The 57671-nt window shown below is 66.3% G+C and carries 46 protein-coding genes (2 of these 46 running past the window's edge); 19 read left to right on the top strand and 27 right to left on the bottom strand.

Annotated elements, in window-relative coordinates:
* Positions 1 to 331: the 5' portion of a CatB-related O-acetyltransferase gene (locus tag AC6RIC_RS23000; RefSeq protein ID WP_499734059.1), read on the bottom strand. Its footprint begins 272 nt before the window's first position; the window shows 331 of its 603 coding nt (coding positions 1-331); its start codon is at positions 329 to 331; the stop codon falls past the left edge of the window.
* Between the two features lie 500 nt (positions 332 to 831).
* Here AC6RIC_RS23000 and AC6RIC_RS22995 point away from each other — a divergent pair, with 500 nt between their 5' ends.
* The 3 genes from AC6RIC_RS22995 to AC6RIC_RS22985 all read left to right on the top strand — a co-directional run bounded on the left by AC6RIC_RS22995 (position 832) and on the right by AC6RIC_RS22985 (position 4771).
* Positions 832 to 1317, top strand: coding sequence for a hypothetical protein (locus AC6RIC_RS22995; RefSeq protein WP_499734058.1), 486 nt, complete (start codon positions 832 to 834; stop codon positions 1315 to 1317).
* A gap of 298 nt (positions 1318 to 1615) precedes the next feature.
* A complete protein-coding gene (locus AC6RIC_RS22990; RefSeq protein ID WP_499734057.1) occupies positions 1616 to 3391 on the top strand; it encodes a type I secretion system permease/ATPase in 1776 nt (591 codons plus the stop codon).
* Positions 3392 to 3436: 45 nt separating this feature from the next.
* Entirely contained in the window at positions 3437 to 4771 is a 1335-nt protein-coding gene (locus AC6RIC_RS22985) for an HlyD family type I secretion periplasmic adaptor subunit (protein ID WP_499734056.1), read from the top strand.
* Between the two features lie 140 nt (positions 4772 to 4911).
* Here the strand turns inward: AC6RIC_RS22985 and AC6RIC_RS22980 are convergent, their stop codons facing one another.
* From AC6RIC_RS22980 to AC6RIC_RS22970, 3 genes are all read right to left on the bottom strand, one after another.
* On the bottom strand, positions 4912 to 5544 hold the full coding sequence (locus tag AC6RIC_RS22980; protein WP_499734055.1) for a calcium-binding protein: 633 nt from the start codon (positions 5542 to 5544) through the stop codon (positions 4912 to 4914).
* Between the two features lie 322 nt (positions 5545 to 5866).
* A complete protein-coding gene (locus AC6RIC_RS22975; RefSeq protein ID WP_499734054.1) occupies positions 5867 to 7195 on the bottom strand; it encodes an HlyD family type I secretion periplasmic adaptor subunit in 1329 nt (442 codons plus the stop codon).
* Positions 7192 to 9054: a type I secretion system permease/ATPase gene (locus AC6RIC_RS22970; RefSeq protein ID WP_499734053.1), complete on the bottom strand. Its 1863-nt coding sequence runs from the start codon at positions 9052 to 9054 to the stop codon at positions 7192 to 7194. Before AC6RIC_RS22970 ends, AC6RIC_RS22975 begins: the two co-directional genes overlap by 4 nt.
* 263 nt (positions 9055 to 9317) lie before the next feature.
* Between AC6RIC_RS22970 and AC6RIC_RS22965 the strand changes: the two genes are divergently transcribed.
* Positions 9318 to 10490 carry a right-handed parallel beta-helix repeat-containing protein gene (locus AC6RIC_RS22965; RefSeq protein WP_499734052.1) on the top strand — a complete coding sequence of 391 codons (1173 nt, stop codon included), beginning with the start codon at positions 9318 to 9320 and terminating at the stop codon, positions 10488 to 10490.
* A gap of 123 nt (positions 10491 to 10613) precedes the next feature.
* On the opposite strand, the gene AC6RIC_RS22960 is transcribed toward AC6RIC_RS22965, so the two are convergent.
* The 7 genes from AC6RIC_RS22960 to ertC form a co-directional block, all read right to left on the bottom strand.
* Positions 10614 to 11399 carry an SDR family oxidoreductase gene (locus AC6RIC_RS22960; RefSeq protein ID WP_499734051.1) on the bottom strand — a complete coding sequence of 262 codons (786 nt, stop codon included), beginning with the start codon at positions 11397 to 11399 and terminating at the stop codon, positions 10614 to 10616.
* On the bottom strand, positions 11399 to 12328 hold the full coding sequence (locus AC6RIC_RS22955) for a dihydrodipicolinate synthase family protein (RefSeq protein WP_499734050.1): 930 nt from the start codon (positions 12326 to 12328) through the stop codon (positions 11399 to 11401). Before AC6RIC_RS22955 ends, AC6RIC_RS22960 begins: the two co-directional genes overlap by 1 nt.
* 220 nt (positions 12329 to 12548) lie before the next feature.
* The gene (locus AC6RIC_RS22950; RefSeq protein ID WP_499734049.1) at positions 12549 to 13232 is read right to left on the bottom strand and encodes an aspartate/glutamate racemase family protein; all 684 of its coding nucleotides are present in this window, start codon (positions 13230 to 13232) and stop codon (positions 12549 to 12551) included.
* Positions 13229 to 13891 carry a flavin reductase family protein gene (locus AC6RIC_RS22945; RefSeq protein WP_499734048.1) on the bottom strand — a complete coding sequence of 221 codons (663 nt, stop codon included), beginning with the start codon at positions 13889 to 13891 and terminating at the stop codon, positions 13229 to 13231. The genes AC6RIC_RS22950 and AC6RIC_RS22945 overlap by 4 nt, the downstream gene beginning before the upstream one ends.
* Positions 13892 to 13896: 5 nt before the next feature.
* A complete protein-coding gene (gene ertE, locus AC6RIC_RS22940) occupies positions 13897 to 15141 on the bottom strand; it encodes an N-carbamyl-l-glutamate amidohydrolase ErtE (protein WP_499734047.1) in 1245 nt (414 codons plus the stop codon).
* Between the two features lie 5 nt (positions 15142 to 15146).
* Positions 15147 to 16496 carry a hydantoin-5-propionate amidohydrolase gene (ertD, locus tag AC6RIC_RS22935; RefSeq protein WP_499734046.1) on the bottom strand — a complete coding sequence of 450 codons (1350 nt, stop codon included), beginning with the start codon at positions 16494 to 16496 and terminating at the stop codon, positions 15147 to 15149.
* 43 nt (positions 16497 to 16539) lie between these two features.
* Positions 16540 to 17637, bottom strand: a complete 1098-nt coding sequence (ertC, locus tag AC6RIC_RS22930) for a thiohydantoin desulfurase (RefSeq protein ID WP_499734045.1) — start codon at positions 17635 to 17637, stop codon at positions 16540 to 16542.
* A gap of 118 nt (positions 17638 to 17755) precedes the next feature.
* Here ertC and AC6RIC_RS22925 point away from each other — a divergent pair, with 118 nt between their 5' ends.
* From AC6RIC_RS22925 to AC6RIC_RS22905, 5 genes are all read left to right on the top strand, one after another.
* The gene (locus AC6RIC_RS22925; protein ID WP_499734044.1) at positions 17756 to 18682 is read left to right on the top strand and encodes a LysR family transcriptional regulator; all 927 of its coding nucleotides are present in this window, start codon (positions 17756 to 17758) and stop codon (positions 18680 to 18682) included.
* Between the two features lie 144 nt (positions 18683 to 18826).
* Positions 18827 to 19702: a substrate-binding periplasmic protein gene (locus AC6RIC_RS22920; protein ID WP_499734043.1), complete on the top strand. Its 876-nt coding sequence runs from the start codon at positions 18827 to 18829 to the stop codon at positions 19700 to 19702.
* 14 nt (positions 19703 to 19716) lie between these two features.
* Positions 19717 to 20466 carry an amino acid ABC transporter ATP-binding protein gene (locus tag AC6RIC_RS22915; RefSeq protein ID WP_499734042.1) on the top strand — a complete coding sequence of 250 codons (750 nt, stop codon included), beginning with the start codon at positions 19717 to 19719 and terminating at the stop codon, positions 20464 to 20466.
* 8 nt (positions 20467 to 20474) lie between these two features.
* Positions 20475 to 21149: an amino acid ABC transporter permease gene (locus AC6RIC_RS22910; protein ID WP_454658329.1), complete on the top strand. Its 675-nt coding sequence runs from the start codon at positions 20475 to 20477 to the stop codon at positions 21147 to 21149.
* Positions 21146 to 21823, top strand: a complete 678-nt coding sequence (locus AC6RIC_RS22905) for an amino acid ABC transporter permease (protein WP_499734041.1) — start codon at positions 21146 to 21148, stop codon at positions 21821 to 21823. Before AC6RIC_RS22910 ends, AC6RIC_RS22905 begins: the two co-directional genes overlap by 4 nt.
* A 20-nt stretch (positions 21824 to 21843) precedes the next feature.
* Here AC6RIC_RS22905 and AC6RIC_RS22900 read toward each other — a convergent pair whose 3' ends face one another.
* The gene (locus AC6RIC_RS22900) at positions 21844 to 22695 is read right to left on the bottom strand and encodes an NHL repeat-containing protein (protein WP_499734040.1); all 852 of its coding nucleotides are present in this window, start codon (positions 22693 to 22695) and stop codon (positions 21844 to 21846) included.
* A gap of 74 nt (positions 22696 to 22769) precedes the next feature.
* Between AC6RIC_RS22900 and hydA the strand changes: the two genes are divergently transcribed.
* Entirely contained in the window at positions 22770 to 24212 is a 1443-nt protein-coding gene (gene hydA / locus AC6RIC_RS22895; RefSeq protein WP_488850343.1) for a dihydropyrimidinase, read from the top strand.
* An 18-nt stretch (positions 24213 to 24230) separates the two neighbouring features.
* Here the strand turns inward: hydA and AC6RIC_RS22890 are convergent, their stop codons facing one another.
* The 4 genes from AC6RIC_RS22890 to AC6RIC_RS22875 form a co-directional block, all read right to left on the bottom strand.
* The gene (locus AC6RIC_RS22890; RefSeq protein ID WP_488850341.1) at positions 24231 to 25178 is read right to left on the bottom strand and encodes an N-carbamoyl-D-amino-acid hydrolase; all 948 of its coding nucleotides are present in this window, start codon (positions 25176 to 25178) and stop codon (positions 24231 to 24233) included.
* A 159-nt stretch (positions 25179 to 25337) separates the two neighbouring features.
* A complete protein-coding gene (locus AC6RIC_RS22885; protein WP_499734039.1) occupies positions 25338 to 26549 on the bottom strand; it encodes an MFS transporter in 1212 nt (403 codons plus the stop codon).
* Positions 26550 to 26743: 194 nt separating this feature from the next.
* Positions 26744 to 28741 carry an acetyl/propionyl/methylcrotonyl-CoA carboxylase subunit alpha gene (locus AC6RIC_RS22880; protein ID WP_499734038.1) on the bottom strand — a complete coding sequence of 666 codons (1998 nt, stop codon included), beginning with the start codon at positions 28739 to 28741 and terminating at the stop codon, positions 26744 to 26746.
* Between the two features lie 5 nt (positions 28742 to 28746).
* Positions 28747 to 30345 carry an acyl-CoA carboxylase subunit beta gene (locus AC6RIC_RS22875; protein WP_499734037.1) on the bottom strand — a complete coding sequence of 533 codons (1599 nt, stop codon included), beginning with the start codon at positions 30343 to 30345 and terminating at the stop codon, positions 28747 to 28749.
* 329 nt (positions 30346 to 30674) lie between these two features.
* Here AC6RIC_RS22875 and AC6RIC_RS22870 point away from each other — a divergent pair, with 329 nt between their 5' ends.
* The gene (locus tag AC6RIC_RS22870; RefSeq protein ID WP_499734036.1) at positions 30675 to 31121 is read left to right on the top strand and encodes a VOC family protein; all 447 of its coding nucleotides are present in this window, start codon (positions 30675 to 30677) and stop codon (positions 31119 to 31121) included.
* A gap of 117 nt (positions 31122 to 31238) precedes the next feature.
* Here the strand turns inward: AC6RIC_RS22870 and AC6RIC_RS22865 are convergent, their stop codons facing one another.
* Positions 31239 to 32651 carry a mannose-1-phosphate guanylyltransferase/mannose-6-phosphate isomerase gene (locus tag AC6RIC_RS22865; protein WP_499734035.1) on the bottom strand — a complete coding sequence of 471 codons (1413 nt, stop codon included), beginning with the start codon at positions 32649 to 32651 and terminating at the stop codon, positions 31239 to 31241.
* A 282-nt stretch (positions 32652 to 32933) separates the two neighbouring features.
* Positions 32934 to 35330, bottom strand: a complete 2397-nt coding sequence (bglX, locus tag AC6RIC_RS22860; RefSeq protein ID WP_499734034.1) for a beta-glucosidase BglX — start codon at positions 35328 to 35330, stop codon at positions 32934 to 32936.
* 312 nt (positions 35331 to 35642) lie between these two features.
* Here bglX and AC6RIC_RS22855 point away from each other — a divergent pair, with 312 nt between their 5' ends.
* From AC6RIC_RS22855 to ald, 3 genes are all read left to right on the top strand, one after another.
* Positions 35643 to 37232 (top strand): glucan biosynthesis protein G, encoded by a 1590-nt coding sequence (locus AC6RIC_RS22855; RefSeq protein WP_499734033.1) that lies wholly within the window; start codon positions 35643 to 35645, stop codon positions 37230 to 37232.
* 431 nt (positions 37233 to 37663) lie between these two features.
* Positions 37664 to 40018 (top strand): xanthine dehydrogenase family protein molybdopterin-binding subunit, encoded by a 2355-nt coding sequence (locus AC6RIC_RS22850; protein ID WP_499734032.1) that lies wholly within the window; start codon positions 37664 to 37666, stop codon positions 40016 to 40018.
* Positions 40019 to 40077: 59 nt separating this feature from the next.
* Entirely contained in the window at positions 40078 to 41193 is a 1116-nt protein-coding gene (gene ald / locus AC6RIC_RS22845; RefSeq protein ID WP_499734031.1) for an alanine dehydrogenase, read from the top strand.
* Positions 41194 to 41226: 33 nt separating this feature from the next.
* Here ald and AC6RIC_RS22840 read toward each other — a convergent pair whose 3' ends face one another.
* The 3 genes from AC6RIC_RS22840 to AC6RIC_RS22830 form a co-directional block, all read right to left on the bottom strand.
* Positions 41227 to 42618: an amidase gene (locus AC6RIC_RS22840; protein WP_499734030.1), complete on the bottom strand. Its 1392-nt coding sequence runs from the start codon at positions 42616 to 42618 to the stop codon at positions 41227 to 41229.
* A gap of 56 nt (positions 42619 to 42674) precedes the next feature.
* Positions 42675 to 44114, bottom strand: coding sequence for an aldehyde dehydrogenase family protein (locus AC6RIC_RS22835; protein WP_499734029.1), 1440 nt, complete (start codon positions 44112 to 44114; stop codon positions 42675 to 42677).
* 150 nt (positions 44115 to 44264) lie between these two features.
* Positions 44265 to 45158: a DMT family transporter gene (locus AC6RIC_RS22830; protein ID WP_499734028.1), complete on the bottom strand. Its 894-nt coding sequence runs from the start codon at positions 45156 to 45158 to the stop codon at positions 44265 to 44267.
* 466 nt (positions 45159 to 45624) lie between these two features.
* Between AC6RIC_RS22830 and AC6RIC_RS22825 the strand changes: the two genes are divergently transcribed.
* The 3 genes from AC6RIC_RS22825 to AC6RIC_RS22815 all read left to right on the top strand — a co-directional run bounded on the left by AC6RIC_RS22825 (position 45625) and on the right by AC6RIC_RS22815 (position 49425).
* A complete protein-coding gene (locus tag AC6RIC_RS22825; protein WP_499734027.1) occupies positions 45625 to 47151 on the top strand; it encodes a M81 family metallopeptidase in 1527 nt (508 codons plus the stop codon).
* A gap of 115 nt (positions 47152 to 47266) precedes the next feature.
* The gene (locus AC6RIC_RS22820) at positions 47267 to 48736 is read left to right on the top strand and encodes a protein adenylyltransferase SelO (RefSeq protein ID WP_499734026.1); all 1470 of its coding nucleotides are present in this window, start codon (positions 47267 to 47269) and stop codon (positions 48734 to 48736) included.
* Positions 48737 to 48759: 23 nt separating this feature from the next.
* A complete protein-coding gene (locus AC6RIC_RS22815) occupies positions 48760 to 49425 on the top strand; it encodes an alpha/beta hydrolase family protein (protein ID WP_499734025.1) in 666 nt (221 codons plus the stop codon).
* A gap of 12 nt (positions 49426 to 49437) precedes the next feature.
* Here the strand turns inward: AC6RIC_RS22815 and AC6RIC_RS22810 are convergent, their stop codons facing one another.
* The 5 genes from AC6RIC_RS22810 to AC6RIC_RS22790 all read right to left on the bottom strand — a co-directional run bounded on the left by AC6RIC_RS22810 (position 49438) and on the right by AC6RIC_RS22790 (position 55356).
* Positions 49438 to 49797, bottom strand: a complete 360-nt coding sequence (locus AC6RIC_RS22810) for a carboxymuconolactone decarboxylase family protein (RefSeq protein WP_454659050.1) — start codon at positions 49795 to 49797, stop codon at positions 49438 to 49440.
* A 155-nt stretch (positions 49798 to 49952) separates the two neighbouring features.
* Positions 49953 to 50825, bottom strand: a complete 873-nt coding sequence (locus tag AC6RIC_RS22805; protein WP_499734024.1) for an ABC transporter permease — start codon at positions 50823 to 50825, stop codon at positions 49953 to 49955.
* 14 nt (positions 50826 to 50839) lie between these two features.
* Positions 50840 to 51781 carry an ABC transporter permease gene (locus AC6RIC_RS22800; protein WP_454658277.1) on the bottom strand — a complete coding sequence of 314 codons (942 nt, stop codon included), beginning with the start codon at positions 51779 to 51781 and terminating at the stop codon, positions 50840 to 50842.
* Positions 51782 to 51970: 189 nt separating this feature from the next.
* Positions 51971 to 53488: an ABC transporter substrate-binding protein gene (locus AC6RIC_RS22795; RefSeq protein ID WP_499734023.1), complete on the bottom strand. Its 1518-nt coding sequence runs from the start codon at positions 53486 to 53488 to the stop codon at positions 51971 to 51973.
* A 38-nt stretch (positions 53489 to 53526) separates the two neighbouring features.
* Positions 53527 to 55356, bottom strand: a complete 1830-nt coding sequence (locus AC6RIC_RS22790) for a gamma-glutamyltransferase family protein (RefSeq protein WP_499734022.1) — start codon at positions 55354 to 55356, stop codon at positions 53527 to 53529.
* A 183-nt stretch (positions 55357 to 55539) separates the two neighbouring features.
* Here AC6RIC_RS22790 and AC6RIC_RS22785 point away from each other — a divergent pair, with 183 nt between their 5' ends.
* The gene (locus tag AC6RIC_RS22785) at positions 55540 to 56274 is read left to right on the top strand and encodes a GntR family transcriptional regulator (protein ID WP_499734021.1); all 735 of its coding nucleotides are present in this window, start codon (positions 55540 to 55542) and stop codon (positions 56272 to 56274) included.
* Positions 56275 to 56288: 14 nt separating this feature from the next.
* Positions 56289 to 56690 carry a YybH family protein gene (locus AC6RIC_RS22780; RefSeq protein ID WP_499734020.1) on the top strand — a complete coding sequence of 134 codons (402 nt, stop codon included), beginning with the start codon at positions 56289 to 56291 and terminating at the stop codon, positions 56688 to 56690.
* Positions 56691 to 56762: 72 nt separating this feature from the next.
* Here AC6RIC_RS22780 and AC6RIC_RS22775 read toward each other — a convergent pair whose 3' ends face one another.
* A protein-coding gene (locus AC6RIC_RS22775; RefSeq protein ID WP_499734019.1) for an amidase crosses the window boundary here: on the bottom strand, positions 56763 to 57671 show its 3' portion. Its footprint extends 480 nt past the window's final position; only the last 909 of its 1389 coding nucleotides appear in the window; its start codon lies off the right edge, out of view — the gene reads right to left on this strand; the stop codon is at positions 56763 to 56765.

The following is a 57671-nucleotide window of genomic DNA, read 5'->3' as shown; positions in this document are numbered from 1 at the left end:
TGATGATCGCGTTGTGGCTGAGCCAGACATCGTCCTCGATGACGAGCGGCGGCGGGGCGATCAGGTCGGTCTTCACCAGGCCGAAGCGGCATTCATACAGAAACGGGTGCGTACTGAGCGCCTCGACGGGGTGATTGGCGTCGAGGATGCGTGCGGTTTTGGCGAAGGAGCAGTAGCGCCCGATCCGGGTCGTCAGCGGAATTCGCCATCGATCGAAGCAGCCATAGGAATAGAGCCCGACATGGATGTCGAAGCGTGTCGCGAAATAGTGCCTGAGCGCTTCGCTTTCATACTCGTCGCGCAGCAGCAGCCTGAGTCGCAGCTTTTCCAAAAGGCGTCCTGCGACCCTCATCGCATCGATCCCGCCGCTCTGACGGCGGCCAGCTCGGCGGCGCTCGCCAAGTCTGCATTCGGGCGCGGCCCGTATCGGCGATTCTGATCAGACATGGCGATGCTTCCTGCCATCGCAGCGTTCGAATCTCAATGGCTTACCTGCCCTTGAGAACCAATTGTTAGTGGTATGATTAAATTTGAAACTTTCGGCTTTTGAGGGCGTGAGGGTAGGAACAATTAACCGAGATATCGTGGGGAAACTTAACTACGCTCCGATACGTCGATTTAAACTTTCAGTTGTTATCTGAAGGCAAGGTTTGACAACGACAGGGAATTAGCATGAATACCTTCATTGGAAAGTCCCGCCGTAAGGTTAGTGCGATCGTTGCCGGCTCGGTTGCTGCGGTTCTTGCCTCGTTCCATGGCGTCGAGGCCAGCCGCGCTGATGAGCCGGTGCCTGCCGTCGAGATGCCGGCATCCGTTGGAGACGATGGGCTCATGCTCACCACCGGCTCGCTTCCGGTCAAAACCACGGCTGCTGCCGAAACCGTGCAGACCTTCCTCGTGCACCGCTCGGCCGTCCGGTCGGACAGCGTCGCCATCACGGTGGTCACGCTCGACACCCAGGAGGAGCGCACGATCGAAGTGCCGGGCGTCTCCGGAATGTCGTTCAACAAGATCTGCCGCACGGCGGACGGCTCCAGGATCGCCTGCGGTTCGCGGGCGCGGGTCCAGCTCGTGAACTTCGTCACGCGCAAGGAAATGACCTGCACGATGACGGCTCCCGTCGGCGAGGTGGCGAAGGTGGTCTCCTGCGCGGTGGGCGGCGAGGATCTGGCCGAATGGATCGTCCGCTCCGGGATCGGCCGGCCGGCCGTCGAAGGTCTGCACGTTGCGGCCATGCGCGAAGCGCGCGGCTCCGAGCGCGGCATGTGGGCCGACGCGGAGACCCGCAACGATCTCGTCCTGGCGGCCCAGCGCTGATCGGGCTCGCGCGCAGCGTGGGTCCCAATCGAAAACGTCGACAGCCTCATGACGGATTGGCGCCTGGCCGGCTATCATCTGGCCAGGCGGGTTAACCTCTACGGCAGGTAAAAGAGCCGAAGCTCCATCGGAGCCTTTGAAAGACCGCTATTGTACTGCTATAAGCAGATCGTCGCTGACTGATCTGGCGATGCGAACGCCAAATCGCCCCTTCTTCTTGGCGATCACGGCTGTTCATGGAGTCCTAATGGCGTTCGGCGATGCATTCCGGCCTGGCCGCGATCGGGCCGCCACGCCCATGGCCGATGCTCTCCGGACCTGCCGCCAGGCGTTTTGGGCGCTGTGTTTCTTCAGCGGCCTGATCAACCTCCTGATGCTCACCGGCTCGTTCTACATGCTCCAGGTCTATGACCGGGTGCTGATGAGCAACAGCGTGCCGACGCTGGTCATGCTCAGCATCATGGCGCTGATCGCCTTTGCCTTCCAGGGCGGTCTCGAGGTCGTCCGCACCCGCATCTTCGGGCGCGTGGCTGAAAGGATCGACCTGGCCAGCGGTCCGAAACTCTACAATCACCTCGTGCGGATGCAGGCGTCCCGGCCGGGCATGACGTCCGAGCAGATGCAGCCGTTCCGCGACCTGGAGACGATCCGCGCCTTCCTGTCGGGGGCCGGGCCCGTCGCTTTATTCGATCTGCCCTGGCTGCCGATCTATCTGCTCCTGTGCTTCGTCCTGCATCCCATCATCGGGCTGTTCGCTCTGTTCTGCGTCGTGCTGCTGCTCGTGGTCGCCTTCGTCAGCGAAGCCAAGCAGCACGAGCCTGCGCTGGTCGCCCATGATGCTGCTTCCAAGCGCAACATGCAGGCCGCGAACTCGCTGCAGGCCGCGGAGGCCATCGTCGCGATGGGCATGCTGGAGGCGATGCGCCAGCGCTGGGAGGCGCAGAGCAACCGCTATTCCACCCTAGCCCTGAGGGCGAACGACGTTTCCAGCGGCCTGGCCTCGGTTTCGCGTACGCTGCGGATGGTCATCCAGTCGGCGACGCTCGGTCTCGGCGCCTATCTGGTCATCAAGGGCGAGATGACCGCCGGCACGATCATCGCCGCCTCGATCATCAGCTCCCGCACCATTGCGCCGATCGACATGGCCGTCTCAAGCTACCGCAGCTTTCAGCAGGCACGGCTGGGCTACAAGCGCCTCGTCGCATTATTCAAGGATGCGCCTCCGTCGGACGACAAGCTGCGGCTCATGCCGCCGCAGCGCTCGCTGGCCGTTGAGAGCATCGTCATGGTGGCTCCGAGCGATGGCCGCCCGATCGTCAAGGGCGCGACGTTCCGGCTCGCCGCCGGGCAGGGGCTTGGCATCATCGGTCACTCAGCATCCGGGAAGTCCACGCTCGGCCGGGCTCTCGTCGGACTCTGGCAGCCCGCGCGCGGGCAGGTCGTGCTGGATGGTGCCTCGCTGCAGGACTGGAATACCGATCAGTTGGGGCAGCATATCGGCTATCTGCCCCATGATGTGCAGCTCTTCGAGGGGACGATCGCGGAGAATATCAGCCGGTTCAAGCCTGATGCGCCGGCCGAGAAGATCCATCGGGCGGCGACTGCCGCCGGCTGCTACGAGCAACTGCTCGCGATGCCGCAGGGCATGAACACCCGGGTCGGGGCCGGCGGGCTCTACCTGTCGGCTGGCCAGCGGCAGCGCATCGGCTTGGCTCGCGCGCTCTTTGACGATCCCTTCCTTGTTGTGCTCGACGAGCCGAATTCGAATCTCGATGCCGATGGCGAGCAGGCCGTGACGGCGGCGATCATGCAGGTGCGCCAACGCGGCGGGATTGCCGTCGTCATCGCGCACAGGCCCAGCGCGATCGCCGCAGTCGACGCGTTGCTTGTGCTGCGTGACGGCTTCGTGATCGGTTATGGCGAGAAGGGCGAAGTGCTGCGCAACACCATGGCCAGTTCGCCGGCGACGCAGGTCGCGACCGGCAATGCTCCGCCTGCGGGACTGGCTTCCGCCCGTGGCAATCCGAAGCTGCCGCGCGTCGAGAACGGCCCTTCGGGTGGTCCAGGAGCGTGAAATGAGCATCTTGTCGGCAAGCAAGGCTGTAACGAGGGTTTCGCGATGACCGAGCTGCTCGAGTTCAAGGGCAGGCAAGTGGAGACCCCGCGGCCCAAGGAGATGGGCTGGTACATCCGGCTCGGCCTGATCGCGAGCGTCACCTTCGTCGGTGCCGGCGTCGCCTGGGGCACGATGGCGCCGCTCGAGGGGGCGGTCATTGCCTCTGGCACCGTTGTCGTCGAGAACAATATCAACAAGGTGCAGCATCCGATCGGCGGCGTCGTAGGCGCGATCCTTGTCAAGGAAGGCCAGCGCGTCGCGGCCGGTGATGTGGTGATGCGGCTCGACGAGACGGCCACGAGAGCCAACCGGCAGATCATCGTGAACGAGCTCAACACCCAGCGGGTACGCCAGGCGCGCCTGAATGCGGAGCGTGAGCAGGCGGTCACGATGGTCGTGCCCGCCGATTTAAAGTCGCTGGCCGTCGCAGACCCCGAGATCCGGCAGGCTCTGGCAAGCGAGACGTCGTTGTTCGCCGCGCGGGCGCGGACCCGCGTCGGCCAGCGCGCGCAGCTCAACGAGCAGATCAAGCAGTCTCAGCAGGAGATCAAGGGCACGGACGCCCAGTACAAATCGGCCGTGGAGCAGGTTCGCGTCGCCGAGCTCGAACTGGTCGACATGCGCGGCCTGCTCGCCAAGAACCTCGTCGCCAAGCCGCGCGTGACGCAACTGGAGCGCGAGGTCGCGCGCATTCGGGGCACGATGGGGGAGCTCACGGCGAAGGCGGCGCAGATCAACGCGCGGATCAGCGAAACCGAACTCCAGATTCTGCAGATCGATCGTACGCTCGAAACCGAAGTCGCCAAGGAGAGCCGCGAGGCGGAAACCAAGGTCGCGGAGCTGCATGAGAAGCTCGCCACGGCCGACGATCAGTTGCGGCGCATCGACCTGCGCTCGCCCAGCGACGGCATCGTGCATCAGATGCAGATGCATACGGTCGGCGGCGTCATCGCGCCCGGCGCGGCGATCATGAGCATCGTGCCCGAGCGCGACGCCCTGGTCATCGAGGCCAGGGTCAATCCGGCCGATATCGATCAGATTCATGCCGATCAGCCGGCGCGGGTGCGTTTCACCGCCTTCAACAGCCGCACGACGCCGGAGCTGAACGGCTCGATCTTCAGGATCGCGGCCGATATCGCGCGCGATGAGCGGACCGGAGCGATGTATTACGTTGTCGGCGTGCGCGTCAGCGACCAGGAAACCGCGCGCCTTGGCAAGCTGAAGCTCATTCCGGGCATGCCGGCCGAAACCTTCATCAAGACATCCGAGCGGACTGTCGCCAGCTTCCTGATGAAGCCGCTCTTCGAGCACATGAACCGGGCGTTCCGGGAAGAGTAGGGTGTTTCGGGTCACGCCGGTCTGGTCGGGCGCGCCTTGGGCGTGCGGTCCGAGCCGGGGCGGCCATACCTGCTCCTTCGTGCCGCCGTCCTTGCGACAGACCGGGCATCGCGTGCCGAAGCGCGCGATGCCCTTTGCTGTCAGATGCCGTAGACGCCGCCGGCGTTGGTGAACGCGTCGGCCCAGCCGTTGAGCACGATGGTCTGCTGGTGGACGCCATCATCGAGTTTCAGGACAAGCGCGTTGCAGAAGCCCTTCTGGGCAGAGGCGCCGGTCGAGTATTTGACGAGCTCGACAAGGTCGGCGATCGAATCCGCCACGAAACCCTCGCCATAGCGAGCTGGGTTAGAAGTATAGGGCACCGTGATGTCGAGATCGTTGTCGGTCGCGGTTTCGGCGATGCCGTCCTTGTCGTCGAAGGACCCGGCCTTAAAACCGGAGACGACGAGCTTGTCGCCTTGCGAGAAGTTCAGATCAGCCACGATATCCGTATCGCGGCAGCCTTCGATCCGGGCGCCGTCGAAACGAAACTGGTCCGCGCCGCTGCCCCCGATCAAGATATCGTCGCCTCCGCCGCCGAGCAGCCAGTCATCGCCGGCGCCGCCGAACAGAAGGTCGTTCCCATTGCCGCCGTCGAGATAGTCGCTGCCTTTTTGTCCGAGAAGAAGGTCGCTCTTGTTGCCGCCAAGGATCGTGTCATCCAGGTTGGTTCCGTGGAGGAAATCTTTCTTGTCGGTTCCGACTATTCTGTTTTGTTGACCGGGTACTGCCATTTTACAAAACTCCCCTCAACTAACCAGCAAGAGATTTTACTGGTTAATGAAGTGTTTACAGGGAGGTTTTCGAGCGTCAATCGGACTGTAAAGTAACCATTAATCGTAAGTCATGCTTCTCGCAGGATGAGCGCCATACTGATGCTCTTGTTTGTGACCGGCTTGCTGAGATGAGGGGGCGCGCTTCCGTTTGGTCAGGTCGATCTCTTGACGTCGTCGATATCTGGCGGGGATGCGCCGCCTCGGTTTTCGCGGCATGGCCGGGAAGGCGCGACGTCTCGTGGAGATCGTTTCCACTGCTTCGCGAAAGGAACGGCTCGGCTCAGCGCTCCCGGAAGGCCCGCGCGATCTGGTCCGACAACGGCTTGAGCAGGAAGGTTAGCGGCGTCCTGTCGCCGGTCTTGACCAGCGCGTCGGCCTGCATGCCGGATCTGACCTCCAGCGGCGCCAGACGCTCGATCTCACCCTCCAGAAGGGCGATCCGGATGGTGTAGAGGCTCGCTCCGGTCTGCTGCTCCCTTGAGACGTCGGCTGCCATCCGCGCGACCTTGCCGCGCAGCTCGGGCGTCGTGCGCTGGTTGAAGGCGTGGACGCGGATGACGACCGGCTGGCCCAGCCGCAACTGATCGTAGTCCAGCGGCGACACTTTCGCTTCGAGGTTCAGTTGTTCCTCGCTCGGCACGATCAGCATCACCGGTTCGGCCGGATTGATCACGCCGCCGACATTGTGGACCGCGAGCTGATGGACATAGCCGGATGATGGCGCGCGGATCTCCATGCGCTTGAACTGGTCCTCTGCGGCGGCGTGGCGCTGCACCAGCTCGGAGATCCTGGCCTCGTTCTCGCGCAGGTCGCGCAGGACCTCGGTGCGCAGGTCCTCGTTGATCTGGAGGATCTGGAGCTCCGTCTCGGCGATCTTGCCTTCCGCCTGCGCGACCTGGGCCGCGAGCTGGCCATGGACGCCGTCGATCGCGACGGCGTCGCGCTCCAGCCCGGACAGGCGGCTGAGGCTGACCAGGTTGCGCTTGTAGAGGCCGCGCACGCCTTCCAGCTCGCGTGCCGTGAGCGCCGCCTCGCGCACCTTGGCTTCCATCTGCCCTTTCAGGCCCGTGATCTCGCTGCCGAGCTGGTCGATGCGGCGAGTGAGCTGCGAGCGGGTGCCGTTGCGCGCCGCGGACCTGGCGTCGAACTGGCGTCTCTCGGCGGCCAGGAGCATGGCGAAATCGACGTCGGACGCGCGGGCGGCGAGCGCTTCGGGAAATTCGAGCCGGGATGCCTGGTCGCGTTCCGCCTCGAGGCGGGCCGAGCGCACTCGCGCCTCGTCGAGCTGGCGGCTGATGATCTGGAGGTTGGTGCGCGTCACGGTCTCGTCGAGACGGATCAGGACGTCGCCCTGGTGCACGCGTGCGCCCTCGCGCACCTTGATGTCGCTGATAACGCCGCCGGTCGGATGCTGCACCTTCTTCGTGTTGTTCTCGACGACGAACTGCGCGCCCGCGACGACGGCGCCCGAGATCGAAACCGTGGTGGTCCACACGCCGACGGTGCCGATGAAGAGGCCAGCCGCGATGTAGCCCCTGCGGCCGAGCCGCCGGATGGCGCGCTCGTGATGGTCGGTCCGCTGCGTGTCGCGGCCGGATGGCGCGGTCATGAGTGGGCCCTCTGTTCCTGCGCCAGGATTTCCCGGGCCTCTTCAGCGTCGCGCATGGCCCTGGCCATGCGCCTGAGATCGCGGATGGATGGCTCCAGCCCGCCTTGCGGAGGTGCATTGGCAGCGGCGGCCGTTGCTGCCGGCTGCGATGCGCGTTCAGGCATCGGTTCACTGCGGGTCGTTGCGGCAAGAACCTCGTCGCGCGGGCCGAAGGCCTGGAGCCTGCCTTCGTTCATGACGCCGACCAGATCGACCGCCGACAGGCCGGAGGGGCGGTGGGTGATCACGATCACGATGCCGCGCCGTGCCTTCACCGCGTGGATCGCGGCTGCGAGCGCATTATCGCCATCCGCATCGAGGCTGGAATTGGGCTCGTCGAGCACGACGAGGAACGGATCGCCATACAGCGCACGCGCCAGCGCGATGCGCTGGCGCTGGCCGCCGGAAAGCGCCGCGCCGCCTTCGCCGACGACCGTTTCGTAGCCGTCCGGAAGGGCGACGATCATGTCATGGGCGCCGGCGATCTCGGTCGCGGCCAGGATGCCATCGCTGGTGGCCTCGGGATCGAACCGCGCGATGTTCTCGGCGATGGTGCCCGGGAACAATTCGACATCCTGGGGCAGGTAGCCGATCGAGCGGCCGAGGCTGTCGCCGTCCCATTGCGTCATCAGCGCGCCGTCGAGCCGCACCGCGCCGCGGGCTGGCTGCCAGATGCCGACCAGGGCGCGCGCGAGGCTGGACTTGCCGGAGCCGGACGGGCCGATCAGGCCCAGCGACTGGCCGGCGCTCAGTTGAAAACGGACGCTCATCACGATGAAGCGGCGGCTGCCCGGCGGATTCAGGGTAACGTCCTCGACGCTGACCGCGCGGCTGGGGGCCGGCAGGAACAGCGAGCGCCGGGACGATTCATGCTCGGGCAGGGTCGTCTTCAGCCTGGTGTAGCCCTGCCGCGCCGCGACGAAGGTCTTGAGATGGGCGACCGCAAGCTCGACCGGCGCGAGCGCCCGGCTGGTCAGGACAGAGGCGGCCAGCATGGCGCCGCCCGACATCTCGCCGCGGATGACCAGCAGCGCGCCGAGGCCAAGCACGGCCGACTGCAGGATGAAGCGGAACATCTTGGCGAAGGAATTGACGCCGCCGGTCGCCTGCGAGAGCTGCATGTAGTCGTCGACATGGCGCGCATGGATCAGGTCGAACCGCTGCGAGAACGAGCCGGCCATGCCCAGCGCCGAGATCGTCTCCGCATTGCGCCGGCCGGTTTCCAGCATTGCGAACTGGGCCGAGCCGCTCTGCGCGACCCGTTTGCCGGGGGCGATCGAGAAGCGCTCCGTCAGCACCGTCAGTCCGACGATCATCAGCATGCCGCTGATCGCCAGCCAGCCGAGCCAGGGATGCAGCATGAAGCAGACGAACAGGAAGACCGGGGCGAAGGGGATGTCGATCAGCGCGGTCGGTCCCAGGCTCCCTAGGAATCTCCGGAGCGCGGCGAGATCCCGGAAAGGCTGAAGCGCATCGGCGGGGGTGGCGCCATTCACCGGGGCGCTCATCGCGGCGCGCACGGTCAGCGGGGCGAGGCGGGCATCGACCGCAGCGCCGATACGGCCGAGCATCTGGAGCCGGATATGGTCGAGCCAGCCCTGCAGGGCATAGGCGGCGAGCGCGATGACCGAGACGCCGACCAGCGTCGCCACCGACCGGCTCGCCAGCACGCGGTCATAGACCTGCATCATGTAGATCGAGCCGGTGAGCATCAGGAGATTGACGATGGTCGAGAAGACCGCGACGTGAATCCAGGCTCGCGATGTTCCGCGCAGCGCTGCTGAGACGACGTTGCTTGAGACGGAATCGTCGCGAACCATAACTCAACACCGGATATCGGACGATCTCGACGACGCCCCGCCTCGCCGCACAATGCTGGAGCATGGTGTAAAAAACCTTTCCGCGATGCTGATTTCTCGACGGATCGTCTTTGACGCGACGTTAGGGTATGCGCGCTGGGGCAGATGTGGTTCCGGATGCCGCCCTTTGTTCGGGATGCGTAACCTAACTGGACATGCTGCGATATTCAGCCGAATACTCCCGATATGCGCGATCATCGCGCCGGCGGCCGAGGACTGTGAGTGTGTCGATTCGTTTGTTGTTCCTGACTTGCATGCTGTCGATCGGGGTCGCCGCCTCCGCTTCCGTCATAGCCCAGACCGCCAGTCGCCCGGCCGACCGCCTGACGGTGGGCTCCGTGGCGGAGTTCGACCAGGCGCTCGCCGGCGGCGGCGAAGCCAAGGTCATCGCGCTGAAACCCGGTGTCTACGACGAGTTGACGATTCGGGGCGTGTCCGCGGGAACTGCGGTCACGGTCGTCGCGGCCGAGGCGGCCAATCGCCCGGTGGTCCACAAGCTCTCGATTTCCGGTTCGCGTAATGTCCTGCTGGAGGGGATACGTTTCGTCGGGACGGGACAGGAAGCTCCCGAGACCTTCCTCACGGAAATCCGGCAAAGCCAGAATATCCGGATCCGGAGATCCGAGTTCAGTGCACCGCAGGGAAAGACGGCAAGCAACGCCGGCGCTCTCCGGGCGGTCGAGGTCACGACGTTGCATCTCGCCGACACGGTGGTCGAGAACCTGCACCGCGGCATCGTGCTCGACCGGAGCACGGCCGTGGTCATCGAGCACAATCAGTTTCGCCGGCTCAATCTCGACGGGCTCGCGATCGTGCAATCGGACGGCGTCACCTTCGACAGCAACCGTCTCGAAGCGTTCCGGCCGGAACCCACCGGCGCTCGCCACTTCGTGACGGCGTCGACACGGCAGACGACCGCGCCATCCCGGAACATCCGCATCACGCGCAACGTCATGATCCAGACGGAAGGCGAGCCGGTTGCCGGCGTCTTTTTCGGAAACGAGGAACAGCGCCCCTATGAGAACGTGGAGCTGTCGAAGAACATCATCCTGACCGGTTCTCCGCACGGCATCACGATCGATTACGCGGTCAATGCATCGATAGCGGACAATATGGTTCTGGATTCGCTTCAATCGTCCTACAACAACGCAATTCGATTGCTGAATGCCAGGAACAGCGAAGTCAGCCGGAATATGGCGGTGGCCTATGCCTATACCGGCAGCCAGGGGATCATCTCGCTGCGGAACATAACGGTCCCTCGCGGAGGCGGCGCCACCCGGCGCCTTATCGCCGAACGCCTGCTGGAGGGGCTGAAGCAGCAAGGTGCGGCGCCCTATCCGGTCCATGCCGGGCATTCGGTTCTGGCCGATCAGCGTGCGGCCGGACCTCGATCCTAGAAAATGCGTTAGAACCAAGACTTGGAGCATGCCGCGTTTCTGAGAAGTGCGGAATGACTCCGGGGCTCCGGCCTCGCCGAGGGCGCGAACGGCATCGAAGCCGTCAGCGCCCCTGGCCGATCTTCAGATGCTTCTGATCAAACCGCCGTCGATGCGGATCTTCGCGCCCGTCACATAGCTCGCCCGCTCGCTGGCGAGGAAGGTGACGACATCGGCGAATTCCTGCGGTTTGCCGTAGCGTCCGGCAGGGATCGCCGCCATCGAGGCTTTTGCAACCGCCTCGCGCGTGCCGCCGCTGCGCGCCGCCGCGGCATCGTCGAGTTGGTCGACACGTTCGGTATGGATGCGGCCGGGCAGGACTACATTGACGGTCACGCCGCTGCCCGCGACCTCAGAGGCCAGCGTCTTCGACCAGCCGATCACGGCGGCGCGGATGCCGTTGGAGAGGGCCAGCCGCGGAATCGGCTGCTCGACGCCGGAGGAGGCGATGGTGACGATCCGGCCGAAGCCGCGCTCGGTCATGCCGGGCAGCAGGCGCTGTGCGAGATGAAACAGGTTGGCGGCCATGCCCTCGAAATGCTTCAGCCAGTCCTCGCGCCTGGCATCGCGTGCCTCGCCTGGCGGCGGGCCACCGGAATTGCCGATCAGGATGTCGACGCCGCCCTCAGTGATCAGCCTGTCGGCGAGGGCATCGACCGAGGCGAGGTCGGTGAGATCGAGCCTGGCACCGCTGACGCGGCCGCGCTGCTCGGCCGGCAGGCCGGCGATCCAGCTCTCCGTGACATCGCTGCTGCGGGCCGCGGCGATCACCGTCGCGCCTTCTGCAGCGAGCGTCTGCGCGATCACCGCGCCGAGCCCGCGGCTGGCACCGAGCACGAGGGCGCGCTTTCCGACAAGTCCCAGATCCATCAGCCGATCTCCTTGAGCCGGCGCTCCTGCCGCGCGACGAGCCGTTCGATATCGGCGATATCCGTCTTGGACAACGCTCCGCCGGGCTTGCGCAGCGTGGCGGAAGCGATCGCGCCGCGCTTCGCCAGCGTGTACTTGCGGATGGCGAGGCCAAGGCCGGGCTGCTGCTCGTAGCGCGCCAGCGGCAGATAGGCGTCGAACAGGTCATGCGCCCGCTCGACCTGGCCGGCGGCATGCGCCTTCCAGACATCGACCATCATCTCAGGATAGGCGAAGCCGGTCATGGCGCCGTCGGCGCCGCGCGACAATTCCTCCGGCAGGAACATCCCGCCATTGCCGACAAGGATCGAGATGCGCCGGCCGCCCTGGTCGCTCGCCGCTCGTAACGCCGCGATCTTGGCGAGACCCGGCCAGTCCTCGTGCTTGAGCATGACGCAGGACGGGTGGGCGGCGACGATCTTCAGGATCACGGCAGCCGTGATCTGCACCTGCGTCACCAGCGGGAAGTCCTGAAGGACGAACGGCGTCTTGGCGCCCAGCGTCTCCGCCACCATGGCATAATAGGAGAGGATCTGGTCGTCGGTGCGCAGGTTGGAGGGCGGCGCGACCATCACGCCGGCAGCGCCGTCGCCCATCACGCTTTCGCTGAGTTCGGCCATCGCGGCGAAGCCGGCTGCCGAGACGCCGGCGACCACCGGCACGCGGCCATCGACCCGCTTCAGCACGCGGCGCACGAAGATGCGGGATTCTTCCGCCGTCAGCTTCGGCGCCTCGCCCATCATGCCGAGCACGGTCAGGCCGGTCGCGCCCTTCTCGAGATAGAAATCGACCATGCGGTCGGTGCTGTCGAGATCGAGCGCGCCGGTTTCGGTGAAGGGCGTCACCGCGATGACGTAGACGCCATCAGCGGTTTCATCGAGCAGAGCCATGGTGGTCCTCAGTTGCTGGTGGAAGAGGGCAGGGGTTTTGCCCGGATGAAGAGGTTTTTCTCAGGTTGGCGAGTGCTGCGTCCGGCAGTTCTGTTCGCATGTCCGCATTCTCGCGCAGTGCGGGATACGGTCGGCGCGCGGGATGGTGATGCGACCGAAGGCGTGGTCGTGGAGATCTCTTGTCGCAAATGCTATTCAGCCTTATTCGCGATAGCCGACTTCAGCTTCCGGTGAGAGGCCGCCCGCCCCAGCCCAGCCGGACGCGCCCGAGCGCCATGGTCACGGCGGCCTGCGTCGGCTCGACGACAGGCACGCCGAGTTCGCGCTCCAGCGGTTCTCGGAAGCGCGCCATGCCGGCGCAGCCCATCACCAGCACATCGGCATGGTGCGTGTCGCGCAAGGTTTTGCCGACGCTGATCATCCGGCCGAGCGTGAGGTCGTCATCGGCCATCTCGGCGATGGTGAGGTTCACCGGCAGGTCGCCGGCGAAGCGCTCCATCACGCCCATGGCGCCGAGATAGCGCAGATGCCTTGGGATCGAATTCTTGAGCATCGCGACGATGCCAAAGCGGTGGCCCAGCGTCAGCGCCGTCAGCACGCCGGATTCGGCGATGCCCAGCACCGGCTTCGTGCTCTGCTCGCGCAGGGCATGCATGCCGGGGTCGGAGAAACAGGCGACGACGAAGGCGGTGGCCTCACCCTCGAGGCCCGCGGCGCGTTTCAACAAGGCGGGGATCAGCCCATCGACATCGCGTTGCGACTGGATGCCGGGCGGCCCGTCGGCGAGCGTCAGGCATTCGATCGCCGGACCGCCCGCCATGCGCAGCGGTGCGACGGCGACGTCGATCTCGCGGGTCACGCGCTCGGTCGAATTCGGGTTGATGACGTAGATCGTGCCGCTCACGACACCTCTCCTTCGGGAATGGGGGCCTGTTCGCGCTGGCGCCAGCCATCCAGTGTCTGGCGCGGCTGCTGGAAGCGGTCGCCCAGGCCGAGATACCAGTCGGCACCGTGCAGGCGGCCGACGAGATCGAGCTTGTCGATATCGACATGCAGGCGCTCGTCGACGATGCCGTCGCGGATATGGAGATGGACGATCTCGCCGACGACGAGATTGCGATGCTTGGCGCCGAACGAAAGCGAGACGGTTTCGCGGCATTCGAGCTGGACGGGGGAGGCCGCAAGCCGCGGCGTCGCGACCTTGGCGCTCGCCGCGATATCGAGCCCGGCGGCCGCGATCTCGTCGATCTCGCGGGGGAAGTCGATGGCGCAGACCTGCATCGCCGCGACCATCGCCCGGTCGACGAGATTGACGACGAAGCTGCCGGTCTCGCGGATATTGCGCATCGTGTCCTTCAGCGGCTCGGTGCCGCTGCGCCCCTCGATGCCGAGCACGACCAGCGGCGGCGCGTGGCTGAAGACATTGAAGAAGCTGAAGGGCGCGGCATTGGCACGGCCCTTCCCGTCGACCGTGGTGACGAGGGCGATCGGCCGGGGCAGCACGGTGTTGACGAGGAGCTTGTAGAGGTCGCGCTCTTTGAGGTCGCCTGCCGCCCAGTCCATCGCGTTCAGCCCAGTTGCGTGTCGAGCAGGCGCACCGTCTCGGCCAGCACCCGGGCGCCGTCGCCGGCCTGGTCTGGCGTGATCGATTCCTCCGGCGCATGGCTGCGCCCTTCGAGGCAGGGCACGAAGATCATGCCGACCGGGCCGATATGGGCGATATGGACGCCGTCATGCCCGGCGCCGCTGGGCAGGTCGCGCGTGGCAAGGCCGAGCGAAGCCGAAGCGTTCGCGATGGCCGAGCGAACTTCTGGCGCGCAGGCCGTCGGCGCGACATGGCTGATCGGCTCGACCGCAATGGAGAGGTGCAAGTCTTCGAGGGCAGGGCGCAGATCGCGCACCAATGCTTCGCCGAAGGCCTTGACCGCTGCCTCGTTGCCGGAGCGGACTTCGAGCGTCATCACCGCCTCGCCCGGCACCGCATTCGACGCGTTGGGGCTGACCTCGATGCGCCCGAAGGTGGCGACAAGCGGCTGGTTGTCGCGCGAAGCCGCGAGCGCGCGCTTGTAGGCGGCCTCGATCAGTTTCGCAGCCCCGACCAGCGCGTCGGCCCGGAGCGGCATCGGCGTCGCTCCTGCATGGTCGGCCCTGCCGGTGACGATGATGCGTTCGCGGCGGATGCCGACGATATCGGTGACGATGCCGATCGGGATGCGCTCGTTCTCCAGCACACGGCCCTGCTCGATATGGACCTCGACATAGGCCGCGATGCCATCGCTCGGCCGCTTGACCGAGGCCAGCTCTGCCGGTCGCCCGCCGACGAAGGTGATGCCTTCGCGCAAGGTCATGCCGTCCGGACGGGTCAGCGCCAGATGCTCGTCGGTCAGCGTTCCCGCGAGCGCGCGGCTGCCGATGCAGGAGAGGCCGAACTCGCTCGGCTCCTCCGCCAGGAAATCGACGACCTCCAGCGTATGGCGCAGGCGGTCGCCACGCTCGCTGAAGCTCTGCGCGACTTCCAGCGCGGCGAGCACGCCGAGAATGCCGTCATAGCGCCCGCCCGAGGGGACGGTGTCGGAATGTGATCCGATCAGGATCGGCTTCAGCGTAGGATCGGCCCCAGTGAGCCGGCCGATCAGGTTGCCGGCGGCGTCGAGTTCCGTCTCCAGTCCGGCTTCGCGGAATTCCGCGGCGAGCCATTCCCGCCCTTCGAGGAAGCGCGGCGTGAAGGAGCGGCGCGTCCACGGACGCTCCGGGTCGGTGATGGCGGAGAGCGCCTCGATGCGGCGCCAGAGCCGGTCCTGATCGATCGACATGGCGGTCACGCGGCCGGGCGCAGGAAGCGGCCGTCGCCGGCCTTGTTGCGGATTGCCTTGCCGTCCCAGGCGAGCTGGCCGCGCACATAGGTCGCGGCGACGCGGACGCGGAATTCGCGGCCTTCCATCGAGCTCCACTTCACAGCCGACAGGCTCTTGCCGGGATCATGGATGAAGCGGCCGGGCTCCAGCACGGTGATGTCGGCATCGGCGCCGGCTTCAAGCCGGCCCTTGTCGGCGAGCAGGAAGGCCTTGGCCGGCCCCTCGCAAAGCTGCTTCACCACGATGGTCGGCGACAGGCCGTGCTCCTCGCAGCCGGTCCAGAGCGCCGGCAGCAGGGTCTCGATGCCCGGCCCGCCCGAGGTGTTCTTGAAAATCATCGGATCGCCCTTCTTCTCCAGCCCCCAGGAGACGTGATCCGACGAGATGAAGTCGCAATGGCCGGCGGCGAGATGGCTCCAGAGCAGGTCGCTCTCGGCCTTCGGGCGGATCGGCGGGTAATGCTTGATCTTGGCGCCGAAGCGCGGGCCATGCTCCTCCGCATTGAGCATGAAATACTGCACGCAGCTCTCGACCGTCGCCTTGTAGCCGGCCTGCTTGTACATGTTGCAGATCTCGAAGCCGCGCGAGGTCGAGACGTGGACGGCATGAGCGCGCGCGCCCGTCTCGGCGCCGATCTCGTAGATCCGGGCGGTGGCGAGGTTCTCGACCAGCGGTGTATGGGCGCGCAGGAAGGCGTCCGGACCGGTATCACCAGCCTCGATCAGCCGGGCAATGTTGCGCCGGGTCATCTCCTGGTCCTGGTTGTGGACGCCGCAGAGCAGGCCGGTCGGCTCGATCAGCTTGAAGGCCTCGTAGAGCGTGTCGTCGCCGATGCGGGGGAAGCGCGTCGGGTTGGCCTCGAAGGTCGAGAACTTGAAGGCGCAGGCGCCGGCCTCGACCAGGCCCGGAATGGCATGAAGCCCGTTCTCGATGGTGATCGTGGCATAGAGCGCGACATCGACATGGGCGTCGCGCTCGACCACCGCGACCTTCTCGTTGAAAAGCTTGGCGCTGGTGACCGGTTCCGGCTCGTCATAGGGCATGTCGACCATCACGGTGACGCCGCCCGCCGCCGCCGCCCGCGAGCACATGCCGATGCCCTCGTGGTTGGCCTGGCTGCCGGAATGGACCTGCCCATCGATGACGCCGGGGATGATCCACTGTCCCCGGAAATCCTGGGTCTCGCGCGCCGAAGGTGGATTGCCCTTGCCGACCTTGCCGACCTTGCCGCCGCTGACGGCGACATAGCCATCCTCGATGATCCGGTCGGACAGCACGATATTGCCGCGAAGGACGAGATCGAAATCGCTCATGTTGGGTATCCGGTGATCCTGCGGGGTAGACGAAGGAGTGCGTTCAGCCTTCGCGGCCGAGCGCGTAATCGGTGAAGTTCATGCCGAGCGCCTTCTCGACGATCGGATAGACGCTGGGGTCGGTCACGCTGGAACTCAGCGGGATCTTGTCCTTGGGCACGCGCAGCACCGAGAGCTCCATGCCCTCGCTGACATGGCCGGCACTGACCGGCTGGCCGTCGGTGTCGAGCGTGGTGATCACGTCCGGGAAGCAGGCATGGCGGGCGCCGTCGAGATCGGTCACCGCCATGTACTCGTTCATGACATGGATGATGCGGGCGGCAGCGCCGGTGCCGACCTGGATCGTGCCGATGTCGAAAGCTTCGTTGGTGTAGCGCACGTCCTTCTTCGCGACGGTGCCGCGCGCGATGATCGAGCCGCCGGTCTCGTCGCAGATCGCGTCGATCACGGCGTTGCCGCCCTTCGGCTTGGCGGCGAGGATGCGTTCGCCCAGCGCCAGCGCCATCGAGATGCCGCCGAGCGCCGCGTTCTTGCGGACATAGGCCGCCGAAACGGGATTGCGGCAGGAGGCGATGAAGCCGCCGGACATGTCCGAGGCCGTGCGCAGGATCGGCGAGATCTTGGCGGTCGCGCCGCGCGTCACCAGCTCGATATACTGGTTCTTGGAGCGGTTGCCGCCGACCGCGACCTGGATCGTCGCTTCCGGGCTGTTGGCGAGGCCGATCGAGCCCATGTCGCCGGTGGGGTGGGCGCGGATGTCGCCGACGGCGTCGACCACCTTGACCCCGAGGATCGCGCTTGGAAGCCAGGCATTCAGCGTGCTCGACATGCCGTTCTGGCCGATGATCAGGCCGTAGATCGGCTTGCCCAGCGCTTCCTGAAGCAATTGCACGGCCTTGACGTAGTCGATGCCCCACATCTCCCACTCGGTCGTGCCGGCGGGCGCGCCGATGGCGGCGGCGGTGGCGATGATCGCGTCGTCGGGGATTTCGTCCATGGTGACGAGTTCGGGCTTGCCGGTATTGACCGCGGCGGTGCCGAGCATGCGGCCATGATCGGCCCAGCCACCACCGCCCGCCGCGAAGACCGATCCGCCAGCAACCGCCGCTTCGACGTCCCTGCTCGTCAGAAAGCGTCTCATTGGCCGGCCTCGCTCTTCTCCCGAGCCGGTCGTTGCCGGCACGAGGTCGAACTTAGAGCGCTAGGCGCGAAATGAATCATGCTTATTATGCGGCCGACCATAATCGGATGTTATCCTCATGCGCCTCAATCTCCGGCAGATCGAAGTCTTCCGAGCCATCATGATCACCGGCTCGATCAGCGGCGCTGCCCGTCTGCTCTCGGTCTCGCAGCCCGCGATCAGCCGTCTGCTCGCCTACACCGAAGATCGGCTGGCGCTGCGCCTGTTCGAGCGTGTGCGCGGCCGCGTCCAGCCGACGCCTGAGGCGCGCCGCCTATTCCAGGAGGTCGATCAGGTCCATCAAGGCGTGGTCAGGGTCAACGAACTCGCCGAGGAATTGCGCGAGCGCGGCACCGGCTCGGTGCGGATCGTCGCGAGCCCGAGCGTCGGCCAGACCCTGGTGCCGGACGCGATCGCCCGCTTGCGCGACCGCTTTCCCGATCTGCGCGTCGAGTTCGAGGTTCTGACGATCCTCGAGATCATCGCCAAGGTTGTGGCAGGCCGTGCCGATCTGGGCGTCTCGATCCTGCCCGTCGACGAGCCGACGCTCGACATGGAGGTGCTCACCGAGGGGCGACTGATGGTGATCATGCCGCGCGACCATCCGCTGGCGCGATTGCGCGTCGTCCGCCCGGCCGATATGGCGCCTTACCCGCTGATCGGCTTCGGGCCGCAGACGCCCTATGGCGATGTCGTCGGCCGGGCGCTCACCCTGAAATCCGTACCGCTCAGGATCAGCACCGTCGTGCGTTTCACGCCGGTCGCCTGCGCCATGGTGCGGGCCGGTGCCGGCGTTGGCGTCGTCGACGAGTTTGTGCTGCGCGGCCGGACCTGGCCTGAACTGGTCTCGCGGCCGCTGGCGCCGAAGACGCGTGTCCGCGCCCATCTGCTGACGCCCCGCTTCGAGCCATTGTCACGCACGGCGAACGCTTTCGTCGACATTCTGCGCGGCCTGGTGCCGCCGCCGCCGGCCAGAAAGGGCGAGGAAGGTGAGGGCGGCGCTTAACATCAGGTTATGGCCACCCGACAATAAATGATTGGCTGGGCATGATTTTGCCCTGTTAGGCTCCCTTTGGACATGGCCGGATTGCTGCATGAAAGGGGTGCGGCACTCGCGGTGTAGCCACCACGCATAACGGGAGCGGGAATCATGAAGCTGAATTCGATCAAGCTGACGCGTGCCTTTGCGGCGGGCGCCGTGCTCGCCGCGATGGTCGCCATGCCGGCCATGGCGCAGGATGCCGATCATCCTCAGGGCGAGAAGCTGAAGGTCGCCTGCGATCTCGGCTTCGCGCCCTTCTGCTTCAAGACGCCGACCGGCGAGACGACGGGCTTCACCTACGACATGTCGGCCGCGCTGGCCAAGCAGCTCGGGCGCCCCGGCGTCGAGGTGACGGATTCGAACTTCTCGGCGATCTTCGCCGGCCTGTTCTCCAAGCGCTACGAGATGATCCCGGCGCCGACCAACATCACGACCGAGCGCGCGGCACAGATGCTGTTCAGCGAGCCCTATATGCCGACGGGCCTCGGCTTTCTCGTCAAGAAGGGCGGCAAAATCGCCGGTCTCGATGACCTGAAGGGCAAGGCACTGACCGTCAACAACGGCTCGATCTCGGACAAGTGGCTGACCGATAACGAGGCCAAATACGGCTACACCATCCAGCGCTACAACAAGAACGCCGACGCCGTGCAGGCGGTGATGATCGGGCGCGCCTTCGCCAATGTCGCCGACGCTCCTGTCTCGCGCTATGTCGCGACGCAGACGCCGATGGCGGAAGTTCCCTTCGTGCTCGATGGCGGCCGCAATTTCGGCATCGCCTTCCGCAAGGAGGACGCGACGTTCCGCGCCAAGGTCGAGGCGGCGCTGGAATGCATCAAGAGCGACGGCACGCTGGCCCAGCTCCACGAGAAATGGTTCGGGGTGAAGCCGGCGGCGGATTCCTCGACCGCCAAGATCTATCCGGGCATCGGTGCGCCGGATTTCGAGGGCTATGACGCGACCCCGCACAAGGCCACCTGCAAGTGACCTCCGCGCCCGCCATGACGGCATCGTCGTCCGAGACGATCGTTTCGATCGAGGGGCTGCGCAAGAGCTTCGGCCAGGTCGAGGTTTTGCGCGGCGTCGACCTCAAGGTCGGCAAGGGCGAGGCCGTCGTGATCGTCGGCTCCTCCGGTTCGGGCAAGAGCACCTGCCTGCGCTGCATCAACCGGTTGGAGGAGCCGACGGCGGGCACGATCCGCGTCGGCGGGCATGAGGTCACCGGCCCCAAGGTCGATCTCGACAGGTTGCGCCGCGGGATCGGCATGGTCTTCCAGGGCATCCACCTCTACCCGCACAAGACCGCGCTGGGGAACGTTTCGCTGGCGCTGCGCAAGGTCGTGGGCCTGAGCAAGGAGGCGGCGGAGACCAAGGCCCGCCACCATCTCGAAGTCGTCGGCCTCGCCCACAAGGCCGATGCCTATCCGGCCGAGTTGTCCGGCGGCCAGCAGCAGCGGGTCGGCATTGCGCGGGCCATGGCGCTGGAGCCGCAGGTCATGCTCTTCGACGAGCCGACCTCGGCACTCGATCCCGAGCTCGTCGGCGAAGTCCTCAACGTCATGGTCCGCACCAAGGAGATGGGCATGACCATGATCGTGGTGACCCATGAGATGAAGTTCGCGCGCGATGTCGCCGACCGTGTCGTCTTCATGGACCATGGCGCGATCCTGGCCGAGGGCACGCCGCAGGAGATCCTGGTCAGTCCGCAGCACCAGCGCATCCGCGACTTCGTGATGCGCTCGCACGGCTGACGGCACCCATGGACCAGATCGTCCGCTATTTCTTCGATTTCTCGCTGATGGCGGCCTATTGGCCGGACATCCTGCGCGGCTTCCTGATCACCGTGCAGATGTCGATCCTGACGGTCCTGATCGGCATTCCGCTCGGCCTCGCGCTGGCGATCCTCAGGCTCTACGGCATCCGGCCGCTGAACTGGCTGATCATCTTCTACATCGATTTCTTCCGCTCGATCCCGCAGCTCGTGCTGATCGTGCTGGCCTATTTCGCGCTGCCCTATTTCGGGCTGGTGCTGGAGCCGATCACCGCGACCGTGCTGGCGCTGGCGATCGTGCTCTCGGCCTTCGCCGAGGAGATCTTCTGGGCCGGTATCAACGCCGTAGCGAAGGGGCAGTGGGAAGCCGGCCGCTCGACCGGTCTCTCCTTCACCAGGACGCTGGCCTACATCATCCTGCCGCAGGTCGTGCGCATCTCGATTCCGCCTTTGACCAACCGCGCCATCGGCATCAGCAAGGGCACGACGCTGGGCTCGGTCGTGGCTGTGCCGGAACTGCTCAACGTGACCTCCAGCATCCAGTCCAACGTCGCCAATCCGACCGCGCTGACCGTCGGCGCACTCCTCTTCCTGCTGCTGTTCCTGCCCTTCGTGCGCTTCACGCGCTGGCTCGAACGCGCCTATGCGCATCCGAGGTCATGATGGACGATCTCGTCACGACCTTCCTCAATATCGATGTCCTCCGCCAAGTCTGGCCGCTGCTGCTGCAAGGCTTCTGGATGACGCTGGCTCTGGCCGCCGTCGCCGTGCCGCTCTCCGTGCTCGCAGGCATCGCCATCGCCATGGCGCAGGATGTGCCCAACCGGCTGCTGCGCTTCCTGCTGATCGCCTATGTCGACGTGATGCGGGCGATCCCGCCTTTGGTGCTGCTGATCTTCATCTTCTTCGGCCTGCCTTTCCTCGGCCTGAAGCTGAACGAGTTCACCGCCGCCGTGCTGGCGCTCACCCTCAACGGCTCCAGCTATTTCGCCGAGATATTCCGCGCCGGCATCGAATCCGTGCCGAAGGGCCAGCGCGAGGCGGCCCGCTCGACCGGCCTGAGCTGGTACAAGAGCATGATCCATGTCGTGGTGCCGCAAGGCACGCGCAACGTCTTGCCGGACCTGATCAGCAACACCGTCGAGCTGGTGAAGCAGACCTCGATCGCCTCGGCCGTCGCCTTGCAGGAACTGCTGCGCTCGGCCCAGCTTGCCCAAGGGCTGCTCTATAACCCGACGCCGCTGATCGCTGTGGCGATCGTCTATTTCCTGATGTTCTGGCCCTTCGTGCGGCTGGTCTCGCGCCTGCAGAACCGCACCGCCATGTCCGCTGCATGACGGTGGTGTCACCCGTCGCGTTAGCTCGCGACGGGAAAAAGCCGCGTGATGCGGTTCGGATTGGTCTCGGCCAGGAAGATGTCGCCGGATGGGCCGAGCCAGAGTCCGTGCGCACCGTTGAGCACCGGCCGGCAGCGGCCGAGCAGTACGCCCTCCGCCGAAAGCACGCTCAGCGTCGGGATCGAATCGCAGACATAGATTCGGTCCTCGGCATCGGCGACGACGTCCTGCGGCCTGAGGAAAGCGTCCCATACCTCCAGAAGCGTGCCCTCCGCCGTGAAGCTCTGCACGCGGCTGTTCTCGCGGTCCGCGACGATGACGCGTCCGTCACTGAGCACGCAGATGCCGTGTGGCGTCAGGAAGGCTCCCGGCCCGGTTCCGACCGAGCCCCAGCTGGCGATCAGGCGGCCAGTTGCGTCGAAGCGATGGATGCGGCCGTTGCCATACCCATCCGCGACATAGAAGCCGCCATCGGACGCGAAGGCGATGTCGCTGGGGTGATTGAACGGCTGGCCTGGCCGATGGCTCTCGCCGATCTGCTGCCCTACGCGACCTTCGAGATTGCAGAAGAAGATGCGATGCGCGTCGCGGTCGACGATGGCGAGCCTGCCATCGGGCGTTGTCGCGATCTTGTGGGCATCGACGCAGAGTCCTTCGCCCCAGTTTCTGACGAAACTGCCGTCGGCCGCGAGCGTGACGACGCAAGGCCCTTGCGGGTCGACGGCGCTGTCGTGGCGCAGCAGGACATGGACGAGCCCGTCCTCGCCGACCGCGAGATCGGTGACCCGGCCCGGCGTTGCGGGCAGGGCGCCCCAGGGACGCTCGATGCCGTAGAGCCTGTCGCCGAGCGCGACGCGCAGTTCCGTTTTCATCCTGACCTCGTTGCTGTTTCGCGCGCTGCGGGCTGCCATCGATTCATGGCCCCGGCCGCATGGAGAGAAAGACCATGAGCGATTTCGACCTTGTCATTCGCGGCGGCACGGCTGTCACCGCCACCGATATCGGGGCTCTCGACATCGGCATTGCCGGTGGCGTCATCGCCGCGATCGGCACGGGTCTGACACGCGGCAAGGAGGAGGTCGATGCGCAAGGCCTGCTCGTCCTGCCGGGTGGCGTCGACAGCCATGTCCATCTCGACCAGCCCTTTTCCTCCGGCGCCGACATTGCCGATGGCTTCGCCAGCGGCACGGCTTCTGCAGCGGCCGGTGGCACCACCACGGTCGTCTGCCATGCCCCGCAGATCCGCGGCGGCTCGCTCGCTGGCGCGGTCGCCGCCTATGCCGAAAAGGCGAAGCAGGCCCGGATCGACCACGCCTTCCACCTGCTGGTCAACGATCCGACTCCCGAAGTGCTCGACAAGGAGCTGCCGGCGCTGGTCGCGGCCGGGCACCGCTCGGTCAAGATCTTCATGACCTATGACAGCAATCGGCTGGGTGATGCGCAGATCCTTCAGACGCTCGCGGCGGCGCGGCGTGCCGGCGCGCTCGTCTGCGTCCATGCCGAGCATCACGAACTGATCACCTGGCTGACGCAGGCGCTGCTGACGTCCGGCCAGACGGCGCCGCGCCATCTCGCCTGGGCCAAGCCGATGGTGGTGGAGCGCGAGGCGACGCATCGCATTCTCGCGCTGGCCGAGGCGCTGGATACGCCGATCCAGATCTTTCACGTCTCCGGCCGTCAGTCCGGCGAGGAGGTCGCGCGGGCTCAAGGGCGCGGTCAGAGGGCCTGGGCCGAGACCTGCACGCAATATCTCGTGCTCGACGAGGCCGACATGGACCGGCCGGGCTTCGAGGGCGCGAAGTTCATGATCTCGCCGGCCCTGCGCAATGCCGCCGACCGGGAGGCGCTCTGGCAATTCCTGCGCGACGGCGTCATCGACATCGTCTCGTCCGACCATTCGCCGCTGCGCTATGACGATCCGCGCGGCAAGAAGCAGCATGGCGAGAACGCGCCCTTCAACAAGATCCCGAACGGCGTGCCCGGCCTCGCGGCGCGGCTCCCCATTCTCTACTCGGAAGGCGTCGCAAAGGGGCGGATCGACCTGCGCCGCTTCGTCGATCTCGTCGCGACCAACCCGGCAAAGCGTTTCGGGCTCGCCCCGCGCAAGGGCGCGCTCGCGGTCGGGGCCGATGCCGATATCGTGCTGTTCGATCCGAACCTGCGCGTCACCCTCACCAATGCCATGCAGCATCACGGCAGCGACTACACGCCCTATGAGGGTATGGAGCTGCAGGGTTATCCGAGGGCGACCTACCAGCGCGGCCGCCTCGTCTTCAACGGCGAGCGCGTGCTGGCGGAGCCGGGGCAGGGGCAGTTGCTGGCACGCGCGCCTTACGCCGAGATCGCTCCGACCGGTCGCTTTCCGACGCCGTTCGATCCGTTCGGCTGACATTGCCAAGGAGGGCGCTCAGGCGCCCTCCGGCTTTCCGAGCGGGGCGCCGACGCCGGTGCGCTCGGTCAGCAAGCCGTAATGCTCGACGCGGCGATGCCTGGCGAAATCGAAGATCGTCGCCTTGCCGAAGCGGGTGTCGTCGAGATCGCAGGGATGGACGAGCACGCCGTCCTCCTCATGGTCGAGCTCGCCGACGATCTTGCCGTCCGGCGCCGCGATCAATGTGCCGCCGAAGAGGGGATAGCCGTCCTCGTTGCCGGCCTTGGCGACAGCGACGACCCAGGTCGAGTTCTGGTAGGCCCCCGCCTGCACCGACAGGCGGTGGTGGAACATCCGATCGGCCTTCGTCTCGTTGAGCGAGTGCCCGTTGGCGGCAGGGGTGTTGTAGCCGAGCACGATCATCTCGACGCCTTGCAGGCCCATGACGCGATAGGTTTCGGGCCAGCGCCGGTCGTTGCAGATCGCCATGCCGAACAACCCGCCCTCGAATTCCCAGACCGGGAAGCCGAGATCGCCCGGCTCGAAATAGCGCTTCTCGAGATGCTGATGCGCCCGCTCGGGGTCGAACTCGACATGGCCGGGCAGGTGGATCTTGCGGTATTTGGCGACGATCCGGCCGCTGCGGTCGACCAGGATCGAGCTGTTGAAATGCCGTCCCTCGGGGGTCAGCTCGGCGTAACCGAAGCTCATGCCAAGACCGAGCTCCCGCGCCTTGTCGAACAGCGGCTGCGTCTCCGGGCCGGGCATGCTGCGCTCGAACCATTGATCCGCCTCGGCGCGGTCCTCATGATACCAGCGCGGGAAGAAGGTGGTCAGCGCCAGTTCGGGAAACACGGCGAATGTCGCGCCCTGCGCCTTGGCCTTTTCCAGCAGCGCGATCATCCGCGCGACGACCTGCTTGCGGCTGTCGGCCCGCTGGATAGGACCCAACTGTGCGGCGGCGACGGTGATGAGGCGGGGCATCGGCAATGTCCTGATGTGGCCTGTGATCTGGTTCTCTCTGGGAATGGCTGTGGGGCCTGTTCCACCGACAAGCTCTAGAGGCCCAGCCTCCATTGTTCTCATGCTTTATTTGGGATCAGGCATAACCTGATGTTATTCGGATTGGAGCGGTCTTCGGCGTCAAGCCGATGGTCGGCGCCGGAGATACCAGAGCGCGAAGGCACCGGACACGGCGAGCTGACCGGCGACCAGCAGGAAGGGCCAGTCGAAGCTGCCGGTCCGGTTCGCGATCACGGCAAAGACCAGCGGGCCGCAGATCGAGCCGAGGAAGCCGAACAGGCTCGCCCCCGAGGTCACGTCGCCGATGAGGGCGGGCGGCGACACCCGCGCCAGCTCCGCCATGTGCACGCCGTTCCAGCCCATCGAGGTTGCGCCGACCAGAGCCATGCAGGGATAGATCAGCCAGGGGTTCGTGCCGGCCGTGCCGATCAGCAGGGCGGTGGCTGAGCCGGCAGCCAACGCCAGCACGCAGAGAAGCTGCAGGCCGTTGCCCATCCGGTCCGCCAGCCAGCCGAAAAAGATGCGCGCGAAGGTGCTGGCGATGAGCAGGGTCGCGACGAGATGGCCGGCTTCCGCGAGCGTTCTGCCGTGCCGGGTGACCATGTAGGTCGCGGTGAACGCGGTGATGCAGGCCTGCGAGATCGAGAACGAGACGCCGAGCGCTGTCAGCATCGGCAGCGAGGCATGCGCGCTCAGGACACGCGCCGAGCGCGAAAGCGACGAGGGCGACAGGAACATCCGGGCCCAGGCCCGGTTCTGCGTGCCCTTCTCCGCATCGAGGCTCCTCCGGAAGGGTTGCACGGCCAGCGCGCTGATCAGGACGACGGCGACCACGGCCCAGATCGCGCCGGCAAAGCCGAGCCCCAGGACCATCGGCGCGACGGCAAAGCCGGCGATGGCGCCGCCGAGCGGGACGCCGGCCTGCTTGATCGAGAAGACGAGCGTCCGATGGCCGGCGGGTGCGGTGCGCATCAGGATCTGGCTGCCGGCGGGCGTGTTAGGTGCGAGTCCGAGCCCGATCAGCAAGGCACCGGCAAGCCCGATCACCGCGAAGGGTTGTGACATGAGCAGGAGCCCGGCTGCGACGCAGGCAAGCCCGATCTGCAGTGCCCGGACCGGCCCGTGATGGTCGAGCATCGGATTGCCGCAGGCGAGGAACCAGCAGATGCCGATCGAGACCACGGCCGAAACATAGCCGATGCTTTCTGGCGCAAGGCCCCAGCGCAGAGTCAGGAGCGGGCCGAGAAGCGGGATGACGGCTCCGGCGAAGGAGCTCACGACCTGGACGAGCAGAGTGGCGCTGAGCGCGCTTCCCCACAAAGGCAGCTTCAAGGCGGTTCCCCCGATCCCGTCGCTGCGCGCCTGTCCCGCTTCTGGGATCGAGCGGGTAAAACGGCAGCGTCGGAAACGTTCATCCGGCAAGGGCCGCATCGGGTCGAGATGGATTGACGGGCTGGCGGGGCTGCGTCGGGAGCATGCGGGCGCCGATTTCGCTCGCCGGCTCTTCGTGGCGATTGGCGGCCCGGCTAGGTCGCGACCGCCTGTTCGATCAGCACGAGCCTCTTGCCAGCCTGGACGGTGTCACCAGGTCGGCAGGCGATATCGGTCACCACACCGTCGACGCCGGCCGAAAGCGACGTGAACAGCTTCATCGATTCGAGCACGATGACGATCTGCCCGGCCGCGACTTGATCGCCCGGTGTGACGCGGACTTCCGCGACCACGCCCGGCATCGGGGTGAGCACCGCTCCTGAACCGGCTCCGGCACCACCGGCCGTCGTCGCAGGCCGTGCCTCGCTGCCGATCCTGATGTCGAAGCTCTCGCCCTCAAGCGTCAGCCGGACTCGCTCCCCGGCCATGGCGTGGCTTCCGCGCAGTAGCCGGTCTTCGAAGAAGAGTTCGAAGCGCTCGGGGCCGATGCGCAGGGCCAGTTCGATCTCACCATCTGCGTCGAGAACGATGCGTCGTCCGTCCGGCTGGAGCCGGACCTCCAGTTTCGTCTCCCCGCCTTCCTCACCGGCGATCAGGCGGCTCGTCGCCACGCCGCCGGCCGGGGCCAGCATACGGAAGCCAGACAGCGTGTTCCAGGCATCGACGCTCGGTCGGGTCGTCTTCCGCTTCTCCAGCCAGAGCAAGGCAGCGACGGCGCGCGCCAGCCGCTGCCTTGGCCGTTTCGCGGTCCAGCCATAGGGGAAGGCGTCCTCGATGAAGCGCGTCGTCGCCTTGCCCTGGGCGAAAAGCGGGTGCTCGACCGCGTCGATCAGGAAGGGCAGGGTGGTCGCGGGGCCGAGAATGGCGAAATCGCGCAGGCCCGCCGCGAGCCGCGCGCAAGCCGTGGCGCGATCCGGTCCGGCTGCGATCGCCTTGGCGAGCAGCGAATCGTAGAACAGCGTGACCTCGGAACCCGCCTTGACGCCGCTATCGACGCGGATCGAAGCCGGCTCCGCATAGCCTTCGACCCGTCCCGTATCGGGCCGGAAACCCTGGTCGGCGCGTTCGGCCGTGATGCGGGCCTCGATCGCATGGCCGCTCTCGCGGATTTCCGGCTGCAAGGCCGGCAGCCGCTCGCCCGCGGCGATCCGGATCTGCCATTCCACGAGGTCGTAGCCGGTGATCGCCTCGGTGACGGGGTGCTCGACCTGGAGCCGCGTGTTCATTTCCAGGAACCAGGGCTCGTCGAAGCCGTCCTCCAGGATGAACTCGACGGTGCCGAGATTGTCGTAGCCGATGGCTTTGGCCAGCGCGACGCCGCGCTCCAGCAGCTTCGCCCGGATCGCCGGCGCGAGATTGGGCGCGGGGGCCTCCTCCAGCACCTTCTGGTTGTTGCGCTGGACCGAGCAGTCGCGCTCGAACAGGTGCACGACATTGCCGTGCTTGTCGCCGGCGACCTGCACTTCGAGATGGCGCGGGCGCATCACCAGTTTCTCGATTAATAGCGCGGGATCGCCGAAGGCGGCCTGCGCCTCGGCGCGCGCGATCTCGATCGCCGGCACCAGCTCTTCGGCCGAGAACACGCGGCGCATGCCCTTGCCGCCGCCGCCGGCCGAGGCCTTGATCATCACGGGATAGCCGATCCGCGCCGCCGCTTCCGCCAGCGCGGCGTTCGACTGGTCCGCGCCGGCATAGCCCGGTACGCTCGGCACGCCGGCCTTTTCGGCGATCAGCTTTGAGCCGATCTTCGGCCCCATCGCGGTGATGCATTCGGCGGAGGGGCCGATGAAGATGCGCCCCGCCTGCCGGCAGAGCAGCGGGAGGTCCGGCTTCTCGGAAAGGAAGCCGTAGCCCGGATGGATCGCTTCCGCGCGGCTGCGGGCGGCAGCCTCCATGATGGCTTCCGCCCGCAGATAGCTGTTGCGCGCGGCGGCGGGGCCGATGCGCACGGCCTCGTCGGCAAAGGCGACATGCTGCGCATCGCGGTCGGCATCGGAGAAGACGGCGACCGTGCGGATGCCGAGGCGCCGGCAGGTCCGCATGATCCGCACGGCGATTTCACCGCGATTGGCGATGAGGAGGGAGCCGATCATCGGGGTCACATCCGGTAGACGGGGCGATGCCCGGGCAGGTCGATCTCGCGCGCGGCGAGCGAGAGGCACAGGCCGATCACGTCGCGGGTCTGGGCGGGTTCGATGATGCCGTCGTCCCAGAGCCTGGCGGTCGCATAGTAGGGCGTGCTCTGCTCCTCGAACTGGCGGCGCGTCTCGCGGTCGAGCTTCTCGATCGCGCTCTCATCGGCATGGCCACGCGTCAGGCTCGAGCGCCTGAGCTCGGTCACTACCGTCGCGGCGACATCCGGCGACATCGTCGCGATGCGCGCATTCGGCCAGGCGAAGAGAAAGCGCGGCTGGAAGCCGCGGCCGCACATGCCGTAATTGCCGGCGCCATAGGAGCCGCCGATGATCACGGTGTAGCGCGGCACCCGCGCATTCGAGACGGCATAGACCAGCTTGGCCGAATGCTTGGCGATGCCGCCGCGCTCGGCCTCGGTGCCGACCATGAAGCCGGTGATGTTCTGCAGGAACAGGAGCGGAATGCGGCGCTGGTCGCAGAGCTCGATGAAATGCGCGCCCTTGAGCGCGCTGTCGGAGAACAGCACGCCGTTATTGGCGATGATGCCGACCGGCTGGCCGTGGATATGGGCGAAGCCGGTGACCAGCGTCGCGCCAAAATCCGGCTTGAAGGCGTCGAAGACGCTGCCATCGACCATGCGGGCGATGACCTCGCGCACGTCGAAGGGCTGCTTCAGGTCGGTGCCGACGATGGCCTCGATCTCGGCGGGGTCATAGAGCGGCGCGGAGACGGGACGCGCAGGCGCGCGCGACGGCGCCGGCCAGTTCAACGCGCCGACGATGTCGCGGAGCTTGGCGATCGCCTCATGCTCGTCCTCGGCGAGATAGTCGCTGACACCGGAGACCTGCGTATGCATGTCGGCCCCGCCCAGCGTCTCGCCATCGACGATCTCGTTGATCGCGGCCTTCACGATCGGCGGCCCGCCGAGATGGATGCGGCCGGTGCCGCGCACCATCACGACCTCGTCGGAGAGGGCGGGGATATAGGCGCCGCCCGCCGTGCAGCCGCCGAACACCGCCGAAATCTGCGGCAGGCCGGCCGCCGACATCCGGCATTGCTGCAGGAAGGCGCCGCCGAAATGGTCGCGGTCGGGGAAGACGCGGTCCTGCTCCGGCAGGAAGGCGCCGCCGCAATCGACGAGATAGACGCAAGGCAGCCGGTTCTCGAAGGCGATCTCCTGCGCGCGCAGATGCTTCTTGACCGTCTCGTGGAAGAAGGAGCCGCCCTTCACCGTCGCGTCATTGGCGATGATCATGCAGGGCGTGCCCGCGACGACGCCGATGCCGGTGACGATGCCGGCACCCGGCACCTCGTTGCCATAGAGCTCCCAGGCCGCGAGGGGGGAGAGTTCGAGGAAGGGCGACAGGGGGTCAACCAGCAGGTCGATGCGTTCGCGCACCGGGATCTTGCCACGCTCGCGATGGCGCGCCCTGAGCTTCTCGCCGCCGCCGGCCAGCACGCGCGCATGGCGCTCCCGCAAGGTCTGGATCAGTGCCCCGTAGGCGGCCCGCTTCTGCTGCTGTTCGGCCCCCGTACCGATTCTGCTCTCGATGACCGGCATGCGTGCTGAGCCTCCTCGGGCGTCCCGTCAGCTCGCTCGCCGTCGGGTGTCGTTTGCTACCTACCTGCCGGTAGGCAGTTGAGCAAGGAGAATCGATGGCGGCGTTCGCGGGGGCTCAATGCGGGTCGGCTAGGGCATGCGTATCGCAGCGCAGCCACCCGGTAGGCGATGGGATATCCGCTCTGGATGTCAGGGAACGTTCGGCCTTGGCCCGAATTCGTATGCTGACACGCATGGGATAAGTATCTTGATATCAAGCCAATCCCAGGAGCTGCCGCGCTCCTCTGCCCGCCGGAGGAGCGTCGAGGCCTATCAGAGAGGAGACGACCATGAAGATCGTGACCAGTTTGAGCTTCCGGGGAGAGTGCCGGGCGGCGTTCGATTTCTACGCCAAAGTCCTTGGCGGAAAGATCACCGCCGCAATGCCCTATGGCGACGCTCCGCCGGGAATGCCGATCACCGACGCGAAGTACAAGACCTGGCTGATGCATTGCTGGTTGGAGGTCGGCGACCAGGCCCTGATGGGCGCCGATATGGACACGGCATGGGCCCCCAATGTCGACAAGCCCAAGAATGGTTTCGACGTCACCCTGCATACCGGCGACAAGGCAGAGGGTCAGCGCTGGTTCGATCAACTCGGCGAGGGTGGGCGGGCCGTCATGCCGTTCAGCGAGACCTTCTGGTCGCCCGGCTTCGGCTCGCTCGTCGATAAATTCGGCATTCCCTGGATGATCAACACCATCCCCCCGGCCGACTGGAAGCCGGCGCAGGGTTGAGCCGCGGCATGACGCCCCGCGGAATCCCATGGCCCCTGTTGCCATGAGGAAGCTTGCAGGGAGCCGCTGTGAACTCGGAGGCCCGGCGCAATCTCGGGAGGTGCTTCGCAGCGCCTCTCACACGCGCCTGTAGATATCCTCGATACGAACGATATCGTCTTCGCCGAGATAAGACCCGACCTGAACCTCGATCAATTCGAGCGGTATCTTGCCGGGATTGGCCATGCGATGGAGACAGCCGATCGGCAGATAGATCGATTCCGTTTCGTGCACGACGATGGTCTCGTCGTTGCGCGTCACTTCGGCGGTGCCGCGGACCACGACCCAATGCTCGGCGCGGTGATAGTGCTTCTGCAGTGAAAGCATGCCGCCCGGCTTCACGGTGATCCGCTTGACCTGATAGCGCGCGCCCATATCCACCGAGAGATACTTCCCCCAGGGGCGCTGAATCTCGCGATGGGCGCCGGCTTCCGACTCGCCGTGGGCGGTGATTAGCGCCACCATCTCCTTGACCTGGTCGGCCTTCACCTTGGGCGCGACGAGGACGGCGTCGCGCGTCGAAATGACCGCGATATCGTCGAGGCCGATAACGGCCACCAGCGCATCTTCCGACCGAATGAGGTTGCTGGAGCCGTTCAGCACATAGCCGCGCCCCTCGATGACGTTGCCGTCTGTGTCCTTCTCGGAAAGTTCCCAGACCGCCGACCAGCCTCCGACATCCGACCAGCCGAAATTGCCGGCGACGACGGCCGCTTTCTGGGTGCGTTCCATCACCGCATAATCGATCGAAATGGTCTTGGCCCGGCCGAAAGCGGGGGCGTCGAGCCGCAGGAAATCGAGATCGGGCTCGGCCCGGACGATGGCTTCGGAAACCGGCGTCAGGACATCCGGTTCGAAGGTCTCGAGCTCGGCTCGCATGGTTGCCGCGTCGAAAATGAAGTTGCCGGAATTCCAGAGATAGCCGTCCAGCAGATACTGCGCTGCGCGCTTGGCGTCGGGCTTCTCGACGAAGGCGGAGATGCGGCGGGCGCCGTCCGCGATGTCGTCTCCCGGCCGGATATAGCCATAGCCGGTGGCCGGGGACGTCGGGGGGATACCGATCGTGACGATGTGGCCCAGCTCGGCAACGATTCCGGCCTGGCGGCAGGTTTCCACGAAAAGATTGCTGTCCTGAACGACATGATCGGCGGCGAAGACGCCCACGATGGCGTCAGGATCGCGCGCGAGCGCAAGCTCGGTCGCCGCTGCGACGGCTGCCGCGGAATCCCGCCGCACCGGTTCGAGCACGATCTGCGCCGTTGCCCCGCAAGATTGGAGCTGCTCCTGAACCGTGAAGCGATAGGCGACATTGGTGATAACGATCGCAGGCGCAAAGACCGTGTCGTTCGAAATCAGCCTCATGACCCGTTGGAAGGTGGAATCGTGGCCGAAAAGAGAAATGAACTGCTTCGGCATCGTGTCACGCGAAACCGGCCACAGCCGGGTTCCGGAGCCACCGCACATCACGACAGGTATAATCTTTGAAGACATGGGCGATCGACCTGAATGACTCTTCGGATCAAGCGTTCGATAGAACATCTTGAATAATCATTCTAGCTGCAGGAAGGCGCGCGTTGAGCTCGCCTTTCTGGATCGATTTCCAGGTCTCGGAGATTACTCTGCAGCAGCGTCGCGAGTTTGCGCCGCTGACATGTCTTTGGAGCTGCGCCGGCGAGCGGCGCGGCGAATGAGGTCAAGCCGCTCCGGTCACGGTCGGGCGCATGGCCGCTTGGTGCCTCGTCGTCGCGTCTCGACGAAGGGGGAGACTCCCCCTCACGCCAGCAGGAACGACTGCTGCAGCACGTCGCGCGAATCCAGCCCGAGCTGAACGTCGAACTGGCCGCTCTCGACCACTTCCTTCAGCTCGCCATTGACGAACTTGAGCTGGTCCGGGCCGATCTCGAAGCGCACCACGCGGCTTTCGCCGGGCTTCAGCGTCACTTTCTGGAAGCCCTTCAGCTCCTTCACCGGCCGCGCGATCGAGGCGTAGGGGTCCGCGATGTAGAGCTGCACGACATTGGCGCCTGCGAAGCTGCCGGTATTGGTCAGCGTCGCCTCGGCGGTGAGCTTCTCGCCGCGCTTGATGCGGTTGGCCGAGAGCTTGAGGTCGGTCAGGGTGAACTGGCTGAAGCTTCGGCCGAAGCCGAACGGATAGAGCGCGCCCTGCTCCTCCTCGAAATATTGCGAGGTGTAGTTGCCGGGCTTGCCCTCCGTATAGGGGCGGCCGATCCGCAGCGCGTTGTAATAGGTCGGGATCTGGCCGGCCGAGCGCGGGAAGCTGATCGGCAGTTTGGCGGAGGGGTTGTGGTCGCCGAACAGGATGTCGGCGATGGCGTTGCCGCCCTCGGTGCCGGCGTACCAGGTCTCCAGCAGCGCGTCGGCATTGTCCTTTTCCCAGCCGATGGCGAGCGGGCGGCCGTTCATCAGCAGGACGACGAGCGGCTTGCCGGTCGCCTTCAGCGCCTGCAGCAGCTTGCGCTGCGAGCCGGGCATCTCGATCGTGACGCGGCTCGACGATTCATGCGACATGCCGCGCACCTCACCGACGACGGCGATCACCACATCGGCCTGGTTGGCGACGGCGACGGCCTCCTCGATCATCACATCGAGCGGACGGGAATCCTGGATGACCTCCGGCTTGTCCCAGTTCAGGAAGTTCAGGTAGTCGACGACCTTCTGGTCGTCGAGCACGTTGGCGCCGCGCGCGGTCAGCAGCTTCGCCTTGCCTTCGATCGCCTTCTCGATGCCGGCCTTGACCGTGACGGCCTGTTCGGCGACGCCCTGCGCCGACCAGCTGCCGAGGATGTCGAGCCCGGAATCAGCCAGCGGCCCGACGAGCGCGATCGCGCCCTGCTTCTTCAGCGGCAGGGTCTGGTTGCGGTTCTCCAGCAGCACGATGGTGTCGCGGGCGATCTCGCGGGCCGGCTCGCGGTGCAGGCGGTCGTTCGCGCGCACATCGACCGGGTCGTCCTCCTGCTTGCCCATGCGCAGGAACGGGTTGGCGAAGAGGCCCATGTCGTATTTGGCGCCGAGCACCTCGCGCACGCAGGCGTCGAGCTCAGCCATCTTGATCTCGCCGGAGACGATCAGGCCGGGCACCTCGGCGAGATAGACCTGATCGGCCATGCTGAGGTCGATACCGGCCTTGATCGCGAGCTTGGCGGCCTCGCGGTTGTCGCGGGCGACGCCGTGGCGCGTGAGCTCCGTGATCGCGCCATGGTCGCTGACGGTGACGCCCTTGAAGCCCCATTGCTTGCGCAGGAGGTCCTGCATCAGCCAGGTGTTGGAGGTGGCCGGCACGCCGTTGACCGAGTTGAGTGCGACCATGACGCCGCCGGAACCAGCGTCGATCGCCGCCTTGTAGGGCGGCAGATAGACCTGATGCATGCGCAGCGGGCTCATATCGACCGTGTTGTAGTCGCGTCCGCCTTCGACCGCGCCGTAGAGCGCGAAATGCTTGACCGCGGCCATGATCGTGTTCGGCTGGTCGGGCGAGGTGCCCTGGAAGCCGCGCACGCTGGCCCGCGCGCATTCGCTGACGAGATAGGGATCCTCGCCGAAGCCCTCTGAGGTGCGGCCCCAGCGCGGATCGTGGCTGATGTCGACCATCGGCGCGAAGGTCATGTCGACGCCGTCATTGCAGGCCTCGACCGCCGAGACGCGGGCCATCCGCTCGATCACGGCCATGTCGAAGCTCGACGCGAGGCCAAGCGGGATCGGGAAGGTGGTGCGGTGGCCGTGGACCACGTCATAGGCGAAGAAGAGCGGGATCTTCAGGCGCGAGCGCTTGACGGCGGCTTCCTGCATCGGCCGGTTGTCGCGCCGGACGACGGTGTTGAACGAGCCGGCGATGCGCCCGGCGGCGATCTCCTCGACGATCTTGGCGAAGGGCATCTCCGGGCCGATGCTGATCAGGCGGAGCTGGCCGACCTTCTCGTCCACGGTCATCTGCGCGATCAGCTTGTCGACGAAGGCCTTCTTCATTGCGGCCGGATCGGCGGCGCGCGCCTGTTTCGGCTTCGCCGCAGCGGGAAGCGCCGCCATGCCGGCGACGAAGGCCGCCGAGGCCATGGCACCGAGCGCCTGCCGGCGGGAGAGGCCGGCTGCGGCCTCCTCAGGGGACACCGTCTCCAGTCCTTCGACGACCGGCGCAGCGTTCTTGTGATCCATGCTGTGTTCGTTCACTCAGGTTGTCGGGGCTGAAGGGTGGCACGGGAGCGCTTCAGGAAGAACGGCGCTCATTCCTTGACCCTCGTCGCGATGATGGGCATGTGTGCTCGGTGCGCCGCTGACCAAAGAGGACGAGCGCTCCGTCCCGCCGACGCCCACCTTTAAGGAGGTAGTGTGAACTTGTCGACCCGTTCCGCCGACGGGGCCCCGCTCATGGCCCGATCTTCCTCTTCAGCCCGCCACATGCTCATGCGGCTGCTGGACCGGTGCTGGCAGGCCCGGAGCAGGTCCGGTTTCGCACGGCTCGGCCTGGTGTTCGGCTTGCTCGCCGTTGCGGCGTTCGCCGGACCATCGGCTTTCGCGCAGCAGCGCCCGAAATTCGGGCTCGACGACGTGGTCGCCAAGGCGAAGGCGCTGGCGGATGCGGCCTATGTCGCGCCGGTCAGCAACCTGCCTGATGTCTTCAGCAAGATGCAGTTCGCCGACTACCAGAAGATGCAGCCGAAGCGCGATCGCTTCGCCTGGATGGAGCACAAGACGCCGTTCAAGCTCGCCTTCTACCATCAGGGCATGCAGTTCAACACGCCGGTGAAGATCAGCGAGATCGTCGACGGCGCGGCTCATGAAATCCCCTATGATTCCGGGCGCTTCGACTTCGCTGACCTGCATTTCGACCGCGAGGCTACAGCCAAGCTCGGCTGGGCCGGCTTCCGCGTGGTCTACCCGATCAACCAGGCCGGCAAGCTCGACGAGATCATGAGCGTGCTCGGCGCGAGCTATTTCCGCGTCATCGGCAAGAACCAGATCTACGGCCTGTCCGGGCGCGGGCTGGCGATCGATACCGGCCTGCCGATCGCCGAAGAGTTCCCCGCCTTCCGCGAGTTCTGGCTGCGCCGCCCGAAGCCGAAGGACAAGCACCTGACCTTCTACGCGCTGATGGATTCGGTGCGGGCATCCGGCGCTTATGAATTCACGCTGACGCCGGGCGCCGACGCTGTCCTGAGCGTCAAGTCGCGGGTCTTCCTGCGACGGGACGCTTCGCCGACGACGCTCGGCATCGCGCCCTTGACCAGCATGTTCCTCTTCGGCCCGCAGCAGCCGTCGCCGACGCCGAATTTCCGCCCCGCGATCCACGACTCCAACGGATTGGCCGTGCGCGGCGGCAATGGCGAATGGATCTGGCGCCCGCTCGTCAATCCCTCGATGGTCACGATCAGCGACATCGCCGCGGAAAACCCGAAGGGCTTCGGACTTCTCCAGCGCGGGCGCGACTTCTCGCGCTACGAGGACCTGAAGGATCGCTACGACCTGCGCCCGAGCGCCTGGATCGAGCCGACCAACGACTGGGGCAAGGGCAATGTCCGCCTCGTCGAGATTCCGACCGCCGACGAGACCAACGACAATATCGTCACGCTCTGGGTGCCGGACGTCAGGCCCCCGTTCGGCGAGCCGATGCGATTCGACTACCGGATGCACTGGACGATGGACGAGCCGGCCCTGATGAAAGGCGACATCTCGCATGTCTGGCAGACCATGCGTTCGAGCGGCGAGTTCTACCAGTCCAACCTGATCCGCGCCGGCGATGGCACGCTGGCCTTCCTGGTCGATTTCAAGGGGCCTTCGCTGCGCAAGCTCCCGAAGGATGCCCGGCCCACGGCCGTGGTCGGCGCCAACGACAATGTCGAGATCGTCGGCACCGAGTTGCAGCCCAACCCGGCCATCCAGGGCTGGCGCCTGAGCTACCGGATCAAGATCAAGAATCCGGCGGTCTCCTCCGATCTCGATGCCGTGCTCAAGCTCGGCGACCGGACACTGACCGAAACCTGGAAGTTCAGGCTGCCGCCGTCGCAGGCGGCGACGAACAAGGGAGCCTATCTCAACCGCTTCAAGGCGATGGAGTAGCCGCGCGCCTGCCGGTTGCTAGCGGAGGCGGGGTTAGACGATCCCGCGCCGTACCTCGGCCGCGGCAGCTTCCGCGCGATGGCCCCTTTGCGACGAGCGCGCCCGCGATCGGGCGCCTCGGCATCTTGGCAGGCCGTGAACGAGCGGTCCTCTCCCCATTTTGGGGCCTGCCATGCCGTTCAGTCGATGAGTTCGAGGGCCTCGTCACCAACGGGCGCGCCTTTGCTCGCCGAAACAGACCTTGGTCGGGCTACCTCACGGTCAATGGAGCTATGTCGCCGGCACAGGCGCCAATCGGCGCGAGGATGCCTATGATCACCGCGCTCGGGCCTGTCTCTGAAAGACGAGGTGGTGCCGGAGAGGCCGAAGCGCTCCTTGCTGACCCGCTCAGGGTCACCGCTGCGGCCGTCATGCGACTGTGGTGCCTTGCGATGAACATGCATGTTTCCAAGCCCGGCCGCTTGGCCGATCGCGCTGCCGGCATCGGCCAGTCGCTCCCCCGTAAGGAGGATGCGACCCTCGTACGGGGCGAGGGGCGCTATACCGATGATCTCGCGCTGGACGGCCAGCTCTACGCCGCCTTCGTCCGCAGCCCGTATGCGCATGGCGCCATTCGGGGCATCGACACGGCAGATGCCAAGGCGATGAAGGGTGTCGTCGCGATCTACACGGCCGTGGACCTCGATGGGCAGGGCTATGGCGCGCTGAAATGCGCGGTGGATCTGCCGAACCGCGACGGAACCACGATGAGGAAGCCGGTCCGGCACGCGCTGACGGCGGACAAGGTGCGCTTCGTCGGAGACCCCGTCGCGATGGTCGTCGCCCGCACGCCGCAGCAGGCGCGCGATGCCGCCGAGGTCGTCTCGCTCGATATCGACATCCTGCCGGCGGTCACCTCGGCCGAGGCCGCGCTCGCGCCCGATGCGCCCGAGCTTTTCGACGACGTGCCTGGCAATCTGATCCTCGATTATCATTTCGGCGATGCCGGCAAGGTCGCTGAAGCCTTTGCTGGGGCCGCTCATGTCGCCAAGGTGCGGATCGTCAACAACCGCATCATCGTGAACCCGCTCGAGCCGCGCGCCGCGATCGGCACCTACGATCGCAAGACGAAGCGCTACACGCTGCATGCCCCGAGCCAGGGCGCCTTCGGCATGCGCAACAACCTGGCGGCGGCGATGGGCGTGCCGCAGGAGCGGATGCATCTGATCACCGGCCATGTCGGTGGCTCCTTCGGCATGAAGTCGGCGGTCTTCCCGGAATATGTCGTGCTGCTGCATGCCGCGCGCCTCCTCAAGAAGCCGGTGAAATGGGCCGACCAGCGCTCCGAGAGCTTCGTCTCCGACCATCACGGCCGCGACATGGTATTCGAGGCCGAGCTGGCCCTCGATGCACGCGGGCGCTTCCTTGCGACGCGCTTCACCGGCTTTGGCAATATGGGCGGCTATCTCACCCAGCCCGGCCCGCTGATGGCGACGCTGAACATCGGCAAGAACAGCGTCGGGATGTACCGTACGCCGCTGGTCGAGGTGCAGACGCGCTGCGCCGTCACCAACACCGTGCCGATCGCCGCCTATCGCGGGGCCGGGCGCCCGGAGGGCAACTATTTCATGGAGCGGCTGATCGACACCGCCGCCCGCGAGATGGGGATCGACCGGGCCGTCATCCGTAGCCGCAACCTCATCGCGCCCGCGCAACTGCCGTGGAAGACGCCGATCGGGACGGTCTACGACAGCGGCGATTTCCCGGCGCTCTTCGCCAGGGCGCTGGAGGCGGCCGACTGGAAGGGCTACCGGGCGCGCGAGCGCGCCAGCCGCAAGGCCGGCAAGCTGCGCGGCCGCGGCATCGGCTGTTACCTCGAGGTCACGGCCCCGCCGACCAACGAGATGGGCGGCATCCATTTCGAGGCGGACGGATCGGTCACCATCGTCACCGGCACGCTCGATTACGGGCAGGGCCACTGGACGCCTTTCGCGCAGGTCCTGACCAGCCATCTCGGCGTGCCCTTCGACAAGATCAAGCTCGTGCAGGGCGACAGCGACCGCCTGATCGCGGGCGGCGGTACCGGCGGCTCGAAATCGATCATGGCGAGCGGTTCGGCGATCATCGAGGCGAGCGAGCGCGTCATCGAGAAGGGCAAGCTCCTGAGCGCGCATGTCCTCGAAGCGAGCGCCGCCGATATCGAGTTCACCGACGGCCGCTTCGCCATCGCCGGAACCGATCGCTCGATCGGCATCATGGAACTCGCCCGGAGGCTGCAGGCGGGCGTGTCGCTACCGGATGACCTGCCCAGGACGCTCGATGTCGATCACGTCTTCAAGGCGGCGCCCTCGGCCTATCCCAATGGCTGCCACATCGCCGAGGTCGAGATCGACCCCGACACCGGCCATGTCGAGATCGCGAGCTATGTCATGGTCAACGACTTCGGCGTGCTGGTGAACCCGATGATCGTCGAAGGGCAGCTCCATGGCGGCGTCGTGCAGGGCATCGGCCAGGCGCTCTGCGAGATGACCTCCTATGACGAGGACGGCCAGCTCAGGACCGGCTCCTACATGGACTATGCCATGCCGCGGGCTGCCGATGTGCCGTTCTTCACCTTCATCAGCGAGGGCGTGCCGACCCGCACCAACCCGGTCGGCGCCAAGGGCTGTGGCGAGGCCGGCTGCGCCGGCTCGCTCCCTTCGGTGATGAATGCGATCGTCGATGCCCTCTCGCCGCATGGCGTGCGCCATATCGACATGCCGGCGACGCCGCAGACAATCTGGAGGGCAATTCACGCCAAGGCCTGACATCGCGCCGGCACTGGCGCAGGATCGCAGTATTCCAACGATAACGGGGGGAGGAAGTGATGCGCGTCGGTGTGCCCAAGGAGATCAAGGTTCACGAATACCGGGTCGGGCTGACCCCGGAGGCTGTGCGCGAATATGCGGCAGCCGGCCATGAGGTTCTCGTCGAGACCGGCGCCGGGGCCGGCATTTCCGCGCCCGACAGCGCCTACGAGGCCGCGGGCGCCAGTATCGCCGCGAACGCCTCGGAGGTCTTCGCCAGGGCCGAGCTGGTCGTGAAGGTGAAGGAGCCGCAGCCCTCCGAATGGGTGCAGCTTCGCAAGGGGCAGATCCTGTTCACCTATCTCCATCTCGCGCCGGATCCGGAACAGACGGAAGGCCTTCTCAAATCCGGCGTGACGGCGGTCGCCTACGAGACCGTGACCGATAAGGCGGGCGGCCTGCCATTGCTCGCTCCGATGAGCGAGGTCGCCGGGCGGCTCGCGATCGAGGCCGCGGGCCGCTGCCTCCAGCGGCATGCCGGTGGCCGCGGCGTGCTGATCGGCGGCGTGCCCGGCGTGCCGCCGGCGCGCATCGCCATCATCGGCGGCGGCGTCGTCGGTACCCATGCGGCGCGGATGGCGGCCGGCCTCGGCGCCGATGTCGTGATCCTCGACCGCTCTCTGCCGCGGCTGCGGCAACTCGACGAGCATTTCAGCGGCAGGGCGCGCACGCGCTTCTCCACGCTGCACGCGATCGAGGAGGAGATTCTTGCCGCTGATGTCGTGATCGGCGCGGTGCTCATCCCAGGCGCGGCGGCGCCGCGCCTGGTCTCACGCGCACAGCTTTCCCGGATGAAGCGTGGCGCGGTTCTCGTCGACGTCGCCATCGACCAGGGCGGCTGCTTCGAGACCTCACGCCCGACGACACATGCGGACCCGACCTTCGAGGTCGATGGCGTGATCCATTACTGTGTCGCCAATATGCCGGGCGCCGTGCCGCTGACGTCGAGCTATGCGCTGAACAACGCCACGTTGCCCTTCGGCCTGGCACTGGCCGCGCATGGTCTGGATGCGATTCGCAGCGACCCGCATCTCGCGGCCGGGCTGAATGTCCACCGCGGCCGGATCACCAATGCTCAGGTCGCGGAGAGCCTGCGCCAATCCTACGAGCCTGCTCAGACAGCGTTGGCTGCCTGAGTCGTTCTCTGCGGGGTCGGAAGTGGCCGGGGCTCAGTCCGAGAGCTTCGGCCACGGCCGCGACGGCGCGCGCATCTCCTCGAAGGCGCGCGCGAGGCGCAGCACGCCGAGATCGTCGAAGGATTGGCCGATGATCTGGAGGCCGATCGGCAGCCCGCCGCTGGAATAGCCGCAATTGATCGACACGGCCGGCTGGCCACCCATATTGGCCGAAACCGTGAAGGCGATATGCTCGAAGGGCCGCTGCGGGTCGTTGAGTGGCGAGGCCCATTCCGCCGGATAGGACGGCTCAGGCGCTGTCGGCGAGATGATGAAATCGACGTCCTTGAGCGCTGTATGCAGCGCGTTGCGCATCGCGTCGATCTGGGCGAAGCCGGAATAGACATCGCCGCCGGAGAAGTCCTTGGCGGTCACGATCCAGTTGAAGATATAGGGCAGGATCTTGGCCTGCTGCTCGGGCGGGAGCCGCGAGACGTCCTCATAGCCGCGTGCCCGCCAGAAGCGGTCGAGCCCGTCGATCATGGTGCGGGTCAGGAAGGGCTGGATCGGCACGATGGTCGCGCCGGCATCGGCGAGCAGCGCGGCGGCGCCCTGAACGGCTGTGAGCGTCTCTGCGCCGGCCTCCTGTCCGAACCCCGCTTCCAGCCACAGCCCGATCTTCAACCCCTTCACCGAGCCCGCCAGGTTGAGCCAGTCGATCTCCTGATAGGGCAGGGCCATCGTGTCGCGCCGGTCCGGTTTGGTCAGCACGGACATGTAGAGGGCGGTGTCGCCAACGGTGCGCGTCATCGGCCCGGCGGCGCGCCCGATGAAGGGCGGATCGATAGGCAGGCGCCCGGCTGAGGGCTTCAGGCCGACGAGGCCGCACCAGCCGGCCGGCAAGCGGATCGAGCCGCCGATATCGGTGCCGATATGCAGCGGGCCATAGCCGGCTGCTGCCGCAGCTCCCGCTCCGGCGCTGGAGCCGCCGGGATTGGTCGAGAGGTCCCAGGGATTGCGCGCCAGCTTGTGGAAGCTCGACAGGCCGGAGGAGAGCATGCCGTAATCGGGCATGGTCGTCTTGGCGAGGAGTACGCCGCCCGCTTCCCGCGTGCGCGCCGCCGGGGGCGCGTCGGCGGCTGCCGGCACGAGCGTCACGGCCGCGGTGCCTAAGGGAACCGGCGTGCCCTTCGTCGCGATGTTCTCCTTGATCGTGACTGGCACGCCATCGATCGCGCCGATCGGTTGGCCCTTCATCCAGCGCGCTTCGGATTGCCGGGCGCTTTCGCGCGCAGCCTCCGGATCATAGGCCCAGAGCGCATTGAGCTGCGGCTCCCAGGCATCGATGCGCGCGATCACGGCATCGACGACTTCGACGGGCGAAAGCCTGCGGGCGCGATAGGCTTCGACGAGAGCGACGGCAGTCAGATCGGCAAGTTCGGTCATGGGGCAGCTCTCGTCAGGTCCGGTATTCCAACAGGGGGAGGTCTCGCCGAACGGCCCTAGCCGTGGAAGATCGAGATCGTCTTCATGCTGGCGAAGCCATAGAGGGCTTCAAAGCCCTTCTCGCGGCCATGGCCCGATTTCTTGACGCCGCCGAAGGGCAGTTCCACGCCGCCACCGGCTCCGTAGTTGTTGATGAAGACCTGGCCGGCCTGCGCGGCGCGCGCCATGCGCAGCTGGCGGCCGCCATCGCTCGTCCAGATGCCGCAGACCAGCCCGTAGGGCGTGCCGTTGGCGAGCGCCAGCGCCTCCTCCTCGGTGTCGAAGGGCATGATCACCTGCACGGGGCCGAAGATCTCCTCCTGCGCCAGCTTGTGATCGGGCGGCACGTCGCGCAGCAGGGTCGGAGCGACATAGGCGCCCTCGGCGGGAGCGTCCGGGACGATCGTCCCCTGCGCCGCGACCTTCAGGCCGTCCTTGCGGGCGACGCTAAGGAAATCCTCGACGATGGCCTTCTGGCGCTGCGAGACGACCGGGCCGACGGAGAGATCGGATTCGGCCGGCCCGACCTTGAGAGCCCGATACCGCTCGCTCATCCGCGCGATCACGTCCTCATAGACCGGGCGCTCGACGAGAATGCGCGAGGAGGCCGAGCAGGTCTGGCCGGCATTCTGGATGCCGGCATTGACGAGGAAAGGCACGGCGCGGTCGAGATCGGCATCGGCGAAGACGACCTGGGCCGATTTGCCGCCGAGCTCCAGCGTTACCGGCACGGCGTTGCGGGCGGCGGCGGCCTGCACCATCTCGCCGGTCCGGGCCGAGCCGGTGAAGGAGATGTGGTTGATGTCGGTGTGTTCGGACAGGGCCGCGCCGGCTTCTGCGCCAAAGCCGGTGACGATGTTCAGCGCCCCGGCCGGCAGCCCGGCCTCCTGCGCGATCCCAGCGAATTCGAGGATGGTGAGGCAGGCTTCCTCCGCCGGCTTGACCACGGCGGCGTTGCCCATGGCCAGCGCCGCGCCGAGGCTGCGCCCGAGGATCTGCATGGGATAGTTCCAGGGGATGATGTGCCCGGTGACGCCATGCGGCTCGTAGATCGTCAGGACGGTGAAGCCGTTCTGGTAGGGGATGGTGTCGCCATGCACCTTGTCGGCGGAGGCGCCGTAGAATTCGAGATAGCGCGCGAGCGCGACGACATCGGCCCGCGCCTGCGTCAAGGGCTTGCCGACATCGCGCGCCTCGATCTCGGTCAGACGGTCGATGTTCTCGAGCACGCCGGTCGCGATCCGGCTGAGGATACGGCCGCGCTCCGTCGCAGTCAGGCGGCCCCATTCGCCGGACAGAGCTTGCCGGGCGGCGGCGACCGCCAGGTCGACATCCTCGCGCCGACCGCGCGCCAGCTTTGCAAGGACCTGGCCCGTCGAAGGATTGCGGACGTCGATATGCTCGCCGTCCACGGCATCGCGCCATTCGTTGGCGATGAAATTGCGGTAGGTCTTCACGTCGGGCCTCGATCGTCGTCTGTGGTCGGCGGCGTCTCCAAGCGGGCAGCCGTCGTATGGCTGAGAGCCCGCGCAAGGCGCTCGGCGTCGTTGGGCTTGTGGTATCCCGGATACGAGTCCTGTCAATATCGCCCGGTGGCGAGCCTCCCCTCAGCGGCGCTCATGGCTGCGCCTGAGTTCGGAGAGCGTGTACCAGAGCACCGCCGCTAGGATCACGGTGCCGCCGATCATGGTGGCGACCGGCGGCTGCTCGGAAAACAGCAGCCAGACCCAGACGGGGGTCATGACGACTTCGGTGGTGCCGATCAGGGCCGACTCGGCTGGTGGCAGGTGTCGCGCACCCATGATGAACAGCACGAGCGCGATCGAGAAATTCGTCGCGCCGAAGGCCGCCAGCACCAAGAGGTTATGGCCATCGAGCGAGCCTCCCGAGCTGAACGGCGCGAAAAGCAGGAAGGCGAGCACCGAGCTGATGAAGATCGGCGGCATGGCCGGCAGCTCCGGGTCCAGGCGCGGAACGACGATGACCACTGCGAATGTCACCGTCATCAGCAGGGCGAGCAGGTCGCCGATCACCCTGCCGGCGCCCATCGACGCCGAGATGATGATGCTGACGCCGATGAGGCAGACCAGTCCCGCCACCATCGCGCGCCATGCGATAGGCTCCTTCAGGATCAGCCAGCCCATGATCGCTGCGATGAAGGGCGCGGTCGCGTAGATCACCGCCACATTCGCCACGCTGGTCGTGTAGTAGGCGCCGATGAAGGCGGACTGGCTGATCGTCTGGCAGGCGATCAGGGCAAGGCCGGCGGGGGCGAAGGTCTTCTTCCACTGCCGCCGCGTTCCCGCACCACCGAACAGCACCATCGGAACGATCAGGAAGATCGCGGCGAACAGCGAACGCCAGGCGATCGCGGTCCAGGCATCCGTCGTCAGCAGGCGCGCATAGATGCCGCTGGCGCTCCAGGCGACGGTCGCGGCGAAGACGAGCAGGACGCCGCGGGAATGAGCGGTCGATGAAGATGGCTTGGTCGTCAAATTCACACGCGAGGCAGGGTCAGGGCAGCGGGAAGCCACAGCGGGCCGGCAGCCCTTCGTCAATGGCTTTGCCCTGCGGCGGGTGCCGGCCCCCCAAGGCAAAAAAGGCCGGCATCCTGTAAAGGAGCCGGCCAAGTGGAAACCGATGGCACGGGGGCCAAAAGGTCTCGAGGGGAACGGGGACGGCAAGGCTCCGCGGGGAGGAGAAAGCGGAGGGGCCGTCGACCGCATCCGGGATATGGGTCGCCTCGGCGCGATCTCAACGCCCGGATGGCTCAGCCCACCTATGCGTTGAGCTCACGCCTCCGGGGAAGCATCGGCTCCAGCGAGGGGCGGCCCTGCGTTCAGGGCAGGGCCAAGGCGCTTGCCCCTGTTATTTTCGCCATTCTAGGATCGACGGATTGGGATCGCAGCGGCGCTGCCTGTGCGGCATTCCCCTCCGTTTCGCTCAATCCTACGACGTAAGGCCGCCGTGACACATTCCAAGCTTCGTATCGCCGTTCTTCAGTTCTCCCACGAGACGGTCACTTTCCTCCCCAATGACACGACGAGGGAGGATTTCATCTACCCCGGCTCTCCGGCTTCCGGCGAAGCGCTTCTTGCCACCGATCCCAAGGGCTATATGGGCGGCTTCGTCCAGGTGGCGCGTGAATTCGAGGATGTCGAGCTCATCGGCATCACCTCGCCGCTCTGGCCGCGCACCGGAACCGGCTCGGGCTGGGTGACCGAGGATGCCTATGAGCATTTCATGGGCATCATGATCGAAGAGCTGAAGGCGCAGCCCGATCTCGACGGCGTCTATCTCGCGCTGCACGGGGCACTCGCGGTGCGCGGCGTGCCGCGGCCGGAGGCCGACATCGCCCGGCGCGTGCGCGAGGCCGTGGGCAAGAAGGCCTTCATCACCGCGACCTTCGATCCGCACGGCAACGAGGATGAGGAGTTCCTCGCGCAGGCCGACATGGCGTTCTGCGTGAAGTATTTCCCGCATTACGACATGCATCTGCAGGGCGAGCGCGCCGCGCGCATGCTGGTCCGGGCAATCCGCGGCAGCTTCAAGCCGGTGCATCGCACCCTGCGCATCCCGATCATCGCGCCGACCGTGGTGATGTGGACCGGCGCCTCGCCCTGGTCCGATCTGATCCAGCGTGCGCTGATCTGGGAGGCGCGCGAGCCGGATGTCTTCGTCAACGTGTTCTTCGGCTTCCCCTGGTCGGACGTTCCCGATGCCGGCATGTCGCTGCAGGTGCTGACCAACAACGATCCGGCTCTGGCCGAGCGCGTCCTTCGCGACATGGCGGAATGGACCTGGCGCCGGCGCCAGGCGCTGCTCGACACCGTCAAGATCTACAAGACGAAGGAGGCGGTCGCCGAGGCCCGCGCCGCGGTGGCGGAAGGCAAGGGGCCCGTCCTCCTCGCCGATTACAGCGATCGTTCCGGCTATGCGACCTGGCTGCTCCAGGAGATCGTCGCGCAGAAGCTCGAACGCACGCTGGTCGCGACCGTCGCCTCGCCGGATGTGGTGCGTTCCGTGATCGCGTCCGGGGCGAAGCCGGGCGATACCTTCGATGCCGAGATCGGCGGTCTCTTCGATGAATCGGCCGGGGCGCCCATCCGCATCACCGGCAAGCTGCGCTCCATCGGGCCGGCGACGACCGCGCGCGGCAACGGCAAGGACTGGATCTGCGTCGAATTCGGCAAGGGCAACCTGCTGGTGCTCAGCCCCTATCTCGTCCAGATCATCGAACCTTCGGAACTCTGGCAGCTCGGGCTTGCACCGGACGAGTTCGACGTGATCGCGATCAAGTCGCGGGTCCATTTCCGCCGGGGCTTCGACGATAGCGGCTTCACGCCGACGATCCTGCTGGTCGAGCCGCCCGAGCCCTTCATGGGCACGGTCCATCTCGACGCGCTGACTTACGAGAACCTGACCCTGACGGACTACTACCCCTATGGCAGCCCGAGCTTCCCGCCGGCGGACTGGGACAAGTCGTCCGGCTGACGGGAAGCCGGGCGGGTCGTCCGGCTGGCGGTGGCACGCCCATGCGGTCTGATCGCATGGGCGGCTGCCTGAGCCTGCGTGTTGCGCGGCCGCGTTCCGCGCCTATCTTCGAGCGATGAACCCGATCGCCTTCGACAATTCCTATGCGCGCCTGCCGGAGCGCTTCTACGCGGCGGTCGCCCCGACGCCGGTCGCGGCGCCGCGGCTGATCCGGTTGAACGCTCCGCTTGCAGCGCAGCTCGGACTCGACCCCGACTGGCTGAAGGGGCCGGAGGGCGTGGCGATGCTGTCCGGCAACGGTATGCCGGCCGGGGCCGCTTCGATCGCCACCGCCTATGCCGGTCATCAATTCGGCGGCTTCAGCCCCCAGCTCGGCGACGGCCGCGCCATCCTGCTCGGCGAGGTGGTCGACCGCGACGGCAAGCGCCATGATCTTCAGCTCAAGGGTGCGGGGCCGACCCCGTTCTCGCGCCGGGGGGACGGTCGCGCCGCGCTCGGGCCGGTCCTGCGCGAATACATCGTCAGCGAGGCGATGGCGGTGCTCGGCATTCCGACGACGCGCGCGCTCGCCGCTGTCCTGACCGGCGAACCCGTCCTGCGCGAAACCCTGCTGCCCGGCGCCGTCCTGACCCGCGTCGCCTCCAGCCATATCCGCATCGGCACCTTCCAGTATTTCGCCGCACGCGGCGATGTCGAGGCCTTGCGCCTCCTCGCAGACCACGTCATTGCGCGCCATTATCCTGCCTGCACAGGGGAGGGGCGCTACCTCGCCTTGCTGGAGGCGGTGGTCGCCGCGCAGGCATCGCTGATCGCGCAATGGATGACGATCGGCTTCATCCACGGCGTGATGAACACGGACAACATGTCGATCGCCGGTGAGACCATCGATTACGGTCCCTGCGCCTTCATGGACGCCTATCACCCGACGACCGTTTTCAGCTCGATCGACGAGCATGGCCGCTACGCCTATGCGAACCAGCCGCCGATCGCGCGCTGGAACCTCACCCGCTTTGCCGAGACGCTGCTGCCGCTGCTGGCCGACGATATCGACAAGGCCGTGCCGATCGCGCAAGGAGCGCTCGACCGGTTCGATCCGCAATTCCAGGCACATCTGATCGCGGGTTTCCGCCGGAAGCTCGGCCTCGCCACGGAGGAAGAGGCGGATGTCGCGCTCATCAAGGGCCTGCTCGATGCGATGCAGGCCGGCGAAGCCGATTTCACGCTGGTCTTCCGGCGGCTGAGCGAGGAGGCCGGGCAGGACCGCGCCGAATCCTGCCGCAACCTCTTCAAGGACCCGGCGGCCTTCGACGCATGGGAGGGTCTCTGGCGTCAGCGCCTGCAGCGGGAGCCCGCATCCGCGGAGGCCCGTCGGGATGCGATGTTGCGCATCAATCCGCTGTACATCCCGCGAAACCATCAGGTCGAAGCGGTGATCGAGGCCGCCGTCGAACAGGGCGATTTCGCGCCCTTTGAAGCTCTCGTCGGCGTCCTGGCGAAGCCTTTCGAGGCGCAGCCGGGCCGAGAAGATTACGAGCGTCCGCCAGCCGTGCATGAGCGCGTGCTGGCGACGTTCTGCGGGACATAAGCGGTTCGAGGCAGGGCAGCGCGATGTTTCTGTTCGACGGCCCCGACAAGGCCGATGTGACCATTCTCCTCGCCCATGGCGCCGGGGCCCCGATGGATTCGCCATCGATGACGGCGTCCGCAAGGGCGTTGGCCGGGGCCGGCTTCCGTGTCGCCCGCTTCGAGTTCGATTACATGGCGGCGCGCCGCAGCGGGACCGGCCGCACGCCGCCTCCGCGCGCCGAGAAGCTGAACCCGCAATACCTCGCGGCCATCGACGCGCTGGGTGCCGCGGGAACGCTCATCATCGGCGGCAAGTCGATGGGTGGCCGCGTCGCCAGCATGGTCGCTGACGAGCTGTTCGAAAACGGCCGGATCGACGGCCTGCTTTGCCTCGGCTACCCCTTCCACCCGCCCGGCAAGCCCGAGCAATTGCGGACCGGGCATCTGGTCGATCTGAAGACCCCGACGCTCATCGTGCAGGGAACGCGGGATGAGTTCGGCACCCGGGATGAAGTCTCGACCTATCGGCTTTCACCGGCGATCGATATCCTCTGGCTGGAAGATGGCGACCACGACCTGAAGCCCCGGAAGCGGGTATCCGGCTTTTCAGCCGCCGATCATCTCGCGACGATGGCCGAGGCGGTTTCCGCCTGGGCCATGCGCCTCGATGCGCCATCCCGCGCGGGGCAGGATGGCGGGCGGCCATAGGCCCGGCCCAGCTTACTCCGCTGCTGCGGAATTGCGCGCTGCGGTCTGTTCGAAGCAGTCGAGCGTGCGTGCCGAATAGACGAGAGCCGCGCCCGCATTCATCGCGATGGCAACGCCGAGCGCCTCGGAGATTTCCTCCTTGGTCACCCCGGCCCTGATGGCGGCTTCGACATGGCTGGTGATGCAGCCATCGCAGCGGGTGGTCACGGCCACCGCGAGCGAGATCAGCTCCCGCGTGCGGGCGTCGAGATGCTGCGTCTTCGCCGCGCCGGCACTGAGCGCGGCATAGCCCTTGAGCGCATCGGGCGCAGCCTTGCCGAAATCGCCGACGCGCAGCTTCAGCTCCGTCCGATAACCCGTCCAGTCCAGCATCGTCATGTTCTCCCGACAAACGGCCGTCCATATTGAGCCGGCCCGAGCCCATTGTTAGGTGCGCCGATCCCTCGGAGCCAGATGACCGCGGCGCTTTCGCACGGTCTTGTCTCGGCCTCTGCCGGATCGCTGGTCTGGCAAGGGAGGGCGGCCGTTCAGCGCGCCCGTGGATCGAGGGCGTCTCTGAGGCCGTCGCCAAGCAGATTGAACGACAGGACCGTCGCGAAGATGGCGATGCCCGGCCAGAGCGCCATCCAGGGCGCGTTGCTGAGGAAGCGCTGCGCCGAGTTCAGCATCGAACCCCAGGACGGCGCTGGCGGCTGAAGGCCGAGGCCGAGGAAGGACATGCTGGCTTCCGCGATGATCGCCATCGCGATGGTCAGCGTCGCCTGGACCATGAGCTGAGGCAGGATGTTCGGCAGGATATGCCGCGCCGCGACGCGCCAGCGCGGATTGCCCATGGCGCGTGCGGCCTCGACATAATCCTCGCCCTTGATCGACAGCACCTGGCCACGCGTCAGGCGGATGAAGAACGGCGTGGCGGTGATGCCGATCGCCAGCATCGCATTCGTCAGGCTCGGGCCCAGGAAGGCGGCGAGCGCGATCGCGAGGATGAGGAACGGGCAAGCCAGCATCGCATCGGTGAAGCGGCTGATGAGGCCGTCGACGAAGCCGCCGAGAAAGCCCGCGGCGAGCCCGAGCGGCACGCCGATCGCCATGGCGATGCCGACCGAGGTGAGGCCGGCCATCAGGGAAGCTCGCGCGCCCCAGATGATGCGGGACAGGATGTCGCGGCCGGCTTCGTCGGTTCCGAACCAATGCGCTGCGGAGGGAGCCTTGCGCACGGCCGTCCAGCTCTGCGCGGTCGGGTCGTAGGGCGCCAGCAGCGGCGCGAACACGGCCACGAACACCATGAGCAGCACGACCGCCAGCCCGACCAGCGCGCTCTTGCGCTTCGCCAGACGCTGCCAGAGCGGGTCACGGAAGAGGTTCGCCAGGGGATTGGCCGAGGGGGTGGTTTTCGTCATCGTCAACACAGGCGTCAGCTTCTCAGTCTCGGGTTGACGAGGATGTATCCGATGTCGGCCAGCAGATTGAGGATGATGTAGAAGAGCGAGGTCACGAGCACGACACCCTGCACCACCGGATAGTCTCGGGTGAAGACCGCATCGACGATCAGCTTGCCGAAGCCCGGGATCGTGAAGATCTGCTCGGTCAGCACCGCGCCGGACAGAAGCGCGCCGAACTCCAGCGCGCCCAGCGTGATGATCGGCGTCAGCGCGTTGCGCATCGCGTGCTTGAGCACCACGGTCCGTTCGTTCAACCCCTTGGCGCGCGCGGTGCGGACATAGTCGCTGCTGAGCGCCTGCAGCATCGCGCCGCGGGTATGGCGCATGATCACGCCCGCGATCCCGGTGCCGAGCACGAAGGCGGGCATGATCGTGGTGGCGAGGTTCATCTTCAGGTCCTCCGACGGGCTGACGAAGCCGGAAGCCGGCAGCCAGCCGAGATAGACCGAGAAGAACAGGATCAGCATGATGCCGAGCCAGAAGTTGGGAACCGAAATGCCGGCGAGCGACGCGATGTTGGTCGCATAGTCGATCGTGCTGTTATGGCGCAGGGCCGAGATCACGCCGGCCGAGATGCCGACCACGAGCGCGATGCAGATGCCCATGACCGCCAGTTGCAGCGTCACCGGCAGCTTGAGCAGGATCAGGTCGAGAACCGGACGGTTATGGCGCATGGATTCGCCGAGATCGCCGGTCGCGACGCCCTTCAGCCAGTAGAGGTACTGGACGATCAGCGGCTGATCGAGATGGTACTGGGCGCGGATGGCGGCGAGCGTCGCCTCGTCCGGATTCTCGCCGGCGAGCACCAGCGCCGGATCGCCGGGCAGGAGATGCTGCAACGAAAAGATGATGATCGACAGCAGCAGGACTGTCGGAACGAGCTGCGCGAGGCGGCGGGCGATCAGTGTCGTCATAGTTCAGCGGCCCGTCATGTTCAGGCGAACGGCTCCGGCTTCGGGAGCGGGGCGCAACCTTGCGAGCATTGGCAGAGGCATTTCATGGATGAGGCGATGTCGGAGGCGGTCATGGCGGCCCCGGGCGCGAATGCGTCCGGGGCCTGAATGGATCGGGGATGGCGTGTTCATCGCGGCCCCGGTGCCGGGTCAGTTCTTGCGGCTGACATTGGTCAGGCGGATGATGCCGTCCGGCGCCGGCTTGAAGCCGGTGAGCGCCGAGCTGTGCGCGAAGATCCACTGCGAGTGGTAGAGATAGACGATCGGCAGATCCTTCTGCAGGATCGCGATGGCCTTGGCGTACTCGGCCTTGCGCGCCTCGACATCACCGAGCGAGCGGGCCTTCGCCAGTATCGTGTCGAGCTGCTCGTTGCAGTACTTGGCGTCGTTCGTCGCGGCGCCGCAGGAGAGCATCGGCGTGACGTTGAGGTCGGGGTCGACGCGGCCGCTCCAGCCGACGAGATGGGCCTGGAACTTGCCCTGCCGGGCGATGTCGAGCAGCGTCATCAGCTCGGTCGGCTTGATCGAGACCTTGATGCCGATCTCCTGCACCATCGCCTGGATGAGCTGGGCGACCTGCTGGCGCTCGGCGTCGGTGGGGACGAGCAGTTCGAGGTCGACCGACTTCACGCCGGCCTCGGCCATCTTCTTCTTCGCGGCGGCCAGATCACGGGCCGGAACCGGGAACTTCTTGTCGTAGAAGGGGCTGGACGGCGGGAACGGCTGGTTGCCGGTGCTGGCCTGGCCGTCGAAGACGACGTTGCTGATCGCCTGGCGATCGATCGCGAGGCTGAAGGCTTCACGGATCGCGGCCTTCTTGCCGGCGTCGAGATTGGCGCCGTCGCCGCCGATGCTGAAGGTGATGCCGTAATAGCCGAGGCCGATCACAGGATCGACGGCGAGCGCCTTGTCCTTCTTGACCGCTTCGACATCCGTCGCCGAGAGGCGCTCGATCAGGTCGAGCTGGCGGGAGCGCAGGTTGAGCAGGCGGACGTTGGAATCCGGCATGCCGCGATAGATCAGGCGATCGAAATGATATTTCGCCGCATCGTAGTATTGCGGGAATTTCTCGAGGACGATGCGGTCCTGGATGACGCGCTCCAGGAACTTGTAGGGACCCGAGCAGACCGGCGCATCGGTGAACTTGTCGCCGAGCTTGGCGCCCGCCGCCGGGCTGATGATCATGCCGGCGCGATCGCTGAGCGCGGCGAGCAGCGGAACCGAAGGCTCCTTGAGGCTGATCTTGACGGTGGTCGCGTCGACGGCTTCGACGGTCTTGATCGCGCTGATCTCGGCCTTGCGGCGCGAGATGCCGGAGGTGAGCGCACGCTCCAGATTGTACTTGATCGCCGCGGCGTCCACCGGCGTCCCGTCATGGAAGACCGCGTCCTTGCGCAGCTTCAGGGTCAGCACCGTGCTGTCCGGGCTCCATTCCCAGCTTTCCGCCAGCATCGGGATGATTTTGCCGCTCGTGTCGATGTCGACGATCTTGTCGCAGAGCGACTGCAGGACGTGACGGCCGACGAAGCTCCAGTTGGACACCGGATCGAGCGTATCCGGATCGTCCTGCAGGCCGATCTTGAGGACGGACTGAGCGCTGGCGGGAGCCGCCGTCGCGAGGTTACCGAGCGCCAGGGCTGCGGCGAGAGCAAGAAAAGCTGGTTTCATCGATAGTCCCCTCTTCTGTGTTGGTGTGCCCGGCGCGGTCAGCGGGCGACCGCATAACCCTGGATGCCGCGCGGGTTGGCGCCGGCCTTGATCAGTTGCACGTCGCCGTCCATCTCGCGCGCGACCGCCGAGAGGCGCCCTTCGGACCAGGCGTCTCCGACCGTGATCTTGTGTCCCCGCGCCGTCAGGTCTTCGCGAACCGCTTCCGGGAAGCGGGATTCGAGCGTGACGGCACCATGGCTGATTTCGCGCGGCCAGAAGGAGCTTGCCAGATGGTCCGTGTGGAAGGACGGGGCATCGATCGCTTCCTGGAGGTTCATGCCCTTGTGGAGGTGGCGCAGCAGCATGATCAGCTGCCACTGATCCTGCTGGTCGCCGCCGGGCGTGCCGAAGGCCATGTAGGGCTTGCCGTCGCGATAGACCATCGAGGGCGTCAGCGTCGTGCGCGGCCGCTTCGACGGCGCCAGGGTGGAATTCAGCCCCTCTTCCAGCCAGAACATCTGCGCGCGGGTCGTCAGGCTGAAGCCGAGGCCCGGAATGACGGGACTGGACTGGAACCAGCCGCCGGACGGCGTCGCTGAGACCATGTTGCCCCAGCGGTCGACGGCGCTGACCTGCACGGTGTCGCCACGCTGCGCGCCTTCGCGGGTCAAGGCCGGCTCGCCCTGCCTGTCGTTCGGCAGCTTGGCCTCGCGGACGGTCGGCTCGCCGCCGCCAAGGCCCGGCTGCGCGATCGTACCGACCTTGCGCAGCGGCGGGAGGTTGGGATTGCGGCCGTCAGGAGCGCCGGGAAGGACGTCCATCGACGCCGAGCCGGTGATCAGCGCCCGCCGGATATCGGCATAGCCGGAGGACAGCAGCGCCTTCATCGGCACGTCGGAGCTGTCGCCATACCAGGAGTCGCGGTCGGCCATCGCGAGCTTGGCGGTCTCGACGACGAGATGGACGAAATCGGCGCTCATCGGATCGAGATCGGCGATATCGGTGCCCTTGAGGATCTGCAGCATCTGCAGCAGGACGGGTCCCTGGGACCACGGTCCGCATTTGAAGACCTCGCAGTCGCCATAGGTCACGGAGACCGGCTTCTCGATCAGCGGCTGATAATCAGCCATGTCCTGGGCCGTGATCAGGCCCTTGTGGCGGCGCCCCGAAACGTCCCAGACCTCCTCGGACGCGCAGAATTCCTCGATCCGCTCGGCGACCGGCCCGCGATACCAGAAATCGAGAGCCGCATTGATGCGCGCTTCCCGATTCTTGCCGGATTTCGCGTGGTCGAGGATCTGCTGGTAGAGCGCCGCGATCTGCGGATTGCGGAACAGCTTGCCGGACTGGGGAGCGACGCCGCCTGGCAGATAGAGCTCGGCCGAGCTCGGCCAGTGGGTTTCGAAAAGCTCCCGCATTTCCCCGATCGTCCGGGCGATGCGCGGCACCAGCGGATGGCCCGTGCGGGCATAATAGATCGCCGGTGCCAGCACGTCCTCGAGCTCGGCCGTGCCGTAGTCGCGCAGCAGGGTCAGCCAGGCGCCGAAGGCGCCGGGAATGCAGGCGGCCAGCAGGCCGGTGCCCGGAATGATGTCGAGGCCGAGGCCCTTGAAATAGGCGACGGTCGCCTTGGAGGGAGAGGGGCCCTGGCCGGAGATCACGATCGGCGCGTCGGCGCCGGCCGGCGTGACGATGATCGGCACTTCGCCGGCGGGGCCGTTGAGATGCGGCTCGACGATCTGCAGCACGAAGCCGGTCGCGACCGCGGCGTCGAAGGCCGTGTGCCCTTTTTCCAGGATGGACATGCCGACGGTCGAAGCGAGCCAGTGCGTCGAGGATACCGCCCCGAATGTGCCCCTGAGTTCCGGTCGCGTCGTGAATGTCATGGCAGGTCCTCAACTCCAGCCGTTTGCGCCCCCGAGAAGGCGCCGAAGAGGCCGGATATCGCGCGAGAGAGTTTAGGCAGGCCTCAGAAAGCCGCGCTGCAGGACGTGCACGGCGGCACCTTTTTGTATATTCTTTGTCCACAATGCAATAGGATTGTGTAATCTTCAGGCTCGATCGCGACGGTGGTCTCTGGAATGGCTGACATACGAGCAGAGAGGCGATCGATGTCGGAGATATCCGCTTCCACGCGGAAAAGTCGTAGCGATTTCATCGCTGAACAGCTGGAAGAGGCTGTCATCAACGGCGTGTTTCCAGCCGGCTCGCGGCTCGACGAGGCATCCATCGCCCTCCAGTTCGGCGTCTCGCGCACACCTGTCCGCGAAGCATTGCATATCCTGTGCGGGCGGGGGTGGGCTGAGCGCGAACCCTTCAAGGGCGTGGTCGTCACGCAGATTTCCGCCGAGCGCATCGACGAGATGTTCGAGGCGATGGCCGAGCTTGAGGCGACATGCGGCCGGTTGGCCTCGCATCGGATGACGATGAGCGAGCGCGGTGAGCTCGAAAGCCTGCACCGCCAGATGAACGTGCTCGCCGAAGAGGGCGAGAATGACGGCTACAACGAGCTCAACACGCGGTTCCACAACCTGCTTTTCCAGGGCAGCCACAACAGCGACCTGATCGCCGTCGCCCAGACCCTGCGGCTGAAACTGGCGCCGTTCCGCAAGTTTCAGCTCAAGGACAAGGGGCGGATCAAACAGTCCTGCCGCGAGCACCAGCAGATTGTCGACGCGATCCTGGACCAGGACGCCAAGGCCGCGGAAAGCGCGCTGCGCCGCCATCTCGTCTCGGCCGCGCAGGAAGTCCTGACCCGACGGCAGCGACAGGAAGACGAAACCGTCTCCGTAACGACCCCCTGAAAGGCAGATTCGAAATGTCCGATGCAACGGATGCGGATGCCATCCGCACAGTGATCTCCACCATGCAGGCCGCCTGGAATCGCGGGGACTTCCATGGCTACATGGCGGGGTTCGCCAATCCCGATGTGGTCTTCGTCTCGCGCGGGCGCATCCAGAAGGATTGGCAGGCGACGCTTGACCATTACATTGCCGACTATGGCGGTTCGCCCGGCTCGCAAGGAGAACTCGCCTTCACGAATATCCGCATCGAGACGCTGGCGCCGGATGCCGCCCAACTCATCAGCGACTACAGGCTGGTGCGCGTCGCCGGCAATCAGACCGGCGTCAACACGCGTCTGATGCGCAAGCGCGACGGCAAATGGGTCATCGCGCTCAACCACGTTTCCCAGATCGAGGATCGGTCCGTCACAGGTTGAGGCGGGAGACAGGGCTCGCGAGCCGTGGAAGAGCGCCTCGCGGCCATTCGGTTTGGGGCAGGAGCCGGTCGCCTAACGAGGCGGCGCGCCCAGGACGCTTTCTAGTTGCGCCGCAGCATCGAGAAGATATCGATCGGCATGCCAGCTCGCGACGAGCTGAAGGCCGATCGGTAGCCCTTCCTCGCTGCGACCGCATGGCAGCGACAATGCCGGATGGCCCGTCAGGTTGAACGGGAAGGTATAGGGATACCAGGCGCCGCGGATCGTCCCGGCCGGCTTGCCTGCGATATCGATCTGGCCCAGCGGATCGAGCCCGACCGGCAGCGCCGGCGCCGACAGGGTCGGCGAGGCGATCAGGTCGAAGCGCGCTAGGATGTCCTGCACTTTCGCGAAACAATCCGTCCGTGCGAACTGGGCCTGGCAGAGATCGGCTGCGCTGTAGCCGCGGCCGGCATCGATCGTGGCCAGCAGCGTCGGATCGAGCTTCTCCGGTGTCTTCTCGGCATGACCCCCGAGGCGGGCCAGCAGCAGGGAGCGCAGGAAGACGAGGAAATGCGGCTCCAGTGAAACGAGATCGAGGTCGATTGGCTCAACGATCCAGCCGAGCCCTTCCGCCTGCTTCATGGCCGCGGTGACCGCCGTCTCGACCTCAGGATCGAGGATGTTGCCGCAGCGCAGGAGGAAGCCGACCCGCGGTTTCTCGCCCGCACCGAGTCGGCGTTCCGGGAAGGCCGGAACCTGGCCGTAAGGGTCGCGCCGGTCGGGACCGAGAAGCGCCTCGAACATTAACGCGGTGTCCGCGATATCGCGTGCCATCGGCCCGACGAAGGAATTGGCTCCGAAGAGGTCCGGGGCCTGGAGATTCGGGATCGCCCCCAGCGTCGCCTTCAGGCCCACGACACCGCAGCACGCGGCAGGGATGCGGATCGAGCCGCCGCCATCCGTGCCGAGCGCGAGCTGCCCCATGCCGGCTGCTACAGC

It is taken from the genome of Allobosea sp. TBD101, from assembly GCF_059817965.1.
This window is presented reverse-complemented; position numbering and strand designations above follow the sequence as displayed.

Bases quoted from the DNA above. Each gene is read 5' to 3' on its own strand.
- AC6RIC_RS22795 (WP_499734023.1), bottom strand. From the start codon at position 53,488: ATGAAACCAGCTTTTCTTGCTCTCGCCGCAGCCCTGGCGCTCGGTAAC.
- AC6RIC_RS22920 (WP_499734043.1), top strand. From the start codon at position 18,827: ATGAAGCTGAATTCGATCAAGCTGACGCGTGCCTTTGCGGCGGGCGCC.
- AC6RIC_RS22815 (WP_499734025.1), top strand. From the start codon at position 48,760: ATGTTTCTGTTCGACGGCCCCGACAAGGCCGATGTGACCATTCTCCTC.
- AC6RIC_RS22875 (WP_499734037.1), bottom strand. From the start codon at position 30,345: ATGCCGGTCATCGAGAGCAGAATCGGTACGGGGGCCGAACAGCAGCAG.
- AC6RIC_RS22925 (WP_499734044.1), top strand. From the start codon at position 17,756: ATGCGCCTCAATCTCCGGCAGATCGAAGTCTTCCGAGCCATCATGATC.
- ald (WP_499734031.1), top strand. From the start codon at position 40,078: ATGCGCGTCGGTGTGCCCAAGGAGATCAAGGTTCACGAATACCGGGTC.
- AC6RIC_RS22780 (WP_499734020.1), top strand. From the start codon at position 56,289: ATGTCCGATGCAACGGATGCGGATGCCATCCGCACAGTGATCTCCACC.
- AC6RIC_RS22980 (WP_499734055.1), bottom strand. From the start codon at position 5,544: ATGGCAGTACCCGGTCAACAAAACAGAATAGTCGGAACCGACAAGAAA.
- ertC (WP_499734045.1), bottom strand. From the start codon at position 17,637: ATGAGACGCTTTCTGACGAGCAGGGACGTCGAAGCGGCGGTTGCTGGC.
- AC6RIC_RS22850 (WP_499734032.1), top strand. From the start codon at position 37,664: ATGAACATGCATGTTTCCAAGCCCGGCCGCTTGGCCGATCGCGCTGCC.
- AC6RIC_RS22945 (WP_499734048.1), bottom strand. From the start codon at position 13,891: ATGGACTGGGCGGCAGGCGACCTCAAAGAGCGCGACCTCTACAAGCTC.
- AC6RIC_RS22975 (WP_499734054.1), bottom strand. From the start codon at position 7,195: ATGACCGCGCCATCCGGCCGCGACACGCAGCGGACCGACCATCACGAG.
- AC6RIC_RS22865 (WP_499734035.1), bottom strand. From the start codon at position 32,651: ATGTCTTCAAAGATTATACCTGTCGTGATGTGCGGTGGCTCCGGAACC.
- AC6RIC_RS22870 (WP_499734036.1), top strand. From the start codon at position 30,675: ATGAAGATCGTGACCAGTTTGAGCTTCCGGGGAGAGTGCCGGGCGGCG.
- AC6RIC_RS22960 (WP_499734051.1), bottom strand. From the start codon at position 11,399: ATGGATCTGGGACTTGTCGGAAAGCGCGCCCTCGTGCTCGGTGCCAGC.
- AC6RIC_RS22890 (WP_488850341.1), bottom strand. From the start codon at position 25,178: ATGCCCCGCCTCATCACCGTCGCCGCCGCACAGTTGGGTCCTATCCAG.
- ertE (WP_499734047.1), bottom strand. From the start codon at position 15,141: ATGTCGATCGATCAGGACCGGCTCTGGCGCCGCATCGAGGCGCTCTCC.
- AC6RIC_RS22915 (WP_499734042.1), top strand. From the start codon at position 19,717: ATGACGGCATCGTCGTCCGAGACGATCGTTTCGATCGAGGGGCTGCGC.
- AC6RIC_RS22880 (WP_499734038.1), bottom strand. From the start codon at position 28,741: ATGATCGGCTCCCTCCTCATCGCCAATCGCGGTGAAATCGCCGTGCGG.
- AC6RIC_RS22905 (WP_499734041.1), top strand. From the start codon at position 21,146: ATGATGGACGATCTCGTCACGACCTTCCTCAATATCGATGTCCTCCGC.
- AC6RIC_RS22970 (WP_499734053.1), bottom strand. From the start codon at position 9,054: ATGGTTCGCGACGATTCCGTCTCAAGCAACGTCGTCTCAGCAGCGCTG.
- AC6RIC_RS22985 (WP_499734056.1), top strand. From the start codon at position 3,437: ATGACCGAGCTGCTCGAGTTCAAGGGCAGGCAAGTGGAGACCCCGCGG.
- AC6RIC_RS22990 (WP_499734057.1), top strand. From the start codon at position 1,616: ATGGCCGATGCTCTCCGGACCTGCCGCCAGGCGTTTTGGGCGCTGTGT.
- bglX (WP_499734034.1), bottom strand. From the start codon at position 35,330: ATGGATCACAAGAACGCTGCGCCGGTCGTCGAAGGACTGGAGACGGTG.
- AC6RIC_RS22910 (WP_454658329.1), top strand. From the start codon at position 20,475: ATGGACCAGATCGTCCGCTATTTCTTCGATTTCTCGCTGATGGCGGCC.
- hydA (WP_488850343.1), top strand. From the start codon at position 22,770: ATGAGCGATTTCGACCTTGTCATTCGCGGCGGCACGGCTGTCACCGCC.
- AC6RIC_RS22900 (WP_499734040.1), bottom strand. From the start codon at position 22,695: ATGAAAACGGAACTGCGCGTCGCGCTCGGCGACAGGCTCTACGGCATC.
- ertD (WP_499734046.1), bottom strand. From the start codon at position 16,496: ATGAGCGATTTCGATCTCGTCCTTCGCGGCAATATCGTGCTGTCCGAC.
- AC6RIC_RS22810 (WP_454659050.1), bottom strand. From the start codon at position 49,797: ATGCTGGACTGGACGGGTTATCGGACGGAGCTGAAGCTGCGCGTCGGC.
- AC6RIC_RS22955 (WP_499734050.1), bottom strand. From the start codon at position 12,328: ATGGCTCTGCTCGATGAAACCGCTGATGGCGTCTACGTCATCGCGGTG.
- AC6RIC_RS22805 (WP_499734024.1), bottom strand. From the start codon at position 50,825: ATGACGAAAACCACCCCCTCGGCCAATCCCCTGGCGAACCTCTTCCGT.
- AC6RIC_RS22995 (WP_499734058.1), top strand. From the start codon at position 832: ATGCTCACCACCGGCTCGCTTCCGGTCAAAACCACGGCTGCTGCCGAA.
- AC6RIC_RS22790 (WP_499734022.1), bottom strand. From the start codon at position 55,356: ATGACATTCACGACGCGACCGGAACTCAGGGGCACATTCGGGGCGGTA.
- AC6RIC_RS22840 (WP_499734030.1), bottom strand. From the start codon at position 42,618: ATGACCGAACTTGCCGATCTGACTGCCGTCGCTCTCGTCGAAGCCTAT.
- AC6RIC_RS22820 (WP_499734026.1), top strand. From the start codon at position 47,267: ATGAACCCGATCGCCTTCGACAATTCCTATGCGCGCCTGCCGGAGCGC.
- AC6RIC_RS22800 (WP_454658277.1), bottom strand. From the start codon at position 51,781: ATGACGACACTGATCGCCCGCCGCCTCGCGCAGCTCGTTCCGACAGTC.